Below are 43,614 nucleotides of genomic sequence, written 5' to 3'. Positions count from 1 at the left end.
ACGGCGCCTGGAAACCCTGGCCCATTTACGCGCGGCCGGTGTGCCGACGGGGGTGATGGTGGCCCCGCTGATCCCTGTATTGACCGACCCGGAGCTGGAAGCCATCGTCTCGGCGGCTCATGCCGCCGGCGCGCTGAGCGCCGGATACATTTTGCTGCGCCTGCCGCTGGAAGTGGCGGACTTATTCGAGGAATGGCTGCACCGACATTTTCCGCTGAAAGCCGAACACGTGATGCAGCGCATCCGCGACAGCCGGGGCGGCAAGGCTTACGATGCGGCGTTTCACCGACGGCAAAGCGGCAGCGGCGTCTATGCCGATCTACTTGCGCAACGTTTCCGCTTGATTTGCCGCAAATTGGGCCTGAACGGAGGCTTGCCGCCCTTGCGTAGCGACTTGTTTCGCAAGCCCGAGACCGGCGGCCAAATGAGTTTCGATTTTTTCGATTAATGCGATTAGGGGAAGAAGCTTATGGATGCGGGAAAATTACTGATAACCGCTGGCTTGGCGATAGCCGCACTGGGACTAGTGCTGAAATATGCGTCTTGGATAATGAACTGGTTCGGCAAATTGCCCGGCGACATCGACATCGAAAATGCCAATAGCCGGATTTTCATCCCCATCACGTCGATGATCGTCATCAGTTTGCTGCTGACGATCATCGCTAATTTGTGGTTCCGGAAATAAGTTCTCAATCTTTAAGGTCAATTGCCGGCCACCATCGGCTACAATAACCGTCCGTTTTCGCCTTCTCCAAGACCGATTAATTATATTCATGAGCAATCCCATCATTCATGCCTTCGATTTCGACGGCGTCATTTGCGACAGTGCCGTAGAAACCGCCATTACCGGCTGGAAAGCCGCCGGCCGGATTTGGCCGGACATGCAAACCGCCATGCCGGAGACATTAATCGACAGTTTCCGCCGCATTCGCCCTATCATAGAAACCGGTTACGAGGCGATACTGGCGATGCGCATGCTGCAACAAGGCGACACTATCGGCGATATTTACAACGGCTACACCGACAGAACCCAGACACTATTACAGCAGGCCCAAGTCAGTACGGACGATTTGAAACTGCTATTCGGCGATACCCGCGACCAATGGATTGCCGAAAACCGCGACGAATGGATAGCGATGAATCCCTTGTTTCCGGGGGTTGCGAAAAAGTTGCACGCACTCGAGGCCGATAGCTGGTATATCGTCACCACCAAACAAGAGCGCTTTGTCAGTAAAATTTTGCGGGCCAACGACATTAAACTGGCGGACGAACGCATTTTCGGCTTGGACCGGAATATGAGCAAACCGGCAGTATTGACCGGCCTGTTAGCGCAACATACCGGGCAAAACATGCATTTTCTGGAAGACCGCCTGCCGGCTTTAAAAAGCGTGCAACAACAACCCGGCCTGAAGCCGGTAAAATTATTGTTTGCGTTATGGGGCTACAACACGCGCGAAGACAAGGCGGAGGTTGCCGCCCAGCGGGATATTGTCGGCTTGAATCTGGAAGGTTTTTTAAATTGAACCGGCGCTACGTCTGTCTGGTTTGGAAGGTTTTGCCGGAATAGCGGACGTATTTCGTTTTATTGAAATACGCATCCAGCCGTGCTTGGGGTTTAGTTGAATGTACCCACGGAGTGTCCGCAGGCATAAAAAAAGGACTAGCGAATTAACGCAAGCCCTTGATTCTTATGGTGGCGATACCGGGGATCGAACCTGGAACCTCGGGGTTATGAATGCCTTGAAATCAATAACTTACAAAACAACACAACAAACAATAACAATTAATTCAATCCGTTAGCCTGTTTCTTTGTTTGCCGCTTGTTGTTGTTTGCTGCCTTTATTTATCTGTAAGTGTCCCGCTAGTGTCCCATGAGACAAACACAAAAAAGCCGGTGCTACCCGGCCTAAGTGCCATCTTTAAATCAATAATTAATCATTGTTTATTTTTGCTTACGCCGCTCGAATCTCATCCAGCAAATCCGGGTGACGGTCCAACACTTTAAGTAATTTGACCAGCGCCAACGGCGGCTTGGTTTTGCCGTTCTCGTAGCGGGAAAAAGCATTGATACCGCCGCCGAAAATCTCCGACGCCTCTTTTTGGTCAAGCGCCAGCTTTTTGCGGACGCTGGCGATAAAGCTGGGGTCGACGATTGACGCATTAACCTGTTTGTTGAATTCCAGCATCAACGACATAGTGCGTTTGGATTCTTCCGCATCGGTAATCACTTCATCGCAGGCCGGACAAAACTCACTGGTTACATCAGGAATAATCGTAGACTCGCCTTTGTAGGTGTAGGGCATGTCTCGGGTATCTTTCACCAGCTCGGCACCGCCGCAAGACGGACATTTCATAATTACAACTCCTTAAACGAAACAACCAGCACATCATCAACGACGGTCAATTTCAGATAAACATTGCCAGCCAAGGTTTTGGGCCGGTAAACATCCTGCCAAACCTTGTGGTCGGCGTGGGTGGTCATGCTCTTGTAAAAATCAGTTGGTGTTAAACCCTGGATTACCGCCAACATGCCATCAAAATCAAATCCCAAAGCCGCCGCTCCTTCTCGTGCACTCTTGGTCGTCCTGACCTTGCCATCGGTAATCAAGGTTTTGATGACTGACAGCTTGCAATGGGGTGTCTGTTTTTCCATGAGTCAGATATTAACCTAGTTGGTTAGTTCAAACAACACTAATGCTTAGCCGCTTTGTTTTGCCGTTTGTTATGGATTTATGGCATGATTTGTCCTTTATTAGCCATGTAAAGGGATTTGTAATGTTCACGCAAACCAATCGTGTTTTAGCAGTCTTATCCGTCGTCGTGGGATTAGGCATTAGCACCGGGGAAATGGTTTGATTTATGACGACGTGCTGGATGTTACTTGGCTGAAAACCTAACCTAAGTCCTGTTAACAACATTTCGTTAAATTATAACTATAGATATGACGGTAGCAGTGATTTAGGTTTTAACATTACGAGCCCAAATTCCGAACTTTCCTATATGTTCTACATCAATCTTGGCAATAACGGTTTAGTGGGCACCTCTGGCAACTCAATAAGTTGTTCCGGACCAAATTTTTGCCTGAACTATTCGGGACCGTTTGATAACCTTGGTGGAGCCTACTGGTACGCACAAATGTATGCCCAACGGACGCCTGATAATCGGCAATACGTCGCACCTAATGATATCTGGGTATTCAGCTTAGCTACGGGAGAGCAAACACACGGCGTCGCAAATGCAAACAAATTATATGCTTGGGCAGTCCGTGACGGCGACGTTGCAGCCGCACCAATCCCTGCAAGTATTTGGTTTTTCGCCACAAGCCTAATGGCTTTTGGTGCCTTATCAATCCGGCGACAAAAAAACCAAATCCTCAGCACAAACTAACCAAATCCCACCAATAAAGCCGTAAAAACTTCAACATATTGCAGAACTAATTTGTTATCCTCGTCCGGCAATTCTGCTTGATTCACACTCTCAACCGGACAACCCGCCAAGGCTTTAATTGCTGCTACATCCACGGAATAACGCTGGCAAACATCAAGAATAGCAGTTTTAGCTGGTGCGAGGTCGGCGCGTTAAAGGATAGAAAAACGGCCTTTTGTTTTGCGGTTTGTTGTGGTTTTTTATTTCGAAGTGTCCCGCAGGCATAAAAAAAGGACTAGCGAATTAACGCAAGCCCTTGATTCTTATGGTGGCGATACCGGGGATCGAACCTGGAACCTCGGGGTTATGAATCCCGCGCTCTAACCGGATTGAGCTATATCGCCATGAAACTATTTAAGAGCCGCTATTATAAAAACCTACACCGAGGATGTCAAACATTAAACCTAAAATGCATTACATCGCCGTCTTGAACCTTGTATTCCTTGCCTTCCAACCGCCATTTACCGGCATCCTTGGCCCCTTGTTCGCCTTTGTAAGCAACAAAGTCTTCGTAAGCAATAACTTCCGCCCGAATGAACCCTTTTTCGAAATCGGTATGAATCACGCCGGCCGCCTGCGGAGCCGTGGCATTGACGGGAATGGTCCAAGCCCTCACTTCCTTGACGCCGGCCGTAAAGTAGGTCGACAGATTCAATAATTCGTAACCCGCCCTGACCACCCGGTTCAAGCCCGGTTCATCCAAGCCCAGATCGTCCAAAAATTCCTGTTTCTCGGCTTCATCGAGTTGGACTATTTCAGCTTCAATTGCCGCGCATACGGCCACGACCTTGGAGCCCTCCTTTTCCGCAAAGGCCCGCACTTTGTCCAACATCGGATTATTATCAAAACCGTCATCTTGTACATTTGCAACGTACAAAGTCGGCTTCAAGGTGATCAGGCAAAGTTCTTTGATCAATTTGACTTCATCCTCGGACAAACCCAAGGTTCTAACCGGTTCGCCAACGTTCAAATGCTCCAGTACGCGTTCCAGAACCTGCTTTCTAGCGACTTCGTCCTTATTGCCGGACTTGGCCGCCTTTGAGGTTTTTTGCAAGGCCCTTTCCACCGACCCCATATCGGCCAGCGCCAATTCGGTGTTGATCACTTCAATATCGCTGACGGGATCGACCTTGCCGGCCACGTGTATCACGTTGTCGTCTTCAAAGCAGCGCACCACATGCACGACGGCATCCGTCTCGCGTATATTGCCGAGGAATTGATTGCCCAATCCCTCGCCCTTAGATGCACCCGCCACCAATCCGGCAATGTCGACAAACTCGATAGTGGTGGGCAGGATGCGTTCCGGCTTGACGATTTCCGCCAGTTTGTCCATCCTGGGATCGGGCACCGGTACCACTCCCACATTGGGGTCGATAGTGCAAAAGGGGTAGTTTTCCGCCGCGATGGTGGCTTTGGTCAAAGCGTTGAATAAAGTCGATTTGCCCACGTTAGGCAAGCCAACGATTCCGCAGTGTAGTGCCATGATAGTTTCTTAAAGTAATAAATGCCGGGCCCGGGTAAAACCGGGTACAAAATGGGGCGGGATTATACAAGGGCAGCGGAAAATGTCTACCCGTTCAAAGTTACGCCGCCAAAACAACCGCGGCCTTAAGTTTTTTCATGGCATTTTGTTCCAACTGCCGGATACGCTCCGCGGAAACCTGGTAGCGATCCGCCAATTCATGCAGGGTGGCTTTTTCTTCGGCCAGCCAGCGGCTCGCTAAAATATCGCGGCTTCTGTCGTCGAGTTCGGACATGGCGTTCATCAGCAAGTCTTCTTTACGATCTTGCCAATCGCTATTTTCCAACAATAATGCTGGATCGGCATTTTGCTGTTCCAGATAGGTAATAGGCGCAATGCTATTGTCGTCGCTTTCATCCATACTGGGCTCCAAGCTGACATCATGGCTATCCAGCCGCCGTTCCATTTCAAAAACGGTTTTCACATCGACATCCAGATTTTCGGCGATAACTTCGGCCTCGTCCGGCGACAAATAACTCAAATCTTTTTTCAGTTTGCGCAAATTGAAAAACAGTTTCCGTTGCGCTTTGGTGGTTGCGACTTTAACAATACGCCAGTTTTTGATGACGAATTCGTGAATTTCGGCCTTGATCCAATGCACCGCAAAAGACACCAAACGCACGCCCATGTCGGGATCAAAGCGTTTTACCGCCTTCATCAAACCGATGTTGCCTTCTTGGACGATATCGGCCAACGGCAACCCGTAACCCGCGTAACCTCGCGCCACATGCGCCACAAAGCGGAGGTTAGCCATGACCAGTTCGCGCGCGGCTTCGATATCGCCTTCGTCGCGATAACGCACAGCCAAGTCGTATTCCTGCTCGGCGGACAATTTGGGCATGCGAGCAACCAGACTCAAATAACTGTCAAAAGTCCCGACCGACAAATTGATCGGCAAAGCCAACATATTATTCATATCCAACCTCTCTTAAATAACGTTGCAGCGATTCTAGCACTCCCCATAGAGGAGTGCTAACAATTTGCTAATTTTTTTTGCGCAGCTCATCCCATTCGATTAGCGGCTTAACCGTCCCCTCTCGTCCGGCCGGACCATCGCTTTACGACCTAAAGCCAAACTCGTAAAATGCCGCAACAGCGAACCGTACTCGCGCCTTACCACCCTCATAATAAAATTCAAAATGTCCAGCAACGAAAGCATCGTTCAATCCAATTTCATACGCCACATTATTGCCGAAGATCTGGCGGCCAATAAAAACCAAGGCAAGGTCGCCACCCGCTTTCCGCCCGAACCCAACGGTTATTTGCACATCGGCCACGCTAAGTCCATTTGCCTGAATTTTACCCTGGCCGCCGAAAACAACGGCACCTGCAACCTACGCTTCGACGACACCAATCCGGAAAAGGAAAGTATCGAATATATGGAGTCGATCGAACGCGACGTAGCCTGGCTGGGCTTTCAATGGGCAGGCAAATACCATGCTTCCGACTATTTCAAAACCCTGTACGACTATGCGGTGCAATTGATCAAGCAAGGCCAAGCCTACGTCGATAGTTCGACCGCCGAACAAATGCGCTTGGACCGCGGCACCCTGACCGAAGCCGGTAAGGAGAGCCCTGACCGCAATCGCACCGTCGAAGAAAACCTGGACCTGTTCCAACGCATGCGCGCCGGCGAATTCGCCGACGGCCAATACGTGCTGCGCGCCAAGATCGACATGGCATCGCCTAACATCAACCTGCGCGACCCGGCGATTTACCGCATCCGCCGCGCCCACCACCACCGTACCGGCGACGCCTGGTGCATTTACCCGATGTACGACTACACCCACTGCCTATCGGACATGCTGGAAGGCATCACCCACTCGATCTGCACGCTGGAGTTCGAAGACCACCGCCCGCTGTACGACTGGGTGTTGGACGAGCTGAAAACGCCCTGCCACCCGCAGCAAATCGAATTCGCCCGCCTGCAACTGGAATACACCATCGTCAGCAAGCGCAAACTGCTGCAACTGGTTACCGAAAAGCATGTGAACGGCTGGGACGACCCGCGCATGCCGACCATCTCCGGCCTGCGCCGCGCCGGCGTGCCGCCGGAAGCGATTCGGGATTTTTGCGAACGTATCGGCGTCACCAAAAAGAACTCCTGGATCGAAATGACGGTATTGGAAAACTGCATCCGCGAAGATCTCAACGAAAGCGCCAGCCGCGCCATGGCGGTATTGCGGCCGCTACGGGTGGTGATTGAAAACTGGGAAGACGGCAAAATCGAAACCTATCAGATCGCCAACCACCCGCAAAAACCGGAGATGGGCAGCCGCGAAGTACCGTTCGGCAAGGTCATTCTGATTGAACAGGACGACTTCATGGAAAACCCGCCGAAAGACTTCAAACGCCTGGTGCCGGGCGGCGAGGTACGCTTGCGCGGTTCCTACGTGATCAAATGCGCGGAAGTCATCAAAGACGATGCCGGCAACGTCATCGAGTTGCGCTGCAGTTACGATCCGGCCACGCTGGGCAAGAACCCGGAAGGCCGTAAGGTCAAGGGCGTGATTCACTGGGTGTCCGAACAACACGCATTGCCAGCCGAAATCCGCCTCTACGACAGACTGTTCAGCCACCCCAACCCCGACACGTTGGACAACTTCCTCGACGGCATCAACCCCGATTCGCTGCAAGTGCTGCCCGATGCCCGGGTCGAAGCCAGCCTGGCGGAAACCGCGCCGGACATTCGCTATCAGTTCGAGCGCACCGGCTATTTTTGCTTGGACGCCGTCGACAGCCAACCCGGCAAACTGGTTTTCAACCGTACCGTCACACTGCGGGACAGTTGGGGCAAATAAGCCATGCAGGTTAACGCCAGTCTGATCCAACATCTGCGGCAAGTGACCGGCCGAGACCTTGGCAACCACCGCCTGACCCGGGTCGGCGGCGGCGACATCAATGCCGCCTTCCGCTTGCAAGCGAACAACACCGATTGGTTCGTCAAACTCAACCGCGCCGGCTTGTCGGGCATGTTTGCCGCCGAAGCCGCCGGATTGCGCGAGATAGACGCTCAGCAACAAGTCAAGGTACCCAAGGTGGTGTCAGTCGGCGAGCATGATCATCAAGCCTATTTGCTGCTGGAATACGAAGCGCTGGATGCCCTGCGCGGCGACAGCGCCGGCCGATTCGGCGAGCAATTGGCTCGCCTGCACCGGCAACCGCGGGCGTTTTTCGGCTGGCATATCGACAACACCATAGGCTCGACCCCGCAGCATAATGACCGCCATAACGACTGGCCCGGTTTCTGGCAACAGCAACGCTTGGGCAAACAATTGCAGTTTGCCGCCGAAAACGGTTTTACGGGTTCGCTACAAACCAAGGGCCTGAAGCTGCTGGAAAATATCCCGGCTTTTTTTAGCCGCCATCGCCCTCACCCGTCGCTGCTGCACGGCGACCTGTGGGGCGGCAATGCCGCCAGCGACGGCCAAGGCAATCCCATCATGTTCGACCCGGCCTGTTATTACGGCGACCGAGAAACCGACATTGCCATGACGGAGCTGTTCGGCGGCTTCGGCCCGAATTTTTACAGCGCGTATCAAGCGGAGTACCCGCTGGATACGGACTACAAAACCCGCAAGACGCTTTACAACCTCTACCACATCCTCAACCACCTGAATTTGTTCGGCGGCGGCTATCTCGGCCAAGCCAATGGCATGATCGAACAGCTATTGTCGGAATTGAAATAAGGGTTTCGTCAAAATAACAGCCCCGTATTCTCCGGGATTGTTACCGATAGGAGGCGCTTTAGCCCCGATTAAGGCTCTCATCGCGGCTAAAGCCGCTCCGAAGGAAAAATATTTCGGTAAGTCATTTCCAACCATATCCTAAACCGCTTTAAAATCCGCGCACGGCGGCTTTCGGCAAAAAACTTTCCAAAAATGCGAGGTTTATCGCTTTTTCAATAAGGACTATACTTTGACAAACTGATTTCAAAGGGTAGTGGACCGCATGAAAAGACAGCGTTCTGTTGATTACGACGGCCTGGACGGAATTCTGCAACTTCCCGACATAACCGAAGCCAAGCCCAAAGGGTATCGATCATCCTGGTTGTATGCGTTGATCGCTGCCGCTCTGCTCGGCGCCTTCTTGCTTCGCAACCAGAACAAAACCGCATCGCCGCAATCGTTACCCATACAAACCGACAGTACCGTTACCTCCCTTGCATCCAAACCCAGCCCGATTCAGGAAACTAGCGACTCGGCTTCGAAAAATCCGCAACAGGATACCGGTACCCCTCAAACGGATTCGTCCCCCGATCATCAAGACGCCATTGTCTCCACAGAGCCCCACCCTGAACAACAAGCGGCCAACCTCGACCCCGCCACCGCGTCCCCAAAAATCGAAGTTCCAGCCGTAACGCCATCCGGGGTTTTGTTTACCGTGCGATTCAAATTGGATTCGAACCGACTGACCCTGCTCGGCAAATCCACAAGGGACGAATTGATAGACGCCGCCAAAAGCTGCCCCAACCTGATCAAACTGACGGGGCATACCTGTAATTTAGGCTCTGCCGCCGGTAACAGACACTTAGGCCTGGCAAGAGCGAATAGCGTAAAAAAACTATTAGCGGCCAACGGCATTCCGGCCCACCGAATCGCCGCAGTCTCCGAGGGCATGGAGCGGCCGGCCGCGACAAACGACACACCCGCCGGACAGGCGCAAAATCGCCGGGTTGAATTAATTTGCCAGGCACATTAACCGAACTTCATAGGATAAAAGCCATGCCACAAATTCAAAAAACCGATTATCAAATTGCCCAGCAACAAATTCTGGACGGCATCATTTCCGGCGAATTCGACATCGAAAACCGCCGCGACCTGGGGCCCATGATCCCGATTCGGCTGTTTCAAGCCTTGCGCATGGTAGCCTTGGGCTCGAATGTCGAGGATATATTGGGCCAGGGCGCGCCATCGCTGGTTTATCACTCCGGCCAAAGCCTGGGCCTGGCGATGGGGCAACTGGCGGCAGCCAACATCGACAAGGATTTGGAAACCTACGTCGGAAAAATAAAACTGCTGTGCCGCCAGCTCAGCATCGGCTTGGTGGTGCCCGATAGAGTGGACTTGAATGCGGGCGTGTTGGAACTGCGGGTCGATGAATGCGTCTCTTGCGCCGGCATTCATAATGTCTCGGCGCCGATTTGCCATTTCGAAGCCGGCATGGTGGGCGGCATCGTCAAAACGTTTTTTAACCGCAATGTAAAAGCCACGGAAACCAAATGCAATGCGCTTGGTGATAAGACCTGCTTGATTCGGGTCGACTTAATATAAGCATTCATGATAAAAAACGCATCCAGGAGAACGCCATGAGCAATATTCACCCGCTTGACACCCGAAAATCGCAATCCGGCGAAATAGATGCCATTTTGCGCAATCTGATGGGCATACAAGGCGTCAGCGCCGCGGCCATTGTCGATAACGACGGCTTCGTCACCCATATTCAACGCGATTCCGAAATCAACACCGACGCGATCGGCGCCTCGGTACAGGTGGTGTTCGGCGCCGCCGCCCGGGCAGCCCAACACGTTGGCCACCATGCCACCAATATGGTGATTTGCGAAAACGCCGAAGGTTTTATTTTATCCACCCCTGTCGAAGCGGGCTTTATGCTGGCCCTGGTCACCCAACGCGATGCCTTACTGGGCCGGGTGCGTTTCGAATTAAAGGAAACCATTCCGGTGTTGAAAAAATTATTTAGCCATTACCTTACCCATTAACCCAGCCTGCCAATTTCCCATGCCTTGGTTTCAAGCACAAATGGCGGAGTTACAGCGTCTGGCCGAAGAATATGCGCTGTCGCAACAGCAAACCGCGTCCAATATTGTCAACGTCAGCGAAAAAATGCGTTTAAAGCGCGCCGAATTTATCGATGCTGTACAGGTTTTGGTGGACAAAATCGGCAAGATTAAGGGTATTTCCGCCTGCGCGGCCTATCACGACGGCTTGATATTGGCTCAATCCGCGCATCCGGCCGCTATCGATGCCTTCGGCGCCACGCTGCAGGAAAGCGCGCGCGCGGCGCAACAAGGCGCCGCCCTGCTCGGCTTGGGCGAACTCGAGCAAATCGTTATCGTCGGAGCCAAAAACAAGGTGGCCATGCTGAGCATCGGGCCGTTAATGTTATGTATTTCCAGCCCTAAACAGATTAATCTGGCCTTGGCGTTGAATCGGCCCCATTGACACCGGCGCTTATCGTACCGGGCCGCCCGCCGTCCATCCAATATTTCCGCAAACGTTGACGCGCCAGTTCCACATCCATAATCGCGCCAGCGGTTTTTAAGCTGATCGCCCCGGCTTCCGCGGTGCCCTGGCTTTTGATGCGCAGGGCCTCGTAACGCCGCAGTACGGCGGCATGCGGAAAACCGAAACGATTCTTGTAACCGGCCGGTATCAATACCAAGGCCGGCCGTACTTGCCGTAAAAATCCGCTACTCGAGGAGGTTTTGCTGCCATGGTGCGGCGCCACCAGCACCGAACTGGCCAAGGCATCGCCATAGCGTGCCACCAACCAGTTCTCGGCGCTTTGTTGTATATCCCCCGTCAACAGCAAGCGCTGCCTTGCAGTGCTGATTTGCAACACGCAGGAATTGTCGTTTTCGGCCTTAAAGGGCTCCGTTCCGGGCGACAGCATCTTGAAATCGACCCCATCCCAATGCCAATGCTGCCCGGCTTGGCAATATGAGCCACCGGCCCGCTCCGCCCAGTCCGGCACACTGCTGTAAATCGCCGACACGGGGATTTCGGACAACACCGAGGCCGCCCCGCCGCTGTGGTCGTTATCGCCATGGCTAACCACCAAGCCGTCCAGTTTGGCAATGCCCCGGTGGCGCAAAAACGGCACGACCACCGACTCCCCCATGTCCGCTTGTTGGCTGAATTTAGCGCCGGTATCGAACACCAAGGCATGCCGCTCGGTTTGCACCACCGCCGCCAAACCCTGTCCCACATCCAGCAAGGTAAACCAGATCTCGCCATGGGGCGGCTTGTCGATCCGTGCAAAAAATAGCGGCAACAACAAAAATGGGCTCAAATACCGGCCGGGCATGCCTTTGGGCGCCAGCAACAGCAGGACGGCCAAAATGCCGAACAGCACGCCGTACCAGGGCGGCGCGGCGGTAGACAGGGCGGCATACGGCCATGTCGACATGTGCAGCAATATCCGCCACAAGCCTTGCAATATATGTTCGGCCAGCCACAACAGCCAATACGCTAAATCCGGCCACCAAAAGACCGTGCCCGCCGCGGCCAAGGACAAAGGCGTCACCAGCAGACCGACGATCGGCACGGCCACGCTATTCGCCAACGGCGCAACCAACGATATTTGCTGGAAAAACACCAATAACAGCGGCGACAGGCCAACCGCCATCGTCCAATGCAATTTGCCGGCCTGCCGCCAGTATCCCGCCCGGCCCAGCCTACCGGAAGACACATACAACAACACGGCAACCGCGCCGAAAGACAGCCAAAAGCCTACCGACAGCAGCGCCAGCGGGTCGAACAACACCACCAGCAACAACGCTATCAGCAAGCCTTGCATGACCGCCGTATTGCGCTGCCGGACCAACGCCCACAACCCGACCGTCAGCATAATAACCGCCCGTTGGGCGGGCACGGAGAATCCGGCCAATGCCGCGTAAAACAAGGCCGCCAGCCAGGCAAGCACCGCCGCCAGCTCATGCGGGGACACGGCCAAGCAGCCCAGGCGAATCCATACTCGCCGGGCCATGAAAAATACCCCGCCCGCCACCAAACTGATATGCGCGCCGGAAATCACCATCAAATGCACAATCCCAGTCAGCCTAAAGACCTCCCATTGCCGTTGGCTGACCGAATCCTGGCTGCCGATAGCCAGCGCTTTAATAACGCCCAGTTGTTCGCTTCCGGGTAACTCGCTATCCAGGCGGTCGGAAATCGCCTGCCGGCACAGGGCAAGATAGCGAGTAATGGAAAATGGCGGATTAATCCGCCTCGCTTCGGATTTCGAGCGCACATAGCCGGTGGCGCCGATATGATTGGCGAACAACCAGGCTTCGTAATCGAAACCTCCCGGATTACCGCGGCCATGCGGCCGTTGTAACCTGACCGTCAGTTCCCAGGCTTGCCCGGCTTTCACCAGCCGTGGCGGGTAGTACCAGTTCAGGCGCAATTTGCCCGGCACGCCGGGGCCGGCGCGGGTCACCTTAAAATCGAAACCGACCCGGCCATCTACCGGCTTGGGTATACTGGCGATGTAACCTTGCACTATCGTATCCTTGCCGGCCAATGCGTCCGCCAACCTGTCCGTTAAACGCCAACCGGCATAAGCGCCGGCCCACATCGCGCCGACGACGAACAGACAAAGATACCAATAGCGCCGGCAGGCCAGCAATGCCGCCAAGCCGAGCAAAAGCCCCCATTCCACGGCATTGGGCAACCGGGCCCATTGCTGTACCCAGGCAATACCGGCTATAAAAGTCAGAATATGCACGCTTACGCCTTTGCCGTTCTAAACGGGGGGTGCAATTCAAACCGATGTGGCCTTTGATCCGCTTTAAAAACATCCGCGAAGCGGAAAATGCCGAGGGCATGGGGTTTATTTCCCTTGATACTGCCCTGAGCATCGCAGCCTTTAGCGAGAACAACCCGCCAGGGGCGCGGCAGGGAGGCCGCGCGTTTTTCGCGGGGACTGGGAAGCCCCTTCGAAAAACCCTTGCCAAAGACGAGAAGCGCAGGATCAACGCGGTATGGGGCGGCCTTTTCTTTGGTTTCTTTCTTTTGGCCGTGCAAAAGAAAGAAACTCGGCTGTCGGGCCGACAAATCGGCAGGATGGCCGATTTGCATGCGGAGCACCCGCAGGGCGAAACACATGGATGCGTTTCGTGAAACCGACTTTTTAAATGGTTTCGCGTAGCGTTTCATTAAATATCCGCATCAGTTCGAATCGCACCACTAAACGGGCCAGGGTTTTGTCGTTGCGCTGCCTGCGCGGTAAACTGGCCGGACAAACTTGCTCGATTCTCAATTATTTTTATCCCAAAAATTTTCATGCCGCCACGTTTTCGCATTCGCCCGACTCGGGCCGTTTGGCTCAATTGCCATCTCTATTTAGCCTTGCTTTTCGGTTTTTTTTTCGCGCTCATCGGCTTAACAGGCAGCCTGAGTATCTACCGGGCGGAAATCGACGCCTTGCTCAACCCCGATCTGGTGATCGTTCCGTCTCAAAGCCAACCCGTATCGCTGGACAAGGTGTTGGCTCAGCTTCGCAAACACCACCCCAACCGACACGGCGCCTGGACCCTGGAAATGCCGAGCACGCCTAGCGGCACGATTACGGCCTGGTTCGAAAAACCCGCTGAAAGCGTGGATGCCTATTACGCCCCCTTGATGGTGGCGGTCAACCCGTATACCGGCGAAGTGATCGCCAGCCGCTTCTGGGGGCAAACCTTCACCACCTGGCTGCTCGATCTCCATACCCATTTGCAACTGGAAGCCACGGGGCGGCAGGCCGTTACGGTACTGGCAGTGCTATTGACGGTTTCCGTTTTGAGCGGCTTATACCTTTGGTGGCCCGGTCCGGCGCGATTATCCCAGGCTTTTGCGCTGCGGCACAATGCGGGCCTGATGCGGCTGTTGCTCGATGTCCACCGCCTGTTGGGGCTGGCGAGCGCCGGCTTTTTACTGCTGCTGGCATTCACCGGTTTTCATCTGGCTTATCCGGCCCTGCTGGAGAACCTGACCGCGGCGTCCGGCATGGGACATGGCGACACAGGCCCCAATGTCAGCAGCACTTCCAAGCCGAACGACAGGCCGATTACGCTGAGCGAAGCGGTTTTGGTGGCGCGCGGCCTGTTTCCCAGTTCCGAAGTACGCCGAGTGACCACCCCGGCCGGCGAACTGGGCACTTACCGCATCAATTTACGCCAGCGCCGCGAACTGAACCAGCACCACCCGTTCACCAATGTCTGGGTGGATCGCTGGAGCGGCCAGATTCGTAGCGTCAACAACCCCAGTTTATTCAGTGCCGGCCAAACTTTTACCACCTGGCAATGGCCGCTACACACCGGCGAAGCGTTCGGCGCCTGGGGGCGCTTAATCTGGTTTTTTGCCGGCCTGACCCCGCTGGCGCTCTGGTTGAGCGGCCTAACGCACTGGCTATACCGTAAAGGACTGCTCCGGGACAGGCCCGTCGATATCGCCGGACTCGGCCGGACGGCCGGCAAACGGCTTGCCGCATTTTCATATCGCCTGCATAACCGGTTGATGCGAACGCTGGAACCGCTGGTGATTCTTGCCATCCGCAAAGCGGCCGAGCGTATCGACCGAACGAAAAAATGACCAACCGGCATACGCGGGACATGGCGGCAAATATTCCGGCGCTGAAAATCCCACGGCCCTAAAACCTGTTAGAATCCGCGCACAGTTCGACTAACAGAGTAGCGCAATGCCCAAAAAAATAATAAAAAAATACTTACCCGACCCGGAAAAAATCAAATCCATCAAAAGCCTGCATTTTTTGGGCGACAGATTGCACGATCCCAATTTATGGCATTTAAACCGGCACTCCGTGTCGCTGGCTTTTGCGGTAGGATTATTTTTTGCCTGGGTGCCCTCCCCCACGCAAATGGCCATGGCCGCCGCCGCCGCTTTGTTCGTGCGGGCCAACCTGCCGATTTCGGTGGCGCTGGTATGGATCACCAACCCCATCACCATGCCGCCGTTATTCTATTTTGCTTACCGGGTCGGCATCCGGCTTTTGAACAAACCCCATTTCGACGGCGAATTTTCGTTGGACACCGTATTTTCCAGCATGGCGGACATAGGCGGACCGTTTTTGTTCGGCTGTCTGGTACTGGGCATTACCTGTTCGAGCCTGGGTTATTTCGGCATGAAAGCTTTCTGGCGCTGGCATGTGGCCCATCGCTGGCATGCGCGCAAAAAAGCCCGGGCAGAAAAAAGCTGAGATAGGCAATTTATTGATTGCTTTTCTATTGGCGGAATGGAGACATAGCGCCAAACCGCTGCCCAGGCTTTTTTGACGATCCGGTCGCTGCCGTCCAGGTTACCGTTGGCGACGGCAAAACCCGCTTCGAGAGCCGAGGCGCCGTGAGTCGATTCACGCACCTCGGCCCACTCCGGTCAACACCCGCCCGTTAATAAGCCGTATTTAATACCGTAGTGAATTAAATCGGCGTTGCTGGATAAATTCATTTTTTTTAATAAGCGGGTCCGGTAGGTACTGACCGTTTTAATGCTTAAGGACATGTCGACGGCGATTTCGGAAAGGCGTTTACCGTGCGCCAGACTGATAAATACCTGATATTCACGATCCGTTAGATTTTGATGCAGGGGTTTGTTGGAAGACGCATTTAATTCGGCAACCAGTATTTCCGCCAAATCATTACTGATATATTTACCGCCTTTCGCCAGTTTACGAATGGCCAGCACCAGCTGTTCCGGCGCGCTTTCCTTGCTCAAATAACCGTCGGCGCCGGCGCGCAGCATTCTAATGGCATATTGATCCTCCGGATAAGCGCTTAATACCAATATGGGCTTGCTTGGGCTTTCCATTTTCGCCAACCGGATCAACTCCAAAACATTTTTTCCGGGCATGGCGATATCGAGCAGCATCACGTCCCAATTATCCCCCCTGATGAGCTTAAAAGCCTCGTCGCCGTTGGAGGCCTCGACGGAAAACTCCATGTCGTCGACATCGTTAAGTATTTGCTTCAAACCTTTTCTGACGATGGCATGATCGTCGGCAATCATGATCCTAATCATCGGTTCGCTCCGATTCATTATCCTTTAGCGGCATCTTTAATATGATGCGGGTTCCCGCCCCGGCTTGACCGTCCACTGTAAATTCGGCGCCGAAATAATTGGCCCGTTCCCGCATGCCTTGAATGCCGTAGCTTTCGTCTTGACGTTGCCTGTCCGCTGTCATGCCGCGGCCATTGTCCGCGATCGTCAATATTAAACGGTTTGCGTCGGCCTCGATCGCAATCTCGACTTTGCTGGCGTGGGCGTGATTCAGGACATTGGTCAATGCCTCCTGAGTAATGCGAAAAATCGCGGTGCTACGATTGGTATCCATCGCCGGTTTGCTATCGGGCAGTTCTAATGAGCAGGGAATACCGCTACGTTGGCTAAAGTTCTCAACCAGCCATTCGATGGCCGGCAACAGGCCTAGATGATCGAGCAAGCTGGGCCGCAAATCGGTGATGATACGTTTGACCGTCTGAATGCTGTCGTTGACTTCTCCGATCATCGAGCGGATTTTAATGTGGCATTCCCTTAGCTCGTCCGGCAAATGCCGTTCCAGCCAACTGAGTTCCATTTTTAGCGCCGTCAAAAACGCGCCCAAATCGTCGTGAAGTTCTCGCGCAATGCGAATTCGTTCGTTTTCCCTAACCATCTCCAGATGTCCGGATAGGTCTTGAATACGCTTGTGACTATCGCGCAAGGCCATTTCCGCCGCCTTACGCTCGGTAATATCCACCAGCAGCACGAATATCAGCGGACCTTGCTGATCGACAACCGGAATGGTCGAGACCAATACATCGGCCGCGGTTCCGTCGAGGCGCAAAATTTTTTCTTCAAACGTGGAAGGCACACTTGCATCACGTTCGAGATTACGTTCAATCCGAGCATTCACGAGATCCCTAAAATCCGGATGCACCAATTCCAACGGTTTTTTTGCCAGCAATTGCTCCGGCGTATCGGCACGCCATAGTCTCAAACAGGCTTGGTTGACTTGTTCGATCCGCTCGCCGCCGCGGTTGACCAAAATGGCTTCGGCGGAATTTTCGAATAACGCTCGATAGCGCTCCTCGCTGGCTTTCAGCTTGGCTTCGGCGCGCTTGCGTTCAGTCAAATCGTGAATGGTGGCTACAAACAAGTGCTTGTTTTCCAGCCTGAGCTCATGAATGCCGACCGCCACCAGGAATGGGCCGCCATCCTTTTTCAGCGCGGTAACCTCGCGTATGTCGATAACCAGTTCCTCATCGTCCTTCGACAGATTCGACAGATACTGGCCGTGCGTTTTCCGCTCCGCGTCCGCGAGAAAACGCTCCAACCCGACGCCGGTCATTTCGCCCGCGCCATAGCCGAATATTTTTTCCGCCGACGGATTGACGCGTATGACGATGCCTTGTTGGTCGAAAATCAGTACGGCATCGGACACGTGTTCGAAAATGGCGGACATTTTCAGATCGCTTTGCTGCAAGGCCTGCTCCATTTCGATGCGGGCCGTGACATCGTTTTGCACGCCGATAAAATGGGTTACCCGATTGTGGCCGTCGTTTACCGGCGAAATATAAATTTCATTCCAAAATGCGCTACCGTCCTTACGGTAATTACGCAAGATGGCGTAGCCGTCTTTTTGTTGCCGCAAGGCTTGCCGCAAGTTGTCGATCTCGGGCTGGTCGCGGTTGTCGCCTTGCAATATCCGGCAATTTTGCCCTATCAATTCCTCCGAGTTGTAGCCGGTCAGGGTCGAAAAAGCCTGGTTGACGTAAATGATGGCATAGTCGGTGTCGGCAAGATCGGTTATGACGATGCCATTGTTGCTACTATCGATAGCCCGCTGCATCAAACGCAGTTTATCCTCGGCATTGCGGCGCCAGGTAATGTCCTGAATCGTGCCGTAGATCCGCACCACCTTGCCGCTACTCCAGTCTCGAATCGGCAGCGCATGGTCGCTGAAACAGCGCACTTCACCCCCGTTGGAAACGATTCGATACTCGGCGATATCTTCGTAGCCGTTCAGCAACGCAGCTACGTGGCGATCCGCTAACGCTTGATCGTCGGCATGCACGGTCAGTCCGAAATGATGATCCAGCAAACCGGGTGCTTCGCCATAACGGGCATGGCTATCGAGAAAGCGTTTGAACGGCTCGGTAACCCATTCGAAGGTTGGCCGCCCATCTTCCCCAATCCCGAGCGAATAGGCGAAATCTGAGGTTAACTTGGAAATAACCTGATCCCATTTTTCGCACCACAAAATACCGCTTGCTTTATTTTGGCAGGGCGGGCTTTCCAAAGGCCGTTGTAAAGCCTGCCTGACTGCGGCGAACAGAGTGTCGCGCCGATTTTTGCCGATGTAGTCGGCCATCCCTTGCTTGATGGCCCGAACGGCGACCGTTTCGTCGCCATGGCCCGTCAACATGATCACCGGCAATGTCGGATACAGGTTTTTGAAATCCGCGAATACGCAAAACCCGTCGGTCCATGCCAGTCGATACTCGGTGATGACCAGATTGAAATCGCCTTGTTCCAGCGCGTTCCGATAGTGTGCCCGCGTGGCGATATCAATGATTTCAAACGCCGAAGAGTTATCGGACAAGGTTCGGCGGGTCAACTTCCGCTCATCCGCGTCATCGTCGATCAGCAGTATTTTCGGCATATTGTCAGTTGCTACTTGTCTGCATTGGTTTTATTCCCGCTACAGGTCCATTTGCTTGCACTTGGGGCAAGCTTAACCCTTGGGCAGCGATTTTCCAAGGCGGCCATCGATCACCGGTTCCAGTCAAGGAAACAAGCGATCTCGATAAATGTGGGATTTTCCTTACTTTGCCGCGCGAACCATCGGCAGTTACAAACCCACCCTATCCCCTACACAGAGTATTTCACAGCCTGCGGCATTTGTTCAGCATCCTCTCGATTTGTAGGATTTTTTTACCTTAAAAGAGTTTATTCCTACAAAAATTAGAGAACCCTTCTAATTTAATTATCGACGCACTCCCTGTAAGATTTTCATACGATTTACGAGGGCATTCCGCATATCTCCATGAAACTAGAACCGATTGACATGGCGGCGTTATTAGATATCCACGACATTCTAATGACATGGAATACCGACGAATCTTCCGTTCTGCAAAAACTGTGCGACAAATTGCTGGCCTCGCTGCACGCGCCGTTAATCTGGGGCGGGCTGATTAACCAAGACCATAAACTGACCGTATTCGGCGCCGCCGGTAACGAAGCCGACCGGATCAAAGGCTTGGTACTGGATTGCAGCGATACGTTAGCAAACCATCCGGCCATCAAGGATTGCATCGATACGCTGACGCCCGCCAGTTTGCCCGGCGGTTTGATCGAATTGAACAGCCGCTTGTTCGAAAATCTATCCCCCGATGTACGGACCCTGCAAACCGATCTTTACCCATTGACGCTGGAAAACCGCTGCATGGGCGTCTTGGCCGTTGCCACCGGCAATAGGCAAAACAGCAAACATCATTCCTTATTACAATTGGCGGCGCAACACGCCGGTTTTGCTTTAGGCATGCTGCGTAACTTCGTCGCCAAGGAACATGCGCAAAGCAGCTTGAAACTGGCGGCCGCGGTATTCGACCATTCCCTGGAAGGCATTTTCATCACCGATACCACCGGGAGCATTCTGGCCGCCAACGATGCGGCCAGCCGCATCACCGGCTATAAGCCGGAAGAATTGATCGGGCAAAATCCGCGCATTTTCAAATCCGGCCGGCATGGCCAGGATTTTTATCAGGCTTTATGGCATTCGGTGCATAGGCACAAGCAATGGGAAGGCGAAATCTGGAATAAACGCAAAAACGGCGAAATTTTTCCGGAATGGTTGAGTATTTCGGCGATTCTCGACGAGCATACCCAGTTGCAAAACTACATTTGTATTTTTATCGATATTTCCAAGCAAAAAGAGGCCGAAGCCCGCCTCAATTATCTGGCTTACCATGACAAACTAACCGGTTTACCTAATCGCGATCTGTTTCACGATCGGTTAAACGCCTCGATACTGCGCGCCAAACGCAATCAAACGGACATCGCGGTGCTGTTTATCGATATCGACCATTTCAAATATATTAACGACACCTTCGGCCACGCCAAAGGCGATTTGCTGTTGCAAAAAGTCGCCAACAAGCTGAAAAGCTGCCTGCGCGAGAACGACACGCTGGCGCGCATGGGGGGCGATGAATTCACCGTGATTCTGGAAGACTTTGCCTTTCAGACCGATGTGGAAATTACCGCCGGCCGCATTCTAAAGGCCTTCAGCCAGCCGGTGTATCTGGATAATAGCGAATTGTACGTGTCGGTCAGCATAGGCATCAGTTTTTTTCCGGAGGATGCCAATAACCCATCGATGCTGATGAAACATGCGGATACGGCGATGTACAGCGCCAAGAACAACGGCCGCAAATGTCTGCATTTTTTCCACTCCACCATGGAAAATTACTCGATCCAGCGCATCGAAATGGAGCGGCAATTACGCCATGCCCTGGACAACCACGAGTTTCGTCTCTTCTACCAACCGCAATTCAATCTCGAAACAGGCGCCATCGATGGCGCGGAGGCCCTGATTCGTTGGCAGCACCCGCAAAAAGGACTGATCGCACCGGACGAATTCATTCCCATGGCCGAAGACACCGGCATGATAGTCCCCATCGGCGAATGGGTGTTAAAACAGGCTTGGGCCGAATGTCAAAATTGGCATCGCGCCGGCCACGCCTTGCGTGTTGGTGTCAATCTATCGGCCCACCAGTTCAATCACGCCCAGCTCACCGATTTGGCGTCCATGGTGCTGAGTGACACTATTATCGATGCCAGCTTCCTTGAGCTGGAGCTGACGGAAAGCCTGGTGATGCGTCAAGCCGAAGACACGCTTACCGCTCTGAATGCGTTGAAAAAATCGGGTATTCGCCTAGCCATCGACGATTTCGGCACCGGCTATTCCTCATTGAGTTATCTGAAACAGTTTCCCATCGACCGTTTAAAAATTGACCGTTCATTCGTCGGCGATCTGGCAAACAACCCTAACGATGCCGCCATTGTAGTAGCCATTATTGCCATGGCTCACTGCATGGGGCTGGAAGTGATTGCCGAAGGCGTGGAAACCGAAGAGCAATTAAAGTTTTTGCGTATGCACGACTGTAACCAAGTGCAAGGCTATCTGACAGGCAAACCCTTGCCCGCCAACGAATTTTTGGCCTTGCTGTCGGCCAAGCCGGAACCCGCCATCGGAGAAGTCCATCGGTCATAGTCTAGCGATAGCCGTTAAGTCAATTATCGTCTCCGCTCGGTCGGTGTCGGAATAACCAGTACGTTAACCAGGAGAATCAAATGGATATACTCGATGTGGCCAATTATTTAGGCACTGCGCTCATCGGCAGTATTTTAGGCGGTAGTTTCGGCTGGTGGTTACGCGATAAGCAGCAGCAAAGCCTGAACAACCGGTTTAAGCCGGCAAAGAATGCGCCTGACATGAAAGCAAAATTGATTGGCGTGGATGCTTTCCTTGAAAGCCTGCACGGCTTCGGTAGGGAGATCATTCCCGTCTGGTCGTCGTTAATTGAAAGTTCCACGCAACAAACGGAAATCGCTGTTAATGACTTGATACAGCGCTTTACGGCGATCGGCCATAGCCTTGACGGTAGCATGGCCCTGACCGAATCCGTTTTCAGCCAAGGCGATCAAGGCATCTTCGATACCAGTCAAGACCGGCTCAATAACTTAGTCTCCAGCCTGGACCAAGCCTTGCAAGACAAACAGGCGATGCTGGAATCGATCCGTACTCTGGTTGGCTTTATCGATGAAATGAGCGGCATGGCCAAGGAAGTGGCGCGTATTGCCGATCAAACCAATCTATTGGCCTTGAATGCCGCCATCGAAGCGGCTAGAGCGGGCGAGGCCGGACGCGGTTTTGCGGTGGTAGCCGATGAAGTTAGAAAACTATCCACACTATCGGGTAATACAGGCAAACATATCGGCATTAAAGTTACCGAGATCAATGCCGCGATCAGCGCCGCCTGCACGTTGGCGGAGCAAGCGGCGCAACGTGAAACCAACACGGTCGCCAGCGCCAATACAGGTATTCAAGCGGTGCTGGACGAGATGCATCGCTTGTTCGACGAACAATGCCAAGCCAGTTTACAACTTACCCAGGCGGCCAATTCGATGCAAAAGGATTTGGCGGAATCGATAGTAGCGTTCCAGTTCCAGGACCGGATAAGTCAAACCTTGAACCACGTTAAAACGAACATCGATAATTTTCCGAACTATCTGCTATACAGTATTCAATCGGTCGATAATATTCAGCCCCTGGACAATGCCGACATGCTGAAAAAACTTAAAAGTTCCCCCATATTCGCCGAGCACGAAATGCACGCTGACGAGCAACCCCGGCAAATACCGCAAAACCACGTACGGCTTTTTGGAGGCTGGGGCATCAATAGCTATACTAAGTATCAATGATGCAAGCGCAACGATACGCTAAATCGCGGACCTTACCCGGAACATCGAGCGGCCGTTACTAACGATCGCGTAGAAACTTACCTTGAAAGCGATTGGGGCGGACGGGGCGCGGTTACTTGCGGACCGTTACGTTTGATTTTCTAAATTTACGCACCTCAAACAATCAACCCATCTTCCATATGCAACACATGGTCCATGCGGCCGGCCAGCTCCGGGTCGTGGGTGACCACCAGAAAGCTGACGTGCAATTCCTGGTTCAATTCCAGCATCAACTGATATATCTGATCCGCCGTTTTGCTGTCCAGGTTGCCTGTCGGTTCGTCTGCCAGCACGCATTTGGGTTTGTTGATCAAGGCCCTGGCCACCGCCGCGCGCTGGCGTTCGCCGCCGGACAGTTCGCCGGGTTTATGCAAGATCCTGTGACCCAAGCCAACCCGCTGCAACAGTTCCGCCGCCTGTTCCTGGGCCTGTTTGATCGGGCGTTTGCCGATCAGCAACGGCATGGCCACATTTTCCAGAATGGTAAACTCGCCCAACAGGTGATGAAACTGATAGATAAACCCCAAGGATCGATTGCGCAATCGGCTTAATTTGGCCGAGCCGACCTTGTTCAAATCCGAACCGTCCAAAATCACGTTGCCCGAGCTGGGTTTTTCCAACCCGCCCAATAAATGCAGCAAGGTACTTTTGCCGGAACCGGAGGCGCCCATAATGGCCACCCGCTGTCCGGCATGGATGGACACATCCACGCCTTTTAACACCTCGACATTCAAATCGCCTTGTACGAAGCGCTTGGTGAGCTGGCGGCATTCCAAAATCACGGGCTTACTCATAACGCAACACCTCGGCCGGATTGATACGCGAGGCCTGCCAGGCGGGGTATAAGGTGGCCAGCAGCGACAGGAAAAATGCGGTGGCAGCGATCCAGTACACGTCGCCCCAGATCAGTTTGGAAGGCACTTCGCTGATGTAATAGACGTCGGCGGCCATGAATTGCACGCCAAAGGCTTTCTCAATCGCCGGCACAATGGTTTCCACATTCAACGCCAGTGCAATGCCGCCCGCGGTACCCAGCAAGGTGCCCACGCTGCCGATCACGCAACCCAGCACGATAAAAATGCCCATGACCGAAAGATTGGTCAGCCCCTGGGTTTTCAGTATGGCAATATCGCCGCGCTTGTCCGTCACCACCATGACTAAGGTAGAGACGATATTGAACGCGGCCACCGCCACAATCAGCAACAGAATGATAAACATGGCGCGTTTTTCGGTTTGTACCGCCCGGAAAAAATTACTGTGGGCCTGGGTCCAATCGCTGACCTTATACTCATGCCCCAACGCATCGGCGATGTCCTGGGTAATCAGCGGCGCATTGAACAGATCGTCCAGTTTCAGACGCAAGCCCGACACGGCCGGCTCGATACGGAACAATTTACCGGCGTCGTCCAGATGGATCATCGCCATGTTGCGGTCGTATTCGTACATGCCCACCTGAAACACGCCGACCACGGTAAACCGCTTCAAGCGCGGCAAAATGCCGGCCGGCGTCGAATTGACCTGCGGCGTGATGACGGTGACCTTGTCGCCCATGAATACGCCCAAGTGGCCGGCCAGTTCCGCCCCCAAAATAATGCCGAATTCGCCGGCTTTCAGGTCGTCCAACTTGCCGAATTTCATCTTGTCCCCTACTTCGGAAACCTTGGGCTCATAGTCCGGCAAAATCCCTTGCACCAGGGTACCGCTGACCTGCCGGTCGGCATTGACCATCACCTGGCCTTGGATAAACGGCGCGGCGCCTTCGACATGCGGCAGGGTGCGGGTGCGTTCCGCCAGATGTTGCCAGTCTTCCAATTGTCCGTAGCGGCCGGTAATGGTGGTGTGCGCGGTCATGCCCAAAATACGTTCGCGCAATTCGGCCTCGAAGCCGTTCATCACCGACAATACGGTGATCAACGCGGTAACGCCCAAGGCTATGCCGAGTATGGACGTTAGCGTGATAAACGAAATAAATTGCGTGCGGCGCTTGGCGCGCGTATAGCGCAGCCCGATATAAAGTATCAGAGGTTTAAACATGCAATAAGCGATTAGGGTTTCTGGCAATCGGCACAGTAGCCGTAAAGATACAGGCTGTGTTCCACTAATGTATAACCCAGCCGCTGGGCGATTTCGATCTGCCGTTTTTCGATGAGTTCGTCGGAAAATTCATCGACTTTGCCGCATTTCATACAGACGACATGATCGTGGTGGCTGCCTTTGTTGAGCTCGAAAATGGAGTTGCCGCCTTCGAAATGATGCCGGTTCACCAAACCGGCGGCTTCGAATTGGGTCAGGACTCGGTAAACCGTGGCCAAACCGATTTCTTCGCCTTCCGCCAGCAGAATTTTGTAGACTTTTTCCGCCGATAAATGCCGGTCATCTTCCTGTTTTTCAAGAATCTCCAGAATCTTGACTCTGGGCAAGGTGACTTTCAAGCCGGCGTTGCGTAATTCCTGTGTTTCCATAGCCTTTACTCATTATTCATAGTAGCGGGCCATTGTAGCGTTTTTTGCCCCAAGCCGCTGCGAGAATTATGGGATAATGCAGTTCTATTTTTTGCTCGGAATCCACCGCAAACCATGAAAAGAACCGTTTTTCCGCTGGCCGTTGCCGCTTCGCTGACGCTGCTGACTGCCTGCGAAACTATTCTCACCAACCTGCCCGGCGTGTACAGCATCGATATAGAACAAGGCAATATGATCGATCAAGCCATGGTGGACCAGTTACGCCCCAATATGAGCAAGCGGCAGGTGTTGTACATCATGGGTTCGCCGATGTTGACCGACACTTTCCACGAACGGCGCTGGGATTATTTGTATTCCGAGCAGCCCGGCGGAGACGCCCGGGTACAAAAACGTATTTCCCTCTATTTCGACGGCGACAATCTGGTCGGCGTGCAAGGCGATTTCCGGCCCAGCCAATTGCCGGTCGTCAAGGAATCCACCGAAACCACCGTGGACGTACCCAAGCGCAATTTGGATAGAACCATGTGGGAAAAGATTACCGGCCTGTTCGGCGGCGAGGACGCCGGCAATATTCCGGCTAAACCGGAGAACAAACCGTCCGAGTTGTTGACCGAATAAATCCGCGCGGATTCTATTAATGCGCCCGCTCCCGCAAAACTCAGCCGAAAAAGAGAGCATTTCCATAAAATTTTAGTAGACTTGAACCGGTTCTTTCCCACCCGACAAGTCCATGCTCTACGTATTGCAGCGCCGCCCATTCTGTTTTTCCATCCTGATTGCCGCATCGCTAGGCTTGTTCTTTCCCGCGATCACGATCGCTCTTTTGCTCTGGCATGAAAACCTGGGCCTAAACTGGCGCAACCTGATTGCCCTGCACCGTAACCACTTTACCTTATACATCATTTGGAGCGCGCCTTTGGTATTGGGTTTTTTCGGGGTTATTCTCGGCAAAACCAGCCTGCTGCTCAAACAAAAAATAGACCGGCTGGAACACAAAACCACCGAGCTCAATACTATTTTGAACACGGCGGCCAGCGCGATTATCACGATCGACACCGCCGGCGCCATCACCAATTTCAATAACGCCGCCGAACAGATTTTCGGTTACGATCACGATGAATTGATCGGCAAAAACGTCAACTGTTTGATGCCCGCTGCCATGGCGGCGGAACACGACGCTTATCTGCGCCGCTATTTGCAAACCGGGCAAGCCACCATTCTCGGCAATCGCCGCGAAGTGGAAGCACGCCGCAAGGACGGCCAAATATTCCCCGTCCTCTTGCGGGTGAACCCGATGTATATTAACGGCACGATTTATTTTTCGGGGGTAATCGACGATATCAGCGATACCAAAACGCTGCAAAACCAGTTGATACAGGCGCAAAAACTGGAAGCCATCGGCCAACTGGCTTCCGGCGTGGCCCATGAAATCAACACGCCAATCCAGTACATCGGCGATAATTTGTCCGCCTTAAGCCAGAACTTTACGGATATTACGGCTTACCACCAAGCCGTCGCCCGGCTGATACCGGACACTTTAAAACCCCGGACGGATAAGCTGGCCGAAGAACATGACATTCAATTCATTCTGGAAGACAGCCCGCAAGCCATTCAGCAGTCCCTTGAAGGCGTGGAGCGGGTGGCGGAAATAGTCAAGGCCATGAAGGCTTTTTCCCATATGGAATCGGCTCAAAGCAAACAGTTTATCAACCTGCACGAAGCGCTCAACAGCGCGCTCACTATCAGCCGCAACAGTTACAAATATGTCGCCCGAGTGGAAACCGATTATGACGGGGAGATCGGCGGCATCGAATGTTATGCCAATCAACTCAATCAGGTATTTCTCAATCTGATTATCAATGCCGCGCATGCGATAGAAGAATCTCAAAACGACGCCGGCCTGATACGCGTCACCACCCGCAAACGCGGCGAACAAGTTGAAATACAAATCCTGGACAACGGCGCCGGCATCCCCAAACCGATACGAGATAAAGTGTTCAACCTGTTCTTCACCACCAAGCCGGTGGGTAAAGGCACCGGCCAGGGGCTTAGTTTGGCGCACAGCATCATCGTTGAAAAACACTGCGGCCAATTGTTTTTCGAGTCCGAAACGGGGGTAGGCACTACGTTCCATATTTTGCTGCCGCTCAATCTTGCTTAGCGTGGACAAGGCCATGAAAAAAAACATCCTGTTTGTCGACGACGATGAAAATGTCATCAACGGCATTCGGCGGCAGCTGCGCCCCTACCGGGAGCAATGGCAATTATTTTTCGCTCAAAGCGGCAACCAAGCCTTGCAACTGATGCAACACACCCCGGTCGATTTAATCATCAGCGACATGCTGATGCCGGAAATGCAAGGTAACGAGTTATTAAGGCAAGTCGGCAAGTTATATCCCGGCACGATCCGGGTAATCCTCAGCGGCTACGCGGACGAGGAAACCATAAAATGCGCATTGGAAGTCGCCCATCAGCATCTGATCAAACCCTGCAACGCGGAGACCTTGCGCGAGACCATCGCCCAAATCTTTAAAATTCAGGACTGCCTGAAAAACCCTCGGATCATGGAAGGCATAGGCGACCCCAACCAGTTGCCCAGCCTGCCGAAAATCTATCACGAAATCAATGCCGCCATCGCCAATGACAACACCACTGTCAATGAACTGGCCGAGATATTCGCCCGCGATATGGTGCTGTCTGCCAAATTGCTGCAATTGGTGAATTCGGCGTATTTCGGATTGCACCGGATCGTGTCGAACCTTAGCGACGCCATCAACATGGTCGGGATTAAGAAACTCGGCAATCTGGTGCTGTCCGTGCATCTGAAAACGGCCTTTCCGGTAACCGATCCGCTAATGGAACGCTACATGCATTATCTCTGGAAAGACGCCGCCAGGGTGGCCGAACTGGCAAAATTAATCTCGATATCGGAACGGCAACAACAGGACAGGCCGGACCAAGCCTATCTGGGCGGCCTGCTGCACAACATGGGTTTATTGATTTTTCTATCCCGCGGCGGCGATCGGATCAAAACGCTGCTGGAACAGGTAAAAAACACCAACACCCCCGTCAGCGAATTGGAAACCCAAATTTTCGGTTTTACCCGTTCCGAAGCCACCGCATATCTGCTAAGCCTTTGGAAAATCCCGCCTCGCATCATCGAATCCATATTGTTGCAAAACACCCCCAGCGATGCCGCTTATAACGGCGTCAGCGCGCTGACGGCCGTTCACGTTGCCGCCTGTTTATTAAAACCCGCCGTCATGGAAGAATGCGGCCGCCTGTTCGATATCGCCCTCGATACCCAATATTTACAACGCATCGATAAAATCGACCGTTTGCCGGAATGGCAAATTCTGGCGGATAAAGTAATCGCTCGCTTGGACGCCGAGGAAACATGAACATGCCGGTTATCAGCCCCGACACCATTCTTTGCGTGGATGACGATGCCAACATACTGCATATATTCGAGCGCACCTTGGGGCGAAAATACAAAATCATTACCGTTCTATCGGGCGAGCTGGCGTTAAAGGCATTGGCCGGCCCCGCTAAAATTGCCGTGATTATTTCGGATTACATCATGCCCGGCATGGACGGCATTGCGCTTTTAAAACGCGCCCTGGAAATATCGCCCGACACGGTGCAGGTCATGCTGACCGGCAATCTCAATCCGGACGTCTCGATCCGGGCCATTAACGAAACCGCGATTTTCCGATACCTGCCCAAGCCGTGCCCGGCCGCCGTAATGCAAAAAGTGGTACTCGACGCACTGGCGCAATATCGCCTGATCATCGACAAACGGCTGGCCGAACAGGAATTAACCCAAAAAAATCTGGCGCTGGCGGCCAGCAACGTCGAATTGGCAAAACAAAAATACCTGCTGGAACACGAGCTGAACATGGCTAAAACCGTCTACGGCAATGTCGTATCCTACCAACACGACCGGTTGGACGGCTTGAATTATGCATGTTTCCCCAAAGCGGAAGTAGGCGGCGATTTTTTGCTTACCTATACCGGCGGGGACAGGCAAACTTTTTATCTGATGCTGGGAGATTTAACCGGACACGGTTTGCAGTCGGCCTTGGCCATTTTGCTGGTGGCCGACTGTTTCGAGCTCGCCTGCCAATTACAGCCCGACATAGAAACACTGGCAACCCGCATTAACGCTAAAATGCGCGGTAAATTACCGATAGGATTATTTTGCGCGGCGGCCTTGGTCAAACTGGACTTACCCCGCCGCAGGCTGACGCTTTGGCAGGGCGGCATGCCGGATGCCTATTTTTTAAATGAAGGCGGCCGTGTTGTTCAAAGCATGGCGTCCAATAATCTGCCGCTGGGCGTATGCCACGAACAAAACTTTACGGGAACCGCCGGCAGCTACCCGCTGAACGAGATCGAAAATCTGTTTCTGTGCACCGACGGCCTCAGCGAACAATTGGGCGCGGGCATGGTCCCGTTCGGCGACCGGCGTTTACGGGACGCCTTACTGGACACTCCGGCCGGCGGCAGCCGGGTCGATTTTGTGATGGCCCGGCTAAGACGGCACCAACACTCACATGAGCAATCCGATGACATCGCCTTACTCGAATTAAACCTGCCGCGGATTTGCAAAGCCTTGGAGTAGTTATGTCCCCATCAGCCGACATTAGCCAGAAAATCTTGTTTGTCGATGACGAAATTTTATTACTGAAAAGCATTAAACGGCAGTTTAGGCGGGAATTCGACATTACCGTCGCCGAAAGCGGCGCGGCCGGTTTAGCGGCCTTAACCGAGCAAGGGCCGTTTGCCGTGGTGGTTTCCGATTACAATATGCCCGGCATGGACGGCGTGCAATTTTTAAATGCCGTCTATCGCCGCCAACCCGAATCCGTCTTAGTCATGCTAACCGGACGCGCCGACCTGGATCTGGCGATAGAAGCTTTACATAACGCCCATATTTCCCGCTTTCTGAACAAACCCTGCCCCAAACAGATTCTGCAAGACACCCTATCGGACGGTTTAGAACAATATCGTTTGCGGATGTCCGAGCGATTGCTGCAGGCGCAATTGCAACAAGCCAATCAGGAACTGAATCTGTTAAACAACCGGCTGGAAATACTGGTGGCGGAAAAAACCCGTGCCTTGCAATTGCAATACCGGCACGTTGCCAATCTGGCGCGCATGACGCATTCCCATACCGTCATTGCGGCGCTAATCGCCGCCGTAACCGAATTGACCCGCATCGAATCGATGAGCTTATGGCTCAGCCCGCATCTGGACCATCGCTTTACCCGCCACCACCCCATGAGCCCGGAACCGGCGCAATGCGATCTCTCCGCGTGTCCGCCCGGCCTTATGGCCAATATTTTGCAAAATAAACAAATTTGGCTGCACCAGCCGGCCTCGCGGCTGCCGATCGGCGACTTCGACCAGCGTTTTTTTCCCGGCCCGCCCTTGATGTCGGTGCCGTTGCACAGCAAAAAGGGGGTGTTGGGATTACTGAATCTGGCCGGCGAGCCCAAGGCGTTTTCAGCCGACATACTGGATGCTTTGGCCGGTATCGTCGATGTCACCACCACGGCCTTACAGAGCCACTGGCACCGGGAAGCTTTTGAAGAAGCCCAGGACGCCATCATTACCGCCCTGGCCAAATTGTCGGAATACCGCGACCCGGAAACAGGCGCCCATCTATTGAGGCTGAAAAAATACTGCGGCCTGATTTGCCGGGCCTTGGCCAATAACCCCGCTTACCGGGAAAACGTCACGCCGGAATTCACCGAGGATTTAATCCGCTCGTCCCCGCTGCACGACATCGGAAAAGTGGGCATACCCGATGCGATCCTGAAAAAACCCGGCCGCTTGACCGCCGAAGAATTTGAAATCATGAAAAACCACGCCGCCATCGGCGGCGACACCCTGCGGGCGGTGTACGATCAATATCCCTCGCAAAGCTTTATTCAATGCGGCATGGACGTCGCTTATTGCCACCATGAAAAATGGAACGGCAGCGGCTACCCGCAAGGCTTAAAAGGCGACGCCATTCCATTGGCGGCCAGAATATTGGCCTTGGTGGATGTTTACGACGCCCTCACCTGCCGGCGCGTCTACAAGGTGCCGTTCCCTCCCGCGCAAGCCAAGGCCATCATTTTGGAAGGCAGCGGAACGCATTTCGACCCCGGCATCGTCGCGGCTTTTTTGGCCATCGAAGACGAGTTTCAGCAAATCGCCGAGCAATACGCGGATGTTGGCTAAAGGCTTCCGGCCTGCCTAAATGCGGGTGCTGCGATCCATTTAATCGGCTGGTGAAAAGCGTTTGGTCTGATTTCAGGTTTGCGGCTGCAATCCAGTCGTCCAAAGCCGTTCGCGTATGCTCGGCGATTTCAAATTGAACCGAGCGATGCGTTTTTTTTTGTTCCCAAATACTCATCGCACTGCACACGTCCTGTATAAGCGCTTTCAGAATTACCGGCTTTGCCTTGCTGTTTTCCCTTGTCCAGTCGATTGACCGGATCGACGGCTACCGTCTATAGCCACCAGGGCTTCCGAAAACGAACCCAGTTGCTGGCAGAGCATTACGCAGCCCAAAGCATCGGCCGGCGGCGCCTGGCTTCCAGGTAAGACTTTACACCTGCCGGTCCGGCAAAAATCCGCCCGCCTGCATGCTCCACAATCGATAATAAAAACCTTTTTCGGCCAATAACCTTTCATGGTTGCCGTCTTCGACAATCCGGCCCTGATCGAACACCAAAATCCGATCCAGATGGGCGATGGTCGACAGGCGATGGGCGACGGCAATCACGGTTTTCACCCCCATTACCCTGTCCAGATTTTCCTGTATGGTTTTTTCCGTCAGCGAATCCAGACTGGAGGTCGCTTCGTCCAGAATCAAAATCGGCGCATCTTTTAACAGGACTCGGGCAATGGCAATGCGTTGCCGCTGGCCGCCGGACAATTTAACCCCGCGTTCGCCGACCAAAGCCTCATAGGCATCCGGCATGGCTTCAATAAAGGCATCGGCATGCGCCAAACGAGTGGCGGCTTGGATCTCCGCATCGCTGGCCCGCAAGCGGCCGTAGGCAATGTTTTCCTTCAAACTGCGATGAAACAGACTAGGCTCCTGCGGAATCAGGCTGACTTGTCGATGCAGGGAATCCTGTGTGGTTTGCAGGATGTCCTGGCCGTCGATCAAAATTTGTCCTGACTGCGGTTCGTAATTGCGTAAAATCAGGCTGACAAAGGTCGATTTGCCGGAACCGGAATAGCCCACCAGCCCCACCCTCTGACCGGGCTCAATCGTTACACTGAGATTGTCGAACACAGGCCGGCCCGTTTCGTAGGCAAAGCAGACGTTACGGAATTCGATGCGCCCTGCCCCCACCTTTAGCGGTTGCGCATCCGGTTTATCGATAATTTCATGCGGCTTGACGATGGTCTCCACGCCGTTGGCCACGTTGCCGACGTATTCGAAAAACTCCAGAAACCGCCGAGTCAGATTGCGGGCATCGCCTATGATCAACAATGCCAGGCCGGTGCTCATGGCGAAATCGCCGACGCCGATTTCGCCGCTATTCCAGAGTTGCAAGGCATAGCCGATGGTGCCTATTTTCAGTACGGCGGCGGCGATAAATTGAAACCAGCGCACCCGCTCCATGTACCAAAAGGTGCGGCGGCCTTCGCGTACTTCGTCTTCCAGCACGCCTTCCAGGTATTCGCGTTCGTAATCCAGGCGCGCAAACAATTTAACATTCAACATGTTGGTCACGGTGTCGACAATCTTGCCGTTCACCAAGCTGCGAACCGCCGCGTAGTTTTGCGCGTAAGGCTGGCAACGGGTCGCCATCCAATAGGAACTGACCACATATAAAAACACCCAACCGGCCACGAAGCCGCCCAAACCGGTATGCACTTGCAACAACAAGACGATCGATACCATGAAGGTGATGGCGATAGGCCAAAAATCGAACAGCACCGACCAAGTGGTATGGTTGACGCTCATCGCGGTTTCGCTGACCCGATGCGCCAGACTGCCGGCAAAGTGGTTGGCAAAATAACGCGGGGAATGTTGCTGCAAATAGGCATACAGCAATTGACTGGTACGCTGGCGCAAGCGCGGCCCCATGACGATCAGCAAAGCGCCGCTGGCGCGGCTGAACAATATCTCGGCCAGGTTCAAGCCGATCAGCAGCAGTAACGGCTGCTTAAAGGCCTCCCATAACGTGGCGCCGGCGGGATGGGCAGCCACCGCATCCATTAAGGCCTTGATGGCATAAGGCACCAGAATGCCGCCGGCCGCCTGTCCGGCTTCCATCGCCATCATCAACAAAATCATGCCGCGGAACCGCCGTAAACAATACCAGATAAAACCCACGGTATGCGCGGGTAAGGCGGGTGCCGTGGCGGCTCGTTGAAAATCAGGATTTTTTGCATCCTTGGACATGAGAGACCTTTAGTTTCTATATCAAACAATATTTGTGGGCAAACACAACGCGGTTTTCAACACAACCTTTAAATAAATTACAGTTTACCCACAATTTCTGTGCATAACATTGTCGATAACTTGCGTAAATATAATTTTATACTTATAAAAACAATAACTTATTAGCCTGTAGAATTTTTAGCCAATGCTTGAAGATACCGAAAAAACTGCCTGTTTCCGACGCCCGTTAAATTCGAATACCCGTAGCGGGCTGCTACCGTTATCCCCATAATCTGTGGATAATGCTGTAGACAAGCTGAAAATTAATATTTTTTATCTAAAAATATCAAATACTTGAATTGAATTGTCTAAAATTTAACCAGTTTGTAACAAACCTTTGAGCCGGCCACTGGCAATTGAAGTTATCCATACAAAATTTCGAGAAAACCAAAATTATCCACACATTTTGTGCATAACTTTGTAGATAACTTGATTTTTTTGCGTATTAATGACGTTATTTCAGCAGCTTATGTTGGTTTGTATAGTTTTTTGACAGTTACGCCGGCAGCCGGACCGATATAGCCCTCGCGATAGGTCGGAAACAGAAATTCATAGCCCAAGGCGGCCAAACCGGCGTTACCGCAACGTTTGTTTTGGCTGGCTTCAGCGGTCAAATTCAATGCGGCGGGGGCTGGATAGGCGTATTGCAGGGCTATCCAATTCATCACCTCCCAAATCGGCGCGGGATCGTTGTCGCTGGCCAAATAGCAAGGCAATAATGGTTCGCCGGCCAACAGGTTTTTAATCACCAATAACAGTACACCAACACAGTCGTCGCAATGTATCCGATTCGTGTAACTGGGCGGCGTTTGTTGAACGGCTTCGCCTTGCGCGGCGCGGCGCAATAACCGGTCCCGGCCGGGACCGTAAATGCCGGAAAAACGCACCACGCAATGCGCGTCATCCATGGCCCATAATCGCTGCTCGGCGGCTACCAAGCATTGGGCCGTGGGCGACAGCGGCCGGGTCGGACTGTTTTCATCCACCCATTCACCGCGATCCTGGCCATAGACGCTGCTGGAAGACACCATCAACCACCTCGGCTTGGCGGCGGCGACATGCGCCAGCAGATTGTTCAAGCCTGACCGATAAAGCGCTTGATAAGCCTCCGCCTGACGGCTGCCGGGGGAAACGATGAACAAAACCAGATCGAACTCGACCGGTATTAATTGCAGGCCGCCAGCCTGGCGGATATCGGCAGTGATAATTGGAAAAGGCGCGGGTGCCGGTAACGGCCGCCGTTTGACACCGACCACCCGGTGGCCCAGACCGTGTAAGGCCAGGGCCACCCGATAGCCGATGTCGCCGCAGCCAACCACCAGAATATTGGCCATTACCGACCCGTGAAAAACCTAATGGCCTCGGCCGTCACATAGCCTGGATAACACCAATCATGCCGGCGATATAATCCAGAATTTGACCGATGAAGACATCGAAGGCATCCAGCTTGGCTTTGATCATCAGCAAAAAGGTACTATGCCGGAAATCTTCATCCAGATAAAAACTTAAACCTTTGTGAATGGTATTCAAGCCCATGAAGATCATGATCAGGGCCGCGGCCTTCAACATCAGGCCGCGCAGCTTGGCGCTCATTTTGCCGAAGGCCACGCTGATAAACAGCATCATCGGCAAGGTGCCGGCGCCGAATGCCAGCATCAAGGCGCCGCCTTCCGCCAGACTGGTGGCGCTGGTGGCTTTTACCGCCATGGCGAATGTCAACGGGCACGGCATCAAGCCATTCAAAAATCCGGCGATCATGGCCCCCAATACCGGCCCTTTCCGGCTGGCGGTGGCATAACCCTTGCGCAAAACCTGCAGCGGAATCAAACGCACCGAACCTTGAAACGGTATCCAGCCCAAAATCCCCAAGGCCAGAAAGATCACCACGCCGCCGATCAGCATTTGCAAAATGCTTTGCAATTTGCCGAACAGGCCGCTGGAAACCAGCACCACGCCCAACGCGGCCGCCAACACCCCCACCACGGCGTAGACACTGATACGGGTGAACTGGTAAGCAAAATAAGGCAGGTAGCTTTTATTTTTACCGGCCTTCATGAAATACCCCGACACCAGCGCACCGCACATGCCCAAGCAATGCCCGCTGCCCAAGAAACCCGCCACAAACGCCAACGAGTAATCGAATCCGCTGGCGGCGGCAATCTCCGCCATGCCGTGCATGACATGATCGCCATGTCCCGCTGCAACGTGAGCGGAATGATCCATGCCTTCCATCGACTGTTCCATTTATTTATTCAACCTTAACGAATTGACGATGACCGATACCGAACTCAAGGCCATTGCCGCCGAAGCGATCATGGGGTTGAGCTTGCCCATCGCGGCGACCGGAATCGCAATAGTGTTATAACCGAAAGCCCAAAACAGATTTTGCTTGATGACCCGAATCGTAAACGCGCTGAGCTCTATGGTTTCGGTAACCTTGGAAATATCGCCCTGCACCAACGTCAAGTCGGCCGATTCTATGGCGACGTCGGTGCCGCTACCGATTGCAAAGCCCACATTGGCGGCCGCCAAGGCCGGCGCATCGTTGATGCCGTCGCCTATCATGCCGACCAGAAAACCCTCGGTTTGCAATTGTTGAATGATTTGCAGCTTTTCTTCCGGCTTGGCATTGGCGACCACATCGGCTATTCCGACCCGGTCGGCTATGTAATATGCGGTTTTTTCGGTATCGCCGGTGACCATCAGGGTCTTGATGCCCAGCTCATGCAAGCGGGCAATCGATGCCGCCGCTTCCAGGCGGGGGCTATCGGCAATCGCGAAAATAGCCGCCGCTTCATCGTTAATCGCCATGTAAACCGGCGTTTTACCCTGTCCGGCGGCGCTGTCCGCCGCCAGCTCCAGTTTAGCGATATCGATATTCTGGCTGCTCAGCCAGTGCCGGTTACCCAGCAACAGCTTGTAACCGTCCACCTCGGCGCGGATACCGCGCCCGGTTTCGCTGTAAAAATAACTGCATTCATGCAGTTCAAGCGATTTTTCGCGGGCAAATTCGACAATGGCTTTACCCAGAAAATGCTCGGAGCCATACTCGGCGGAAGCGGCCAGGGTTATCAGCTTGAGTTCGTCGACCCCGGACAGATTGAATATCTCGCCGACCTTGGGTTTGCCCTCGGTAATGGTGCCGGTTTTATCGAAGACGATGGCGCTGAGTTTACTGGCCACCTCCAGACTCTCGCCGTTACGGATATACACACCCTTTTTAGCGGCTTGGCCGGTACCGACCATGATGGCGGCGGGCGTGGCCAGACCCAGTGCGCAAGGGCAGGCAATCAACAGCACGGTAATCGCATTGCCGAAGGCGAAGGAAAACGGCGCGCCGACCAACAGCCAGCCGGCGAAAGTCGCGGCGGATACCGCCATTACCGAGGGCACGAAAACGGCCGAAATTTTATCCACCTGTTTTTGAATCGGCAGCTTGGCGGCTTGGGCTTGATCGACCATGTGCACGATGCCGGCCAGCACGGTATCCATACCCACGGCGGTGGCTTCCGCATGCAATACGCCGTTGCCGTTGACGCAACCGCCTATCACGGCGTTACCGACGGTTTTGACCACCGGCATGCTTTCGCCGGTCACCATGGATTCATCCACCGTCGACAGGCCGAATATGACTTTACCGTCGGTAGGAATGCGTTCGCCGGGGCGCACCAGCATCACATCGCCGACCAGGACCTCGTCGACATCCACGACGACTTCCAGCCCGTCCCGCAACAGAGTGGCCGTTTGCGGCTGCAAATCCACCAAGCGGCGGATGGCTTCGCCGGCCTTGCCCTTGGCGCGCTCTTCCAGGAACCGGCCCAATAACACAAAGGTAATAATCGCCGCCGCCGCTTCGAAATAGACATGCCCGCGGCGGCGTATCAGCGACGGCACGCTGTAGCCGTAAGCCGACCCCACGCCCAAGGCGATCAAGGTGTCCATATTGGCCGCGCGTTGCTTGGCCAGGCGATAGGCCTTGCTGAAAAACTGGCTGCCGGCGCCGAATACCACCGGGGTCGTCAATAAAAATTGCAACCAATGCATCCAGCGCGATACTTTCATCGTCATCGCCGCGCCGACCACGGGTACGGTCAACAGCCCTGCCCATGCAAATCGACGCCGGGCCGCGTCAATCCGCTGCCGCTCCTTTTCGATCAGCCTCTTCCTTTGCGACAAGGTATCGACCAATAAAGCGCTATAACCGAGCTTTTCTATTTGCTCCACCACATCGTTTTTACTGAGCTGGCCTTGCACATTGACGGTTTGAGTGGCGAAATTGACGCTGGCGGTTTTGACGCGCTCGTCGCGGTTTAGCACCATTTCGATCAGCAGCGCGCAGGACGCGCAACTCATGCCCTCCACGGCCAGGTCTATGTCCTGCACCGGACCTTCGAAACGCTTTTTCCGGTCTTTTTTTAGCGTCGGCTTTTTTTGAGCGATATTGCCCAATACGGCATCCAGTAAAATCAACAGATTCTTTTTCGGCAGGCGGCTGCCGTCGAACTCGATAGCCACCGAGCCGATCTCGAACACCGATCTGACATCGGTGATTTCCGGCCGTTTTTTCAGCAGAATTTCAAAAATATAACCGCGCTCCGGATCGTTTTTCAGTACCGGGGTCAGAATGCGAATACGGTTTTTTAATTGATGCTGTAGTTGAAAATGTTTGAAGGCGGGCGTAGCGGAATCCATGATTTTCTCTGAACGGTGATCGAACCTGCCGGCCCGGCAAGCGGCGGGGCCGGCCCGAAAAGCTATTTAGGTTTGCGTGAACGTACCAGCAGGAAGAACAAATAAAAGGTCGCCATCCACTCGTAACGATACACCAAAGGCTTTACCAGCCATTGGGTGGTAATGCGGGTCCAATGTATTTTGATCAAATACAAAATCAAAATATCGTTCAAAAAATCGATGACGGCTTTTTCCGGATCCTTGAATAAAGCCTTGGGGCCTTGACTACTCAGCTTGCCGATCACTTTGGCGGCCTGGGCGGTTTCCTTGGCGGCGATGATTTTCTCATCCAGCCAACGGTTGATCTTGCTGGTTTTGAACTTATGTTTCAGGCCGAGGCGGGACTTTTTGGCTGTATCCGCGACAGCCTGGGGCGCAAACCAGCCCTGCTGTTCCAACGCCGCCAATTCGGCAAACAATTGCCGGGCCAAATCGATAAACCGGCAGACGCTTTCATCGTACCGGATCGATAATTTACCGGAGCGGCGAAACAAGTCCACGGACGACACGCCGGCAATGGCCGCAATTTTATCGGTAAGCAATTTTGCGACTTCCGCTCGCGCGGCGCGCGGCGGAACCTGAAAGCGAACATGGCCTTCGCCGCGGTAACGCACTACAAATTCTTTTTGAATAGCCATAACTGATAGTATGCAAAAACAAAACGGGCGAACCCGGCAAGCAGGCACGCCCGTTTCAAATTAAACGTCAGCCGGTTTAAATATCAACCAGTTCAATTAGTTCATTACTCAGGCGTTGAATTATTTATCCTCTTTTGCCTCGGCAACGATATCTTCCAGGTTTTCTTTTTGATGCAGAATAAAGTCCTTGCCTGCATCCAGCGTTTTATTAGCGCTGGCAATGATGTCTTTTCTGTATTTATATACAAAAAAACCGGCAACCATACCCAGACCGAAAACCAATACTGGGTGTTTAGCAGCTTTACTCATAAGTTTTCCCCCGGTATTGACCGTTGCAGTCGCCAATGTGCCCGCCATAACCTGCTTGCCCATGGACATACTTTTAGAATCGTGATTGTGTGCCATCGCTTAAATACCTTTTAGTGCCTGATCAATGGTTGTTGGTGTTTTCTGGTGTTTCCGATAACACTTGCTCTTCATGCAACATATGATAAATACCTTTGCAGCCTTCGCAGCAGAATTTTTTGTCGCCCTCGGTGGTTTTAAGTTCAAACCCCTCTACTTCGACATCCAAACCGCAAAGGTCGCACTGTTTATGTTTATCACTCATTATCAATATAAGCCCAACTTATCAAGAAAACCCTAGGTACTGCGGTAAGTATTATAACGTCCCGCTCATCCAAAACAACCGTAAGCAAAAATTAAACCTTACAGCGGACAAAAACAGTCAACCGATGCCATGCCGGCCATGCAAGGGTTTCGTCAAAAATAACATCCCCGTATTTTCGGGGATTGTTGCCGGCAGGAGGGGGCTTTAGCCCCGATCAAGGCGCTCATCGCGGCTAAAGCCGCTCCTACAAAGGAAATATATTCGGTAAGTTGTTTCCAACCATTCCTATGCGCGCGATCAAAAAAGGGGACGCACAATCAGCGCAATAAGCGTTGCCCGGTATCGACGACCGGTTTGATGGCGGTCGCCCGATTGGAAGCCTTCATCAAGGCGATTCTCAAGGCCCCGGTCAGGCTGGCGCTCAACCCTAAGCGCATGGCCAGCGCCGGCACCAATATCATTGAGGTTAGCGCCAACCCCGCGCCCAACATCAAGGCACCGGTGTTGATCTGTTCCGCCGTTGCCGCGTAATTCGATGCAATTAATTCTTGAGCCATTTTTCAACCTCGCAGAGAGTCCAATACATTCTCATACTTCAGCAGGATAAATGCCAAAAAACAAAGCATTGAAATCATTGCATTATTCAAAAACACGCCAGCAAAAACTTAAAAACATCAGGGATATAACAGCATTTTTTTACGCCAAATAACATAGTTTATTTTATGCTCCCATCTTGGCCCTCCTTTAAACCCCCGAGCCCTCTGAATCCGCGGCTAAATGCACCTAACCTTAAATTTGATATAGACTTAACATTTTTATTATCAAGAGCCCGCTCAGTGCGCCTGTTGCAAAAATTACTGCGTAAGCCGTCCATCGCTCCCGGCATCGCCGCCCTTAGCTTTTTTCCGCACGGTTTTGCGGTTGCCGTCAGCCGTTATAGCGATACGGAGCGCCCTCGCCTGCTGCATTGCGAATTCGTGCCGGCCAGCGCACAACAGCGCCAAGCGAAACTGGAGACTATCGTCAAGGACTATCAATTGGCGGATTATGACTGCCATATCCTGCTGTCCCAGGAACAATACCGCTCCATGAGCGTGGAAACGCCCGCCGTGCCCGCGGAGGAACTCAGGCAAGCGGTAAACTGGCGCATCGCCGATATGCTGGATTATGCAATCGATCAATCCAACATCGACTATTACCGGCTTCCCCAATCCAATCGCGCCAATACCCCCGGCATGCTGGAAGTCGTCGCGGTGCCGCTGCAACTGGCCGATGCCTTAAGCCTGTTATGCAAGGAGGCGGGCTTGAATGTCAAGGTAATAGACGTACAGGAAACGGCGTTACGCAACTTGGCGACTTTATTGCCGGAAAACCAACAAGGCGTCGCCGTCTTGCACTTACATCAAACCAGCGGAATTATCATTATTCAAAAAAACGGCTCGATTTATCTGTCGCGAAGAATCGATCACGGTTATACGCAGCTAACCGAAGGCTTACATTTCGACAGCCCGGAACAACTGCAACTGGAACAAAACAATTTGGCGCTGGAAATTCAACGCTCGCTGGATTATGTGGAACACTTTTACGACATCCCGCCCATCAGCAGCTTGGCCGTCGTCTTAATGCCGACCGACTCCCACCACATTATCAATTTTCTCAACATCAATTACGGCATCACTGCCCGGGCCATGGACCTGTCCGCCATGATAGAAGGCGATATTCTGTTAAACGATACCACCCAAAACCTCTGCGCACCCTGCATAGGCGCCAGCTTGCGCCGTTACCTGGAATTGCCGAGATGATCCAGCAAGTTAATCTGCTCGGTAAAAACGGCCGAACCGATAAACCCTTACTGAAAAACCCCTACCTGCAAATCACGGCGTTGGTGTGTTTGTCGTTACTCGGCATCAGCGCCATCGGTGCTTATCAACTGCACCAACAAAGAAACCGGCATCGGCAGCTGGAACAACGCCTACAGGCGGCCGCCGACCATTTAACGGAAACTCAGACCCGCTTTCCCCGGCAAGCTATCGACAACACGTTGCTTCAGGCGTTACAGCAAGCCCGGCAGCGCCAGCAAAACCTGTCGCAAATTCTGGAGCTATTAACGGACGACCGTTCCGATCAGGCCCTGGGATTTTCCCGCTATTTAAGCGCGCTGGCCGATCAAGCCGATCGGGAGGTGTGGCTTACCCGGATCCGGCTAGACAGCGCCAGCCGCGATATCGACCTGCAAGGCAGCACCTTCAAACCGGAACAAATCCCTGCCCTGCTGAAAAATTTGCAAACAAGCCCGGCATTCAAAGGCCGCCACTTCGCCAAATTGATCATGCGGCAAAATTCGGACAACGGTGCGCAAACGGATTTCCGGGTCAGTTCCAATTTAAAATCGGAGGCGGAAACAACCGATGCCGAATAGTACAGAACCATTCAGTCAACGTTTTGCCGCCTTGACGCTACGCGAGCAACGTCTGGTCGTCGGCACCGGATTACTTTTGCTATGGGGATGCTGGGATAGCTTTCTGTATCAACCCCAACAACAGGAACGGCAACGCTTGGCCAATGACATCAAGCAAATCGAGCAGTTGTTGAACAGCCAACAAGCCTTGGCCGTTGAATTGGAAACGGCCGGCCGACAAGACCCCAACCTGCAAAACCGGCAAAACCTGGCGGCGCTGCAACAGTCTATCGGCAACTTAAAACAACAACTCGACAGCGGCGACAAGCGCTTCGTCCCCTCGCAACGGATGGCCGCCGCGCTGCAAGACATGCTAAAACAGCACGGCGGTTTACAACTGATCGGTTTGGAAACCCAGCCGCCCAAAACATTCGGCGGCGAGGAGCAACCCGCCTGGGTTTTCCGGCATACCTTGAACCTTACCCTGCAAGGCGATTACTTCAGCACCTTGAACTATCTCAAGACCCTGGAAACCCTGCCTTGGCGCATCCATTGGGACAGTATCGATTACAAGGTCAAAAATTATCCCCTGGCGGAAACCCGCATTCAGGTATATACCCTTAGCTTCGAACAGGACTGGCTCGGTGTTTAAGTTACTCGTTCCCTTACTTGGTTTGCTGACGGCATTTGCCGCCGATGCGGAATGGCGCGATCCGACCACTCCGGGCCATTTATCGGCAACGCCTTCATCGGCAAACGTAAACGCTCCGTCATCCTTCACGCTATCCGCCATTCTGATCACCGACGGCGGCAAACGCGCCATCATCAACGGCATGACGCTAAAAGCCGGCGAATACCTGGACGACGACACCCGTTTACTGAAAATCCTGCCCGGCCATGTGCTCATCCGCCAACATGACTCGGTCAAAAAACTCGCTCTTGTACCTTCCGTGAAAAAACCGCTGAAATGACGCCCACCTATCCGAATTTTGCTCTATTTATTGCCGGTCTGTTGTTACTGTCCGCCTGTAGTCGAACCGCAAGCGTGGGCACACCCATCACCGACAAAACCTATCCGCCCGCAACCGCCGCGCCGGCCGCCGACACGCTAGCGCCGCCCGCGGCGGTAA

The 43,614-nt window shown here is 53.3% G+C and carries 44 protein-coding genes and 1 tRNA gene; 23 read left to right on the top strand and 22 right to left on the bottom strand.

The window, feature by feature from the left end; translation table 11 throughout:
• The 3 genes from NP596_RS06630 to NP596_RS06620 form a co-directional block, all read left to right on the top strand.
• Positions 1-448: SPL family radical SAM protein (locus tag NP596_RS06630; RefSeq protein WP_371927910.1), on the top strand; the 448-nt coding region annotated here is incomplete at its 5' end.
• Positions 449-469: 21 nt separating this feature from the next.
• Positions 470-685 carry a DUF2905 domain-containing protein gene (locus NP596_RS06625; protein ID WP_256614501.1) on the top strand — a complete coding sequence of 72 codons (216 nt, stop codon included), beginning with the start codon at positions 470-472 and terminating at the stop codon, positions 683-685.
• 88 nt (positions 686-773) lie between these two features.
• The gene (locus tag NP596_RS06620; RefSeq protein WP_256614500.1) at positions 774-1,523 is read left to right on the top strand and encodes an HAD family hydrolase; all 750 of its coding nucleotides are present in this window, start codon (positions 774-776) and stop codon (positions 1,521-1,523) included.
• 429 nt (positions 1,524-1,952) lie between these two features.
• Here the strand turns inward: NP596_RS06620 and NP596_RS06615 are convergent, their stop codons facing one another.
• Positions 1,953-2,354, bottom strand: coding sequence for a type II toxin-antitoxin system MqsA family antitoxin (locus tag NP596_RS06615; protein WP_256614499.1), 402 nt, complete (start codon positions 2,352-2,354; stop codon positions 1,953-1,955).
• Between the two features lie 2 nt (positions 2,355-2,356).
• Positions 2,357-2,653: a type II toxin-antitoxin system MqsR family toxin gene (locus NP596_RS06610; protein WP_256614497.1), complete on the bottom strand. Its 297-nt coding sequence runs from the start codon at positions 2,651-2,653 to the stop codon at positions 2,357-2,359.
• A 347-nt stretch (positions 2,654-3,000) separates the two neighbouring features.
• Between NP596_RS06610 and NP596_RS06605 the strand changes: the two genes are divergently transcribed.
• Positions 3,001-3,387, top strand: a complete 387-nt coding sequence (locus NP596_RS06605) for a hypothetical protein (RefSeq protein ID WP_256614496.1) — start codon at positions 3,001-3,003, stop codon at positions 3,385-3,387.
• Here the strand turns inward: NP596_RS06605 and NP596_RS06600 are convergent.
• The 4 genes from NP596_RS06600 to rpoH all read right to left on the bottom strand — a co-directional run bounded on the left by NP596_RS06600 (position 3,384) and on the right by rpoH (position 5,864).
• Positions 3,384-3,521: a hypothetical protein gene (locus NP596_RS06600; protein ID WP_256614495.1), complete on the bottom strand. Its 138-nt coding sequence runs from the start codon at positions 3,519-3,521 to the stop codon at positions 3,384-3,386. The two genes, NP596_RS06605 and NP596_RS06600, sit on opposite strands and share 4 nt — an antisense overlap.
• Before the next feature lie 171 nt (positions 3,522-3,692).
• A tRNA-Met gene (locus NP596_RS06595) sits at positions 3,693-3,770 on the bottom strand.
• Positions 3,771-3,817: 47 nt separating this feature from the next.
• A complete protein-coding gene (gene ychF / locus NP596_RS06590) occupies positions 3,818-4,909 on the bottom strand; it encodes a redox-regulated ATPase YchF (RefSeq protein ID WP_256614494.1) in 1,092 nt (363 codons plus the stop codon).
• Between the two features lie 100 nt (positions 4,910-5,009).
• Positions 5,010-5,864: an RNA polymerase sigma factor RpoH gene (gene rpoH, locus NP596_RS06585; protein WP_256614492.1), complete on the bottom strand. Its 855-nt coding sequence runs from the start codon at positions 5,862-5,864 to the stop codon at positions 5,010-5,012.
• A 223-nt stretch (positions 5,865-6,087) separates the two neighbouring features.
• Between rpoH and NP596_RS06580 the strand changes: the two genes are divergently transcribed.
• From NP596_RS06580 to NP596_RS06555, 6 genes are all read left to right on the top strand, one after another.
• A complete protein-coding gene (locus tag NP596_RS06580) occupies positions 6,088-7,749 on the top strand; it encodes a glutamine--tRNA ligase/YqeY domain fusion protein (RefSeq protein WP_256614491.1) in 1,662 nt (553 codons plus the stop codon).
• Positions 7,750-7,752: 3 nt separating this feature from the next.
• Complete coding sequence (locus tag NP596_RS06575; RefSeq protein ID WP_256614490.1) at positions 7,753-8,637, top strand: fructosamine kinase family protein; 885 nt, start codon at positions 7,753-7,755, stop codon at positions 8,635-8,637.
• A 262-nt stretch (positions 8,638-8,899) separates the two neighbouring features.
• Entirely contained in the window at positions 8,900-9,649 is a 750-nt protein-coding gene (locus tag NP596_RS06570; RefSeq protein ID WP_256614489.1) for an OmpA family protein, read from the top strand.
• A 23-nt stretch (positions 9,650-9,672) separates the two neighbouring features.
• A complete protein-coding gene (locus tag NP596_RS06565) occupies positions 9,673-10,221 on the top strand; it encodes a V4R domain-containing protein (protein ID WP_256614488.1) in 549 nt (182 codons plus the stop codon).
• A gap of 35 nt (positions 10,222-10,256) precedes the next feature.
• Positions 10,257-10,667: a roadblock/LC7 domain-containing protein gene (locus NP596_RS06560; protein ID WP_256614487.1), complete on the top strand. Its 411-nt coding sequence runs from the start codon at positions 10,257-10,259 to the stop codon at positions 10,665-10,667.
• Between the two features lie 19 nt (positions 10,668-10,686).
• Positions 10,687-11,130: a roadblock/LC7 domain-containing protein gene (locus NP596_RS06555; protein WP_256614486.1), complete on the top strand. Its 444-nt coding sequence runs from the start codon at positions 10,687-10,689 to the stop codon at positions 11,128-11,130.
• On the opposite strand, the gene NP596_RS06550 is transcribed toward NP596_RS06555, so the two are convergent.
• From NP596_RS06550 to NP596_RS06540, 3 genes are read right to left on the bottom strand one after another with little or no spacing between them, the layout of a single operon-like run.
• Positions 11,096-13,417 carry a DNA internalization-related competence protein ComEC/Rec2 gene (locus tag NP596_RS06550; protein ID WP_256614485.1) on the bottom strand — a complete coding sequence of 774 codons (2,322 nt, stop codon included), beginning with the start codon at positions 13,415-13,417 and terminating at the stop codon, positions 11,096-11,098. The two genes, NP596_RS06555 and NP596_RS06550, sit on opposite strands and share 35 nt — an antisense overlap.
• Before the next feature lie 2 nt (positions 13,418-13,419).
• Positions 13,420-13,848, bottom strand: a complete 429-nt coding sequence (locus tag NP596_RS06545; protein WP_256614484.1) for a hypothetical protein — start codon at positions 13,846-13,848, stop codon at positions 13,420-13,422.
• Positions 13,823-13,951: a hypothetical protein gene (locus NP596_RS06540; RefSeq protein ID WP_256614483.1), complete on the bottom strand. Its 129-nt coding sequence runs from the start codon at positions 13,949-13,951 to the stop codon at positions 13,823-13,825. Before NP596_RS06540 ends, NP596_RS06545 begins: the two co-directional genes overlap by 26 nt.
• Positions 13,952-13,974: 23 nt before the next feature.
• Here NP596_RS06540 and NP596_RS06535 point away from each other — a divergent pair, with 23 nt between their 5' ends.
• A complete protein-coding gene (locus tag NP596_RS06535; RefSeq protein WP_256614482.1) occupies positions 13,975-15,264 on the top strand; it encodes a PepSY-associated TM helix domain-containing protein in 1,290 nt (429 codons plus the stop codon).
• A 106-nt stretch (positions 15,265-15,370) separates the two neighbouring features.
• Positions 15,371-15,889 carry a DUF2062 domain-containing protein gene (locus tag NP596_RS06530; RefSeq protein ID WP_256614480.1) on the top strand — a complete coding sequence of 173 codons (519 nt, stop codon included), beginning with the start codon at positions 15,371-15,373 and terminating at the stop codon, positions 15,887-15,889.
• Between the two features lie 176 nt (positions 15,890-16,065).
• Here the strand turns inward: NP596_RS06530 and NP596_RS06525 are convergent, their stop codons facing one another.
• Entirely contained in the window at positions 16,066-16,707 is a 642-nt protein-coding gene (locus tag NP596_RS06525) for a response regulator (RefSeq protein WP_256614479.1), read from the bottom strand.
• On the bottom strand, positions 16,700-19,330 hold the full coding sequence (locus NP596_RS06520) for a PAS domain S-box protein (RefSeq protein WP_256614478.1): 2,631 nt from the start codon (positions 19,328-19,330) through the stop codon (positions 16,700-16,702). Before NP596_RS06520 ends, NP596_RS06525 begins: the two co-directional genes overlap by 8 nt.
• A 384-nt stretch (positions 19,331-19,714) precedes the next feature.
• On the opposite strand from NP596_RS06520, the gene NP596_RS06515 reads away from it, so the two are divergent.
• Positions 19,715-21,940: a putative bifunctional diguanylate cyclase/phosphodiesterase gene (locus NP596_RS06515; protein WP_256614477.1), complete on the top strand. Its 2,226-nt coding sequence runs from the start codon at positions 19,715-19,717 to the stop codon at positions 21,938-21,940.
• 80 nt (positions 21,941-22,020) lie between these two features.
• Positions 22,021-23,151, top strand: coding sequence for a methyl-accepting chemotaxis protein (locus NP596_RS06510; protein WP_305891699.1), 1,131 nt, complete (start codon positions 22,021-22,023; stop codon positions 23,149-23,151).
• Between the two features lie 155 nt (positions 23,152-23,306).
• On the opposite strand, the gene lolD is transcribed toward NP596_RS06510, so the two are convergent.
• The 3 genes from lolD to fur are packed head-to-tail and all read right to left on the bottom strand — an operon-like array spanning position 23,307 to position 25,652.
• Positions 23,307-23,984, bottom strand: a complete 678-nt coding sequence (gene lolD / locus NP596_RS06505; protein ID WP_256614476.1) for a lipoprotein-releasing ABC transporter ATP-binding protein LolD — start codon at positions 23,982-23,984, stop codon at positions 23,307-23,309.
• A complete protein-coding gene (locus NP596_RS06500) occupies positions 23,977-25,224 on the bottom strand; it encodes a lipoprotein-releasing ABC transporter permease subunit (RefSeq protein WP_256614475.1) in 1,248 nt (415 codons plus the stop codon). Before NP596_RS06500 ends, lolD begins: the two co-directional genes overlap by 8 nt.
• An 11-nt stretch (positions 25,225-25,235) precedes the next feature.
• A complete protein-coding gene (gene fur / locus NP596_RS06495) occupies positions 25,236-25,652 on the bottom strand; it encodes a ferric iron uptake transcriptional regulator (RefSeq protein ID WP_256614474.1) in 417 nt (138 codons plus the stop codon).
• Positions 25,653-25,766: 114 nt separating this feature from the next.
• On the opposite strand from fur, the gene NP596_RS06490 reads away from it, so the two are divergent.
• The 5 genes from NP596_RS06490 to NP596_RS06470 all read left to right on the top strand — a co-directional run bounded on the left by NP596_RS06490 (position 25,767) and on the right by NP596_RS06470 (position 31,883).
• Entirely contained in the window at positions 25,767-26,270 is a 504-nt protein-coding gene (locus NP596_RS06490) for an outer membrane protein assembly factor BamE (protein WP_256614472.1), read from the top strand.
• A gap of 112 nt (positions 26,271-26,382) precedes the next feature.
• Positions 26,383-27,813 (top strand): two-component system sensor histidine kinase NtrB, encoded by a 1,431-nt coding sequence (locus NP596_RS06485; RefSeq protein ID WP_256614471.1) that lies wholly within the window; start codon positions 26,383-26,385, stop codon positions 27,811-27,813.
• A gap of 13 nt (positions 27,814-27,826) precedes the next feature.
• Positions 27,827-29,053 (top strand): response regulator, encoded by a 1,227-nt coding sequence (locus NP596_RS06480; protein WP_256614470.1) that lies wholly within the window; start codon positions 27,827-27,829, stop codon positions 29,051-29,053.
• Positions 29,054-29,055: 2 nt separating this feature from the next.
• Positions 29,056-30,276, top strand: coding sequence for a PP2C family protein-serine/threonine phosphatase (locus tag NP596_RS06475; protein WP_256614468.1), 1,221 nt, complete (start codon positions 29,056-29,058; stop codon positions 30,274-30,276).
• A 2-nt stretch (positions 30,277-30,278) separates the two neighbouring features.
• On the top strand, positions 30,279-31,883 hold the full coding sequence (locus NP596_RS06470; RefSeq protein WP_256614467.1) for an HD domain-containing phosphohydrolase: 1,605 nt from the start codon (positions 30,279-30,281) through the stop codon (positions 31,881-31,883).
• Between the two features lie 370 nt (positions 31,884-32,253).
• Here NP596_RS06470 and NP596_RS06465 read toward each other — a convergent pair whose 3' ends face one another.
• The 8 genes from NP596_RS06465 to NP596_RS06430 all read right to left on the bottom strand — a co-directional run bounded on the left by NP596_RS06465 (position 32,254) and on the right by NP596_RS06430 (position 40,643).
• Entirely contained in the window at positions 32,254-34,068 is a 1,815-nt protein-coding gene (locus NP596_RS06465; protein ID WP_256614466.1) for an ABC transporter ATP-binding protein, read from the bottom strand.
• 506 nt (positions 34,069-34,574) lie between these two features.
• Positions 34,575-35,441 (bottom strand): NAD-dependent epimerase/dehydratase family protein, encoded by an 867-nt coding sequence (locus tag NP596_RS06460; protein ID WP_256614465.1) that lies wholly within the window; start codon positions 35,439-35,441, stop codon positions 34,575-34,577.
• A 34-nt stretch (positions 35,442-35,475) separates the two neighbouring features.
• The gene (locus NP596_RS06455; RefSeq protein WP_256614464.1) at positions 35,476-36,351 is read right to left on the bottom strand and encodes a sulfite exporter TauE/SafE family protein; all 876 of its coding nucleotides are present in this window, start codon (positions 36,349-36,351) and stop codon (positions 35,476-35,478) included.
• Positions 36,352-38,799, bottom strand: coding sequence for a heavy metal translocating P-type ATPase (locus NP596_RS06450; RefSeq protein ID WP_256614463.1), 2,448 nt, complete (start codon positions 38,797-38,799; stop codon positions 36,352-36,354).
• A 62-nt stretch (positions 38,800-38,861) separates the two neighbouring features.
• A complete protein-coding gene (locus NP596_RS06445) occupies positions 38,862-39,476 on the bottom strand; it encodes a hypothetical protein (protein ID WP_256614462.1) in 615 nt (204 codons plus the stop codon).
• 120 nt (positions 39,477-39,596) lie between these two features.
• Complete coding sequence (locus tag NP596_RS06440) at positions 39,597-39,881, bottom strand: hypothetical protein (RefSeq protein ID WP_256614461.1); 285 nt, start codon at positions 39,879-39,881, stop codon at positions 39,597-39,599.
• A gap of 25 nt (positions 39,882-39,906) precedes the next feature.
• Positions 39,907-40,086 (bottom strand): heavy metal translocating P-type ATPase metal-binding domain-containing protein, encoded by a 180-nt coding sequence (locus NP596_RS06435; RefSeq protein ID WP_256614460.1) that lies wholly within the window; start codon positions 40,084-40,086, stop codon positions 39,907-39,909.
• A gap of 317 nt (positions 40,087-40,403) precedes the next feature.
• Positions 40,404-40,643, bottom strand: a complete 240-nt coding sequence (locus NP596_RS06430) for a hypothetical protein (protein ID WP_256614459.1) — start codon at positions 40,641-40,643, stop codon at positions 40,404-40,406.
• A 279-nt stretch (positions 40,644-40,922) separates the two neighbouring features.
• On the opposite strand from NP596_RS06430, the gene pilM reads away from it, so the two are divergent.
• The 4 genes from pilM to NP596_RS06410 are packed head-to-tail and all read left to right on the top strand — an operon-like array spanning position 40,923 to position 43,455.
• Positions 40,923-41,888: a pilus assembly protein PilM gene (pilM, locus tag NP596_RS06425; protein WP_256614458.1), complete on the top strand. Its 966-nt coding sequence runs from the start codon at positions 40,923-40,925 to the stop codon at positions 41,886-41,888.
• Complete coding sequence (locus tag NP596_RS06420; RefSeq protein WP_256614457.1) at positions 41,885-42,505, top strand: PilN domain-containing protein; 621 nt, start codon at positions 41,885-41,887, stop codon at positions 42,503-42,505. Before pilM ends, NP596_RS06420 begins: the two co-directional genes overlap by 4 nt.
• Complete coding sequence (locus NP596_RS06415; RefSeq protein WP_256614455.1) at positions 42,495-43,136, top strand: hypothetical protein; 642 nt, start codon at positions 42,495-42,497, stop codon at positions 43,134-43,136. The genes NP596_RS06420 and NP596_RS06415 overlap by 11 nt, the downstream gene beginning before the upstream one ends.
• Positions 43,129-43,455: a hypothetical protein gene (locus NP596_RS06410; RefSeq protein WP_256614453.1), complete on the top strand. Its 327-nt coding sequence runs from the start codon at positions 43,129-43,131 to the stop codon at positions 43,453-43,455. The genes NP596_RS06415 and NP596_RS06410 overlap by 8 nt, the downstream gene beginning before the upstream one ends.
• Positions 43,456-43,614 lie beyond the last annotated feature (159 nt).

This window comes from Methylomonas rivi (genome assembly GCF_024505165.1).
Lineage (GTDB): Bacteria > Pseudomonadota > Gammaproteobacteria > Methylococcales > Methylomonadaceae > Methylomonas > Methylomonas rivi.
Note: the sequence above shows the minus strand (reverse complement) of the source record. Positions and strands in the feature narration are given on the sequence as shown.

Coding starts and splice junctions, on each gene's coding strand:
- NP596_RS06430 (WP_256614459.1), bottom strand. CDS start 40,643: ATGGCTCAAGAATTAATTGCATCGAATTACGCGGCAACGGCGGAACAG.
- NP596_RS06555 (WP_256614486.1), top strand. CDS start 10,687: ATGCCTTGGTTTCAAGCACAAATGGCGGAGTTACAGCGTCTGGCCGAA.
- NP596_RS06445 (WP_256614462.1), bottom strand. CDS start 39,476: ATGGCTATTCAAAAAGAATTTGTAGTGCGTTACCGCGGCGAAGGCCAT.
- rpoH (WP_256614492.1), bottom strand. CDS start 5,864: ATGAATAATATGTTGGCTTTGCCGATCAATTTGTCGGTCGGGACTTTT.
- NP596_RS06625 (WP_256614501.1), top strand. CDS start 470: ATGGATGCGGGAAAATTACTGATAACCGCTGGCTTGGCGATAGCCGCA.
- NP596_RS06575 (WP_256614490.1), top strand. CDS start 7,753: ATGCAGGTTAACGCCAGTCTGATCCAACATCTGCGGCAAGTGACCGGC.
- NP596_RS06615 (WP_256614499.1), bottom strand. CDS start 2,354: ATGAAATGTCCGTCTTGCGGCGGTGCCGAGCTGGTGAAAGATACCCGA.
- NP596_RS06475 (WP_256614468.1), top strand. CDS start 29,056: ATGCCGGTTATCAGCCCCGACACCATTCTTTGCGTGGATGACGATGCC.
- fur (WP_256614474.1), bottom strand. CDS start 25,652: ATGGAAACACAGGAATTACGCAACGCCGGCTTGAAAGTCACCTTGCCC.
- NP596_RS06605 (WP_256614496.1), top strand. CDS start 3,001: ATGTTCTACATCAATCTTGGCAATAACGGTTTAGTGGGCACCTCTGGC.
- NP596_RS06440 (WP_256614461.1), bottom strand. CDS start 39,881: ATGGCACACAATCACGATTCTAAAAGTATGTCCATGGGCAAGCAGGTT.
- NP596_RS06455 (WP_256614464.1), bottom strand. CDS start 36,351: ATGGAACAGTCGATGGAAGGCATGGATCATTCCGCTCACGTTGCAGCG.
- NP596_RS06525 (WP_256614479.1), bottom strand. CDS start 16,707: ATGATTAGGATCATGATTGCCGACGATCATGCCATCGTCAGAAAAGGT.
- NP596_RS06560 (WP_256614487.1), top strand. CDS start 10,257: ATGAGCAATATTCACCCGCTTGACACCCGAAAATCGCAATCCGGCGAA.
- NP596_RS06520 (WP_256614478.1), bottom strand. CDS start 19,330: ATGCCGAAAATACTGCTGATCGACGATGACGCGGATGAGCGGAAGTTG.
- NP596_RS06620 (WP_256614500.1), top strand. CDS start 774: ATGAGCAATCCCATCATTCATGCCTTCGATTTCGACGGCGTCATTTGC.
- NP596_RS06485 (WP_256614471.1), top strand. CDS start 26,383: ATGCTCTACGTATTGCAGCGCCGCCCATTCTGTTTTTCCATCCTGATT.
- NP596_RS06465 (WP_256614466.1), bottom strand. CDS start 34,068: ATGTCCAAGGATGCAAAAAATCCTGATTTTCAACGAGCCGCCACGGCA.
- NP596_RS06515 (WP_256614477.1), top strand. CDS start 19,715: ATGAAACTAGAACCGATTGACATGGCGGCGTTATTAGATATCCACGAC.
- ychF (WP_256614494.1), bottom strand. CDS start 4,909: ATGGCACTACACTGCGGAATCGTTGGCTTGCCTAACGTGGGCAAATCG.
- NP596_RS06565 (WP_256614488.1), top strand. CDS start 9,673: ATGCCACAAATTCAAAAAACCGATTATCAAATTGCCCAGCAACAAATT.
- NP596_RS06545 (WP_256614484.1), bottom strand. CDS start 13,848: ATGAAACGCTACGCGAAACCATTTAAAAAGTCGGTTTCACGAAACGCA.
- NP596_RS06510 (WP_305891699.1), top strand. CDS start 22,021: ATGGATATACTCGATGTGGCCAATTATTTAGGCACTGCGCTCATCGGC.
- NP596_RS06570 (WP_256614489.1), top strand. CDS start 8,900: ATGAAAAGACAGCGTTCTGTTGATTACGACGGCCTGGACGGAATTCTG.
- NP596_RS06460 (WP_256614465.1), bottom strand. CDS start 35,441: ATGGCCAATATTCTGGTGGTTGGCTGCGGCGACATCGGCTATCGGGTG.
- NP596_RS06415 (WP_256614455.1), top strand. CDS start 42,495: ATGCCGAATAGTACAGAACCATTCAGTCAACGTTTTGCCGCCTTGACG.
- NP596_RS06580 (WP_256614491.1), top strand. CDS start 6,088: ATGTCCAGCAACGAAAGCATCGTTCAATCCAATTTCATACGCCACATT.
- NP596_RS06490 (WP_256614472.1), top strand. CDS start 25,767: ATGAAAAGAACCGTTTTTCCGCTGGCCGTTGCCGCTTCGCTGACGCTG.
- NP596_RS06420 (WP_256614457.1), top strand. CDS start 41,885: ATGATCCAGCAAGTTAATCTGCTCGGTAAAAACGGCCGAACCGATAAA.
- lolD (WP_256614476.1), bottom strand. CDS start 23,984: ATGAGTAAGCCCGTGATTTTGGAATGCCGCCAGCTCACCAAGCGCTTC.
- NP596_RS06530 (WP_256614480.1), top strand. CDS start 15,371: ATGCCCAAAAAAATAATAAAAAAATACTTACCCGACCCGGAAAAAATC.
- NP596_RS06470 (WP_256614467.1), top strand. CDS start 30,279: ATGTCCCCATCAGCCGACATTAGCCAGAAAATCTTGTTTGTCGATGAC.
- NP596_RS06535 (WP_256614482.1), top strand. CDS start 13,975: ATGCCGCCACGTTTTCGCATTCGCCCGACTCGGGCCGTTTGGCTCAAT.
- NP596_RS06435 (WP_256614460.1), bottom strand. CDS start 40,086: ATGAGTGATAAACATAAACAGTGCGACCTTTGCGGTTTGGATGTCGAA.
- NP596_RS06480 (WP_256614470.1), top strand. CDS start 27,827: ATGAAAAAAAACATCCTGTTTGTCGACGACGATGAAAATGTCATCAAC.
- NP596_RS06610 (WP_256614497.1), bottom strand. CDS start 2,653: ATGGAAAAACAGACACCCCATTGCAAGCTGTCAGTCATCAAAACCTTG.
- NP596_RS06450 (WP_256614463.1), bottom strand. CDS start 38,799: ATGGATTCCGCTACGCCCGCCTTCAAACATTTTCAACTACAGCATCAA.
- NP596_RS06500 (WP_256614475.1), bottom strand. CDS start 25,224: ATGTTTAAACCTCTGATACTTTATATCGGGCTGCGCTATACGCGCGCC.